46 protein-coding genes and 1 pseudogene (1 of these 47 running past the window's edge) are annotated in these 57,671 nt (G+C 42.0%); 29 read left to right on the forward strand and 18 right to left on the reverse strand.

Going from position 1 to position 57,671, the window contains the following annotated elements; all coding sequences use genetic code 11:
- The 5 genes and pseudogenes from V7K44_RS33275 to V7K44_RS22055 all read left to right on the forward strand — a co-directional run.
- Nucleotides 1–162: pseudogene (locus V7K44_RS33275) on the forward strand (IS701 family transposase); the annotation flags it as partial.
- A gap of 403 nt (nucleotides 163–565) precedes the next feature.
- On the forward strand, nucleotides 566–1,624 hold the full coding sequence (locus tag V7K44_RS22040; RefSeq protein ID WP_334934337.1) for a chlorophyll a/b binding light-harvesting protein: 1,059 nt from the start codon (nucleotides 566–568) through the stop codon (nucleotides 1,622–1,624).
- 83 nt (nucleotides 1,625–1,707) lie between these two features.
- Entirely contained in the window at nucleotides 1,708–3,231 is a 1,524-nt protein-coding gene (locus V7K44_RS22045; RefSeq protein WP_334934339.1) for a chlorophyll a/b binding light-harvesting protein, read from the forward strand.
- A gap of 289 nt (nucleotides 3,232–3,520) precedes the next feature.
- Entirely contained in the window at nucleotides 3,521–3,796 is a 276-nt protein-coding gene (locus tag V7K44_RS22050; RefSeq protein ID WP_334934342.1) for a hypothetical protein, read from the forward strand.
- 46 nt (nucleotides 3,797–3,842) lie between these two features.
- Nucleotides 3,843–4,088, forward strand: coding sequence for a DUF7219 family protein (locus V7K44_RS22055; protein WP_334934344.1), 246 nt, complete (start codon nucleotides 3,843–3,845; stop codon nucleotides 4,086–4,088).
- Between the two features lie 173 nt (nucleotides 4,089–4,261).
- Here V7K44_RS22055 and V7K44_RS22060 read toward each other — a convergent pair whose 3' ends face one another.
- On the reverse strand, nucleotides 4,262–4,591 hold the full coding sequence (locus V7K44_RS22060) for a DUF2973 domain-containing protein (RefSeq protein WP_334934346.1): 330 nt from the start codon (nucleotides 4,589–4,591) through the stop codon (nucleotides 4,262–4,264).
- Nucleotides 4,592–4,898: 307 nt separating this feature from the next.
- A complete protein-coding gene (locus V7K44_RS22065; protein WP_289798602.1) occupies nucleotides 4,899–5,216 on the reverse strand; it encodes a DUF2605 domain-containing protein in 318 nt (105 codons plus the stop codon).
- Between the two features lie 610 nt (nucleotides 5,217–5,826).
- Between V7K44_RS22065 and thrS the strand changes: the two genes are divergently transcribed.
- Complete coding sequence (gene thrS / locus V7K44_RS22070; protein WP_334934621.1) at nucleotides 5,827–7,662, forward strand: threonine--tRNA ligase; 1,836 nt, start codon at nucleotides 5,827–5,829, stop codon at nucleotides 7,660–7,662.
- A gap of 3 nt (nucleotides 7,663–7,665) precedes the next feature.
- Here thrS and V7K44_RS22075 read toward each other — a convergent pair whose 3' ends face one another.
- Complete coding sequence (locus V7K44_RS22075; RefSeq protein WP_334934349.1) at nucleotides 7,666–7,836, reverse strand: hypothetical protein; 171 nt, start codon at nucleotides 7,834–7,836, stop codon at nucleotides 7,666–7,668.
- 213 nt (nucleotides 7,837–8,049) lie between these two features.
- Here V7K44_RS22075 and V7K44_RS22080 point away from each other — a divergent pair, with 213 nt between their 5' ends.
- Both V7K44_RS22080 and V7K44_RS22085 read left to right on the forward strand, forming a co-directional pair.
- Nucleotides 8,050–8,496 (forward strand): hypothetical protein, encoded by a 447-nt coding sequence (locus V7K44_RS22080; RefSeq protein WP_334934350.1) that lies wholly within the window; start codon nucleotides 8,050–8,052, stop codon nucleotides 8,494–8,496.
- 259 nt (nucleotides 8,497–8,755) lie between these two features.
- Nucleotides 8,756–8,968, forward strand: coding sequence for a hypothetical protein (locus V7K44_RS22085; RefSeq protein ID WP_334934352.1), 213 nt, complete (start codon nucleotides 8,756–8,758; stop codon nucleotides 8,966–8,968).
- A gap of 225 nt (nucleotides 8,969–9,193) precedes the next feature.
- On the opposite strand, the gene V7K44_RS22090 is transcribed toward V7K44_RS22085, so the two are convergent.
- A complete protein-coding gene (locus tag V7K44_RS22090; protein WP_334934354.1) occupies nucleotides 9,194–12,541 on the reverse strand; it encodes a HEAT repeat domain-containing protein in 3,348 nt (1,115 codons plus the stop codon).
- Between the two features lie 383 nt (nucleotides 12,542–12,924).
- Here V7K44_RS22090 and V7K44_RS22095 point away from each other — a divergent pair, with 383 nt between their 5' ends.
- A complete protein-coding gene (locus V7K44_RS22095; protein ID WP_334934356.1) occupies nucleotides 12,925–13,572 on the forward strand; it encodes a DUF4351 domain-containing protein in 648 nt (215 codons plus the stop codon).
- Between the two features lie 165 nt (nucleotides 13,573–13,737).
- Here the strand turns inward: V7K44_RS22095 and V7K44_RS22100 are convergent, their stop codons facing one another.
- From V7K44_RS22100 to V7K44_RS22110, 3 genes are all read right to left on the reverse strand, one after another.
- Nucleotides 13,738–14,076: a hypothetical protein gene (locus tag V7K44_RS22100; RefSeq protein WP_289798597.1), complete on the reverse strand. Its 339-nt coding sequence runs from the start codon at nucleotides 14,074–14,076 to the stop codon at nucleotides 13,738–13,740.
- A 141-nt stretch (nucleotides 14,077–14,217) separates the two neighbouring features.
- On the reverse strand, nucleotides 14,218–16,743 hold the full coding sequence (locus V7K44_RS22105; protein ID WP_334934358.1) for a sigma 54-interacting transcriptional regulator: 2,526 nt from the start codon (nucleotides 16,741–16,743) through the stop codon (nucleotides 14,218–14,220).
- A 192-nt stretch (nucleotides 16,744–16,935) separates the two neighbouring features.
- Complete coding sequence (locus V7K44_RS22110) at nucleotides 16,936–17,106, reverse strand: hypothetical protein (protein WP_322689946.1); 171 nt, start codon at nucleotides 17,104–17,106, stop codon at nucleotides 16,936–16,938.
- 17 nt (nucleotides 17,107–17,123) lie between these two features.
- Here V7K44_RS22110 and V7K44_RS22115 point away from each other — a divergent pair, with 17 nt between their 5' ends.
- Nucleotides 17,124–17,690, forward strand: coding sequence for a hypothetical protein (locus tag V7K44_RS22115; RefSeq protein ID WP_334934362.1), 567 nt, complete (start codon nucleotides 17,124–17,126; stop codon nucleotides 17,688–17,690).
- A gap of 616 nt (nucleotides 17,691–18,306) precedes the next feature.
- Here V7K44_RS22115 and V7K44_RS22120 read toward each other — a convergent pair.
- Together V7K44_RS22120 and V7K44_RS22125 are read right to left on the reverse strand one after the other, a co-directional pair.
- A complete protein-coding gene (locus V7K44_RS22120; RefSeq protein WP_334934364.1) occupies nucleotides 18,307–18,954 on the reverse strand; it encodes a response regulator transcription factor in 648 nt (215 codons plus the stop codon).
- Nucleotides 18,955–18,957: 3 nt separating this feature from the next.
- A complete protein-coding gene (locus V7K44_RS22125; protein WP_334934367.1) occupies nucleotides 18,958–20,178 on the reverse strand; it encodes a sensor histidine kinase in 1,221 nt (406 codons plus the stop codon).
- Nucleotides 20,179–20,561: 383 nt separating this feature from the next.
- Here V7K44_RS22125 and V7K44_RS22130 point away from each other — a divergent pair, with 383 nt between their 5' ends.
- From V7K44_RS22130 to V7K44_RS22205, 16 genes are all read left to right on the forward strand, one after another.
- Complete coding sequence (locus V7K44_RS22130) at nucleotides 20,562–20,945, forward strand: hypothetical protein (RefSeq protein ID WP_334934369.1); 384 nt, start codon at nucleotides 20,562–20,564, stop codon at nucleotides 20,943–20,945.
- A gap of 157 nt (nucleotides 20,946–21,102) precedes the next feature.
- Nucleotides 21,103–22,383 (forward strand): S41 family peptidase, encoded by a 1,281-nt coding sequence (locus V7K44_RS22135; RefSeq protein WP_334934371.1) that lies wholly within the window; start codon nucleotides 21,103–21,105, stop codon nucleotides 22,381–22,383.
- Between the two features lie 146 nt (nucleotides 22,384–22,529).
- Nucleotides 22,530–23,438: a hypothetical protein gene (locus tag V7K44_RS22140; protein WP_334934373.1), complete on the forward strand. Its 909-nt coding sequence runs from the start codon at nucleotides 22,530–22,532 to the stop codon at nucleotides 23,436–23,438.
- A 20-nt stretch (nucleotides 23,439–23,458) separates the two neighbouring features.
- Complete coding sequence (locus V7K44_RS22145; RefSeq protein WP_334934375.1) at nucleotides 23,459–24,445, forward strand: RNA polymerase sigma factor, RpoD/SigA family; 987 nt, start codon at nucleotides 23,459–23,461, stop codon at nucleotides 24,443–24,445.
- Nucleotides 24,446–24,829: 384 nt separating this feature from the next.
- On the forward strand, nucleotides 24,830–26,356 hold the full coding sequence (locus V7K44_RS22150) for an efflux RND transporter periplasmic adaptor subunit (RefSeq protein ID WP_334934377.1): 1,527 nt from the start codon (nucleotides 24,830–24,832) through the stop codon (nucleotides 26,354–26,356).
- Complete coding sequence (locus tag V7K44_RS22155; protein WP_334934379.1) at nucleotides 26,353–29,475, forward strand: efflux RND transporter permease subunit; 3,123 nt, start codon at nucleotides 26,353–26,355, stop codon at nucleotides 29,473–29,475. Before V7K44_RS22150 ends, V7K44_RS22155 begins: the two co-directional genes overlap by 4 nt.
- A gap of 60 nt (nucleotides 29,476–29,535) precedes the next feature.
- Nucleotides 29,536–30,516 (forward strand): HEAT repeat domain-containing protein, encoded by a 981-nt coding sequence (locus V7K44_RS22160; protein WP_334934381.1) that lies wholly within the window; start codon nucleotides 29,536–29,538, stop codon nucleotides 30,514–30,516.
- 91 nt (nucleotides 30,517–30,607) lie between these two features.
- Nucleotides 30,608–33,733: an efflux RND transporter permease subunit gene (locus V7K44_RS22165; RefSeq protein ID WP_334934383.1), complete on the forward strand. Its 3,126-nt coding sequence runs from the start codon at nucleotides 30,608–30,610 to the stop codon at nucleotides 33,731–33,733.
- 165 nt (nucleotides 33,734–33,898) lie between these two features.
- Nucleotides 33,899–34,060, forward strand: a complete 162-nt coding sequence (locus V7K44_RS22170) for a hypothetical protein (RefSeq protein ID WP_334934385.1) — start codon at nucleotides 33,899–33,901, stop codon at nucleotides 34,058–34,060.
- Between the two features lie 387 nt (nucleotides 34,061–34,447).
- The gene (locus V7K44_RS22175) at nucleotides 34,448–35,206 is read left to right on the forward strand and encodes a PPC domain-containing protein (protein WP_334934387.1); all 759 of its coding nucleotides are present in this window, start codon (nucleotides 34,448–34,450) and stop codon (nucleotides 35,204–35,206) included.
- 204 nt (nucleotides 35,207–35,410) lie between these two features.
- Nucleotides 35,411–36,151 (forward strand): PPC domain-containing protein, encoded by a 741-nt coding sequence (locus tag V7K44_RS22180; RefSeq protein WP_334934389.1) that lies wholly within the window; start codon nucleotides 35,411–35,413, stop codon nucleotides 36,149–36,151.
- A gap of 663 nt (nucleotides 36,152–36,814) precedes the next feature.
- Entirely contained in the window at nucleotides 36,815–37,573 is a 759-nt protein-coding gene (locus V7K44_RS22185; protein ID WP_334934391.1) for a PPC domain-containing protein, read from the forward strand.
- A gap of 153 nt (nucleotides 37,574–37,726) precedes the next feature.
- Entirely contained in the window at nucleotides 37,727–38,548 is an 822-nt protein-coding gene (locus V7K44_RS22190) for a peptidylprolyl isomerase (protein WP_334934393.1), read from the forward strand.
- A gap of 25 nt (nucleotides 38,549–38,573) precedes the next feature.
- Complete coding sequence (locus V7K44_RS22195; protein WP_442940709.1) at nucleotides 38,574–41,516, forward strand: peptidase domain-containing ABC transporter; 2,943 nt, start codon at nucleotides 38,574–38,576, stop codon at nucleotides 41,514–41,516.
- Between the two features lie 65 nt (nucleotides 41,517–41,581).
- On the forward strand, nucleotides 41,582–41,842 hold the full coding sequence (locus V7K44_RS22200; protein WP_334934395.1) for a hypothetical protein: 261 nt from the start codon (nucleotides 41,582–41,584) through the stop codon (nucleotides 41,840–41,842).
- A 71-nt stretch (nucleotides 41,843–41,913) separates the two neighbouring features.
- A complete protein-coding gene (locus V7K44_RS22205; RefSeq protein ID WP_334934397.1) occupies nucleotides 41,914–43,416 on the forward strand; it encodes an HlyD family efflux transporter periplasmic adaptor subunit in 1,503 nt (500 codons plus the stop codon).
- A 177-nt stretch (nucleotides 43,417–43,593) separates the two neighbouring features.
- Here the strand turns inward: V7K44_RS22205 and V7K44_RS22210 are convergent, their stop codons facing one another.
- Together V7K44_RS22210 and V7K44_RS22215 are read right to left on the reverse strand one after the other, a co-directional pair.
- Nucleotides 43,594–44,190: a Uma2 family endonuclease gene (locus V7K44_RS22210; protein WP_334934399.1), complete on the reverse strand. Its 597-nt coding sequence runs from the start codon at nucleotides 44,188–44,190 to the stop codon at nucleotides 43,594–43,596.
- Between the two features lie 182 nt (nucleotides 44,191–44,372).
- Nucleotides 44,373–45,185, reverse strand: a complete 813-nt coding sequence (locus V7K44_RS22215) for a class I SAM-dependent methyltransferase (protein WP_334934401.1) — start codon at nucleotides 45,183–45,185, stop codon at nucleotides 44,373–44,375.
- Nucleotides 45,186–45,587: 402 nt separating this feature from the next.
- Between V7K44_RS22215 and V7K44_RS22220 the strand changes: the two genes are divergently transcribed.
- From V7K44_RS22220 to V7K44_RS22230, 3 genes are all read left to right on the forward strand, one after another.
- Nucleotides 45,588–45,824 carry a hypothetical protein gene (locus V7K44_RS22220; RefSeq protein WP_334934403.1) on the forward strand — a complete coding sequence of 79 codons (237 nt, stop codon included), beginning with the start codon at nucleotides 45,588–45,590 and terminating at the stop codon, nucleotides 45,822–45,824.
- Nucleotides 45,825–46,063: 239 nt separating this feature from the next.
- On the forward strand, nucleotides 46,064–47,506 hold the full coding sequence (locus V7K44_RS22225; RefSeq protein WP_334934405.1) for an AAA-like domain-containing protein: 1,443 nt from the start codon (nucleotides 46,064–46,066) through the stop codon (nucleotides 47,504–47,506).
- Nucleotides 47,507–47,511: 5 nt separating this feature from the next.
- Nucleotides 47,512–49,086 (forward strand): AAA-like domain-containing protein, encoded by a 1,575-nt coding sequence (locus V7K44_RS22230; RefSeq protein WP_334934407.1) that lies wholly within the window; start codon nucleotides 47,512–47,514, stop codon nucleotides 49,084–49,086.
- Between the two features lie 259 nt (nucleotides 49,087–49,345).
- Here V7K44_RS22230 and V7K44_RS22235 read toward each other — a convergent pair whose 3' ends face one another.
- The 7 genes from V7K44_RS22235 to V7K44_RS22265 form a co-directional block, all read right to left on the reverse strand.
- Nucleotides 49,346–49,741, reverse strand: a complete 396-nt coding sequence (locus V7K44_RS22235) for an adenylate kinase (protein WP_334934409.1) — start codon at nucleotides 49,739–49,741, stop codon at nucleotides 49,346–49,348.
- Nucleotides 49,742–49,917: 176 nt separating this feature from the next.
- The gene (locus tag V7K44_RS22240; protein WP_334934411.1) at nucleotides 49,918–50,070 is read right to left on the reverse strand and encodes a hypothetical protein; all 153 of its coding nucleotides are present in this window, start codon (nucleotides 50,068–50,070) and stop codon (nucleotides 49,918–49,920) included.
- A 56-nt stretch (nucleotides 50,071–50,126) separates the two neighbouring features.
- Nucleotides 50,127–50,786, reverse strand: a complete 660-nt coding sequence (locus V7K44_RS22245) for a sigma-70 family RNA polymerase sigma factor (protein ID WP_334934625.1) — start codon at nucleotides 50,784–50,786, stop codon at nucleotides 50,127–50,129.
- Between the two features lie 755 nt (nucleotides 50,787–51,541).
- Nucleotides 51,542–52,354, reverse strand: a complete 813-nt coding sequence (locus V7K44_RS22250; RefSeq protein ID WP_334934413.1) for a response regulator — start codon at nucleotides 52,352–52,354, stop codon at nucleotides 51,542–51,544.
- A gap of 623 nt (nucleotides 52,355–52,977) precedes the next feature.
- A complete protein-coding gene (locus tag V7K44_RS22255) occupies nucleotides 52,978–55,458 on the reverse strand; it encodes a hybrid sensor histidine kinase/response regulator (RefSeq protein ID WP_334934415.1) in 2,481 nt (826 codons plus the stop codon).
- A 95-nt stretch (nucleotides 55,459–55,553) separates the two neighbouring features.
- Nucleotides 55,554–56,999, reverse strand: coding sequence for an ABC transporter substrate-binding protein (locus V7K44_RS22260; protein ID WP_334934417.1), 1,446 nt, complete (start codon nucleotides 56,997–56,999; stop codon nucleotides 55,554–55,556).
- 12 nt (nucleotides 57,000–57,011) lie between these two features.
- Nucleotides 57,012–57,671, reverse strand: partial view of a sugar ABC transporter substrate-binding protein gene (locus V7K44_RS22265; protein WP_334934419.1) — the 3' portion only. Its footprint extends 825 nt past the window's final position; the window shows 660 of its 1,485 coding nt (coding positions 826–1,485); its start codon lies off the right edge, out of view — the gene reads right to left on this strand; its stop codon occupies nucleotides 57,012–57,014.

Consider the following 57,671-nt stretch of genomic DNA (forward strand, 5'->3'; position numbering starts at 1 on the left):
CTTCAAAGAAATCATATTGCTTGCGCTATGTTAGTTTGGCTAAGACTGAAAAATTTAGCTTATCAAACAGGTCAAACTATTTACAAGCTCAAGCAGAATTTGCTTTCTAATTATTTAATTGAGCAACTAAAACGTCCAGATATTGCTATGTCTCTTGTGTAGTTTTTGGGCGCTGGGTGCGCGAAGCGCACCATTGCTTGTGCCAGTTGCGTAAGTCCTGTAAAAGTTTACAATTACAATTCAATACTGAATCTTGATGTGTGCCAGAACCTTGCAATGCTTACCTGTTTCTTGTCTTCCTCAACCAATAAATAATACGATAGGCAGTTTAAGCACTATTACTTATTGACAAATTATCCATGATGTTGCGTGTTACTGATAGGGTTAGGGGAATCTCCCAGAGTTAAATATCACCAACACCAAACGTATTGAGATGCAAGTATGCAAGTAATTTCTCATTTGCATCAAAATTATTAATGAGACTTTATTTCATTAATTGAGATTTTAGTATAGACTCTTTTTCAAAAGCTATTGAATAAAATTCTCAATAAAAGGTAGATGTAAAATGACAACTTCTACAAGTCCGCTGTCGGTGGAGCAAGACCTTACTGACTCGCCTTGGTGGGCTGGTAACGCCAGACTCACCAGCTTATCAGGGAAATTACTAGGCGCTCACGTCGCTCATTCTGGTCTGATCGTTTTCTGGGCAGGAGCTATGACTTTATTTGAGCTAGCCCACTTTAATCCAGCAGAACCGATGTACTCGCAAGGCTTAATTTTGCTACCTCATTTAGCTACTGAAGGTTGGGGTGTTGGCGCAAATGGTGCAGTCGTGGATACTTATCCCTACTTTGTAATTGGAGCTTTGCATCTAATTTCTTCAGCCTTTTTGGGTTTCGGAGGAATCTTTCATTCCCTGCGTGGCCCGGAAAAATTGGAAGGTAGAGTTCCTTTCTTTGGCTACGACTGGTCAGACACGGGTAAAATGACCACAATCCTTGGTATACATCTGGTTTTACTGGGTTGTGGTGCATTCTTGTTAGTTGCCAAAGCAATGTACTTTGGGGGTTTGTACGACCCAAATGTTGAAAATGTGCGGGTAATTACAAATCCTACGTTAAACCCAGCCGTCATTTTTGGTTATCTGTTTGGCGCAATTAGGAAATTTTGGATTGCTGGTGTTGACAACCTAGAAGACGTGGTTGGCGGACATATTTGGGTTGGTGCAATATTGATTATTGGTGGACTTTTCCACATAGCTACTAAGCCCTTTAGTTGGACGCATCCACTATTTGTTTGGTCTGGAGAAGCTTATCTCTCATACAGTCTGGGCGCTTTGGCACTGATGGGCTTTATTGCAACTCTCTTTGTATCAGTAAACACCACTGTATATCCTGAAGTTTTTTATGGGCCGGCGCTCGTGGTTAGACAGAATATCGTGCCGTACTTTTCATCACCTGACCCTGACCTTGTAACTGCCCGGACTTGGTTAGCTAATGCCCATTTTTGGTTAGCTTTCTTCTTTCTCCAAGGTCATATCTGGCACGCTTTGCGGGCGCGTGGGTTCGATTTTCGCAAAGGTAGGGTGAGTCAGGAGGCGGTAATTCCGCAACCAATTAGCTAAATTCGATTTAATGCAATAGATTTGTAATTGCCTGGAAGCATAAGCTCAACAATATTGCTAAATATTCTCAAGGAGTTTTGGAAATGACAGCAGTAATTGAAGATAGCCCATATAAGCAACAGATACCTGATGTTGGTTGGTGGGCTGGTAACTTTCGTCTCACTAATTTATCGGGAAAATTATTAGGCGCTCATATTGCCCATTCTGCATTGATTTTGTTATGGGCTGGAGGGATGATGCTGTTTGAATTGTCGCGCTTTAACCCTAATGAGCCAATGTATGAGCAAGGGTTAATCATACTGCCTCATCTAGCAACTCTAGGTTTGGGTGTCGGTGCTGGTGGGCAAGTTATTAGCACCTATCCCTACTTTGTAATCAGCGTCTTGCATCTGATACCTTCAGTGATTCTGGCAGCCGGTGGTATTTATCACTCTCTGCTAGGTCCAGAAGTGTTACAAGATAATCCCACTTGGGCTGGATTTTTTGGCTACGACTGGAAAGATAAGGATAAGATGACAACCATCTTGGGCATTCACCTAACGCTTTTAGGTTTGGGTGCTTTGGCTTTAGTTGCTAAGGCGGTATTTTGGGGTGGACTATTTGATCCTTGTGCTGCTGGCGGTGGAGATGTTAGGGTAATCAATCATCCGACACTTAACCCATTCCGCATTTTTGGCTACTTATTTGGGGCTTGGGGTTCAGAGGGATTGGCTGCTGTTGATAACTTGGAAGATGTTGTTGGCGGTCACATCTGGGTTGGTTTGATGTTAATTGGCGGTGGTATTTTCCACATTTTGACTAAGCCATTTGCTTGGGCACGCCGAGTTTTGATTTACTCAGGGGAAGCGTATTTATCTTACAGCATTGGTGCTGTAGCATACATGGGCTTTTTAGCAGCATATTTTGCATCAGTCAATAACACTGTCTATCCCGAAGTTTTTTATGGGCCAGTTAGAGCTATAGAAACTTCTGCTGGTATAGTTTCTGCTCGTGGTTGGTTGGTAACTTTCCATTTTGTCCTAGCGCTCATATTTCTGTTAGGTCACATTTGGCACGCTCTCCGCGCTCGTGCGATCGCAGGCGGATTTGATTTTAAAAATGGTGATATGGTTCAGCCTCCACGGGTAAATCGCCAAACGAGTAATCAAGTAACCGTAGTCAATTCTTCCGATCTGACGCTGAAGTTTCTCAAATACTTGCCAATTTACCGCCCTGGTATATCTGCTCTGTGGCGGGGATTAGAAATTGGTATGGCTCATGGTTACTGGCTAGTTGGCCCCTTTGCTACGTTAGGTTCATTAGGTTTATTACGCAATTCTAATGTGGGCAGCTTGGTTGGTTTACTAGCCACAGGCAGTTTGATTATCATCCTGACAATTGGTTTTTCGCTTTATGGCACTACTAGCTACGAAAGACAACAGGAAATCTATTCACGATCGGTTTCGGTTGCAACAGTTGCCAAAGTACCACAGAGCATCAATACTGTCGCCGAATGGAGTCAATTTACTGAGGGCTTTTTGATTGGTGGAATTGGTGGAGCAATCTTCGCTTATCTGCTATTGACTAGTGTTGCTTTATTCGGTGCGATCGCAATTAACTCGATTTAGTATCCATGATGTAAAGACGTAGCATTCTACGTCTTTACAGTCAAGTATCTAGTGAAATTAAGTACTGATTAAATCAGTATTTATATCAATAAACCCACCTAGTGAGAAATGCACACATACGGCAATCCCAATGTCAACAAGTTAATAATTAGATTGCTTAGGCGATGACATATTGATTTATGTCTTAGTTATTTTAGTTTCACTCAACACAGCTAAATAATATTTCATGCCTGCGGTTAAAAGCAGTTGACTCCGGGCATTTTATTTCTAATCTTTAGGAGGATGACTTATGCTGGCTACAATTTTTTGTGCTTCATTTGCTTGGGGCACTTTGATTTTCTTTGTTTTGAGTATCTGGTTTACCTTAAAACAAGGGATAAATCATTTAAAAAAGCTACATGAAATTCCTTGTCATGCTTGTGAATATTTCACTAACGACTATCGTCTTAAGTGTACTGTACATCCAATTAAAGCTTGTTCTGAGGAAGCGTTCGGCTGTCTTGACTTTGAACCTCAAACTTCTTTCTGTAATGCTTGTCAAAAGGGTGCGCGAAAGCTTTGTTAAAATTTTCCAATTAGATAATTTCTAATCCCTAATACTCTAAATACTTATGAACCGACAACCTGATTTCCTATCCGAACTATGTGATTTTCTATATCCTCGTAGTCCATATTATGGGCAATTTAAACCAGAGTATCTAGTATTTAACGCTAATCTTCAAGATTTTTCTCAACGGGTAAGCTACATTTGCAGCCTCCAAACTAGTGGTAAACTTTCCCCAGAAGAGGCTTACAAACAAATTCACATTCTCTGGAGACAGTTGAAAAGTGCCAAAAAAGAATTGGAAATTCGCTAAATAGAATGAAAATTGTATCTGGCTGCGATCGCGAGTATTTTTAACAAAATGCAAAAAAGCTACATTGACTGATTGATATGGGAATAAATTTCTACTAAAAAAATTAAGTATGTGAAAACAACAATCATTTACACCCAAACTTCTAACAGACGCGATTAATCGCGTCTCTACTTTTATGCTTCTTCGGAATTATCTCTTTTATGTCCTGGGGATGCTTCGTAAAGTGCATCAAGATGTTGACGCGCATCTTCAACGTTAATTGAACGCATTATCAAAAGTGGCTCTTTAATTAAGTTTCCAGCGCTATCTAATAACTCTGGATGGGGTACAAATTGTCTCTTTGATGAATAATAACCATAGTTGCCTTGGTTATTCATTGGCGAGGAATTCGTCGGGTAAGTTCGCTCCCGATCGAAACTGAACATAATCAGGTTACGAATTAAGTTGCCAACAGCTATAAATGCAAGGATTGTAAAAGCAAGAATGTAAAGCAGATGTAACATTGGATTTTCCTCCAGAACAGGAATTTTTTAAACTTTATTTTGTAACGCTTTGTTTCGCCGATACTGTGACTCACAGTTAAGACGAGTATTCTACGCACTCTTCATGCGCTTACATTTATATGGAGCTATTTGTCAACCGTTATTCCACTTACGGTAGCATAGGATACATTATTTTGTTAATCCAGATAATGTTAAGAAATTGTTAAGACTTTTCTACTATCTTTTTAACGACTGATTTACCATCTTGCGTAGACGCTTCCTTGGCTAGTCTTGAGACATCGCTAAGTTATCAGCCGAAATTTAGCGCTTAGACTTCACGTCCTTGACGAAAGCGCATTGCGACATTCCAGCATTCTGTTACTAATTCATGCCAAGGCATTAATGTTGCCATATCAATTCCGACTTGTTTATCAGTTGCATTAAATAGCATCTTCGCCGTATTTAGTTCATCCTGCGCTTGCTTAACCCGCAAGAGCAAGTCAGATTGCTCTTGGTGACTCATAAATGAGAGTTCCTCAGTTTCGAGTAAATGGCGCGATCGCGTAAACCAATGCTGAAAATCTTCCAGCAGCGGATCTAAAACAGTTTTCAGCAACTCTGGCCCTGGTAAATTTGAGTCTGACATAAATGAGTGAGATATTTCAAACTTGCTTACTAATATTAACGTTATTTACGTTTCTTAATACTTTTTGGGTTTCTCTCATAATTTCGTGATGTAAAAATTTGTAACAAAGGGCACACAATTTATTATATAGTCTTGATATCTGGTTTGTACAGTGCCCTTGGAGAGGTAACTATAGGTATATATGACACCGAGTTGCAATTCATAAGCTAATTTAGCGATGTCTACGACGGGCTACGCCTACGCGGGCAATTCTGAATTTGACACTCAGGTAAGAAATCAAAAATTTATCTTTATCTTTGGATTGAAAAAGAATTCAGGAGTCAAAATTCAGGACTCAGAATCAAAATAGTGGGGGATTCAAACCCGCCACCTAGAAACACCATTAAAGAAAACATATTTAGTGGAGTCTTAAACCCCTTTATTTATTACGCCATTACTTCGACAAACTCAGTAACCATCGGATTCCAATTCATTCTGAATTCTGAATTCTGACTCCTGAATTCTTTCTTGATAGCTTAACTGGCAAAAACCAAAGTCGTTATAGTTGAGTAAGCCTACAGATTCAGATAAATCACCTTTTGTAATCACCTCGCCAACGATTCAGCAGCCAATGTCGCCAAATTCATCAAATCAGTCACAACAGTCAGAACAAGTTGAAAAAATCTATTTACCGCGTACCAGCGAATCGGAGAACTTAAAAAAGATTCGCCACACTGCTTCCCATGTTATGGCAATGGCGGTACAAAAGCTGTTTCCCAAGGCGCAAGTTACAATCGGCCCTTGGATTGAAAACGGTTTTTACTATGACTTCGACAGTCCAGAACCATTTAGCGAAAACGATCTCAAAGCCATCAAAAAAGAGATGGCGAAGATTATCAACCGCAAATTGCCAGTAATTAGGGAAGAAGTCAGCCGCGAAGAAGCCGAACGCCGGATTCAGGAAATTAAGGAACCTTACAAGCTAGAAATTCTGGCAGATATCAAAAACGAACCAATTACGATTTACCATCTGGGGAATGAATGGTGGGATTTGTGTGCCGGGCCTCATCTGGAAAATATCAGTGAACTAAACCCGAAAGCAATTGAACTAGAAAGCGTTGCTGGCGCTTATTGGCGTGGGGATGAAACTAAAGCCCAATTACAACGCATCTATGCCACCGCCTGGGAAAGCCCAGAACAACTCGCTGAATATAAGCGACGTAAAGAAGAAGCGCTGCGGCGAGATCACCGGAAACTGGGTAAGGAACTGGGATTATTTATATTTTCCGATCTAGTAGGGCCGGGTTTACCTTTGTGGACACCCAAAGGCACTCTGTTACGGAGTACTTTAGAAGATTTCCTCAAACAAGAACAGGTAAAACGGGGTTACTTATCTGTAGTAACACCTCACATTGCCAGAGTAGATTTATTTAAAACCTCTGGACATTGGCAGAAATATAAAGAAGATATGTTCCCCTTGATGGCAGACGATCAAGAAGCTGCTGCACAGGAACAGGGCTTCGTGATGAAGCCGATGAATTGCCCCTTCCATATCCAAATATATAAGAGTGAGTTGCGCTCTTATCGGGAACTACCGATGCGACTGGCGGAATTTGGTACTGTTTACCGCTACGAACAATCAGGCGAATTGGGGGGTTTAACACGGGTGCGCGGTTTTACTGTAGATGATTCTCACCTGTTCGTCACCCCAGAACAACTAGATAGTGAATTCCTCAGTGTGGTGGATTTGATTTTGTCGGTGTTCAATAAGCTGCAACTGAAGAACTTTAAGGCTAGACTCAGTTTCCGCGATCCTGCTAGTGATAAGTACATTGGTAATGATGAAGTTTGGGACAAAGCCGAAGGTGCGATTCGCCGTGCAGTTGAAACTTTGGGGATGGAACACTTTGAAGGGATTGGAGAAGCGGCTTTTTATGGCCCCAAACTTGATTTTATCTTTAGTGATGCCCTAGATCGGGAGTGGCAATTAGGAACTGTGCAGGTAGATTACAATTTGCCAGAACGCTTTGAGTTGGAATACGTCGCCGAAGATGGTGTTCGCAAACGTCCAGTAATGATTCACCGTGCGCCTTTTGGTTCGCTGGAACGGCTAATTGGGATCTTAATTGAAGAATATGCGGGCGATTTCCCTTTGTGGTTAGCGCCAGTGCAAGCTAGATTACTCCCAGTGGGTGATACACAGCTAGACTTTGCAAAAGATGTGGTGGCGAAGATGCGTGCATTGGGTATCCGTGCAGAAGTTGATACCAGTGGCGATCGCTTGGGTAAACAGATTCGCAATGCAGAGAAAGAAAAAATACCCGTGATGGCTGTGGTGGGAGCTAAGGAAGTGGAAACTAACACCTTAAGTATCCGTACCCGCGCCTCTGGGGAATTGGGAGTTATAGCTGTAGATGAGGTGGTAGATAAGATGAAAGATGCGATCGCTAAGTTCGAGAATTTCTAAAATCTAACCTTGATAATTTCTAAAATCTAACCGCAAGCGCACACTAATCATATATTGGTGTGCGTTTTGTCTAGCTGGTAGGTTTTGGGAAGGTGCGATCGTAACGTATTTAATTATCAAAGATTCATTAATGGAGTTCAAATACTCGTTAACGGAGATAAAAGGTGGATTCATCCAGTTCAAATACTCATTTTAATTTTAACTTTTCACAGGATTTGGAAGGTCAGAAAGTATCACAGACAACAAAAGTTTTCTCAATCACCGCACCCAAGAAAACTTTTCGAGTTATTCAAGACTGATAGGATTGATTTAAAGATTTGTGGAATCTGCTCTTCCTAAACAGACTGGACTTGCATAAATTACTATCAACAATTGTTGATTTACATCATGAACCGCTTTACCTCTATTTTGCTGGCTGGCTTGATAGCATCTGCATCAGCTTTAGCTATTTCTCCAAAAGCTGAGGCTAATACACCAGCGTCTTATCTTGCTGAGTTAGATAGCTACAGCTATCAACGCAACGATGATGGTAACTACGAACGTCATAGTCGTCACCATAGAAATGATGACTATGACCGCCAGAACGACCTTCGCGACGTTCGTGACAATAATAATCGCTATGAGCGCGATCGTAATCGGCGCTATGAACGCGATCATAACCGCCGCTATGAACGCGATCATAATCGCCGCTATGAACGCGATCATAACCGCCGCTATGAACGCGATCATAATCGCCGCTATGAACGCGATAATAATCGCCGCGATGAGCGCGATAATAACCTTCGCAACATTCGCTTTCGATATGAACGCGATCGCGACTGGGGACGTGGTTAATCCTTTTGCCTATTTATTAAGCTTAGTTCCAAGTGAACTGAGCATTGATTCTACTTGATCGTAGGACAGACACAATCTCTTTTTCCACTCATTCCAATATCTGACTTTTCACTCTTATCTAGAAAACCTCGCTTTTATTCCCTAGTAAGGAAGCTTGCTCAGGGGTTAGCTTTTCTACATGAGGTGAAAGGTCAGATTTTTATGAAATCAAGAATTTACCCTTAGCCTAGACTCATTAATGGAGTTCAAAGGCTCATTAATGGAGTTCAAAGGCTCATTAATGGAGTTCAAAGGCTCATTAATGGAGTTCAAAGGCTCATTAATGGAGCTAAAAGGCTCATTAATGGAGCTAAAAGACTCATTAATGGAGCTAAAATACTCATTAATGGAGCTAAAAGACTCATTAATGGAGCTAAAAGGCTCATTAATGGAGTTCAAAGGCTCATTAAGGAAGCTAAAATACTCATTTTAGAGTGTTCCAAAAAATAAATGATCCAAAATCCGTCATTGCGAGCGAAGCGAAGCAATCGCAAAGACTGGGATTGCTTCGCTTCGCTCGCAATGACAATTGAGCATTTTTTTACTTGGAGTACTCTTAAATAAATCAAAAATTTCCCCTCAGACTATAAGTCTCTTTCTCAATTACGAATTACGTTAGCATCGCGGGGCGTAGCCCATTACGAATTAGGAATTAATATCACGCCCTTGGTCGCAACAATTGCACAAAGGTATCACTCACAGTATGGTCTTTGGTATCAGCGGCGTATTGAACTAATTTTTCCTTCAGCTCTTTCGCAGCATCTAAAGGTAGTAGTGTTGCTAGCAAAAAGTAGACACCACGAAAACGGGGGTCGTCCATGTGGTCAAGAAGACGGTTTTTAGCTTCCTCACTCTCGCCAAGAAAGTTCTGCACCAAAAAGAAATCCATAATCTTGTCGTGGCGGAAATACCATTCTCTCTTGGCTTCGCCTTTTTCGTCTTGCCACTGACGGCTGACAACCATTTTATATTTATCGTCTTCCAATGACTGTAATACCTGGTAAAATTCATCCGCAGGTAACGCTTGCTCATCCTTCAACCGCATTTGATAGACAGCATCGGAGAATTTTTTCAGTGGAAATTCCTGGTTCCACTCTTGCAAATATTCAGCTGCCATCAAATTATATTGATGTTGTTGTAAGTGAAACAAATCGGGGTATTCGCCTTGGGATAGCATCAGGGCTACCACAGTTAAATCCATTGGATTAGAGAGAACTTTCTCAATCGCGCTTAATTCTTGTGGTGATTGCTGATTACTGAGGGCTTTGGTTAAAAAACTAGCAGTGGCTTGCTCATAATTAGTAGCTTGAACTTTGGCATTTTTGGGCAGTCGTGGCTGACGGGAAATCAGAAATTGCTGAATTTGTGGTTCTTCAAGGGGGAGCAATTTATATATTTTGGCTGTTGAGGGTGGTATCCACTCTAGGGGTTGGGTGGTCATGATGATGTTACCCCGGAAATAGCTTTCGGCAAACTGACAGATTTTTGCCCTAGTGTCGGCGGTAACTTCATTGAGTCCGTCAATGCAAATATCTAATGCGCCACTGTAAATTAAATTCTTGAGAAAATCAGCATCTTGTGCTTGTCCGTGCAGCTTGGCTTGAATTGCCTCAATTACCCCTTTGTCACACTTGTGGGCAGGTAGATAAACCACAAGCCGCCCAGAAGTTTTTACCAAATAACGCAGAAACATCGACTTACCCAAGCCAGAATCACCTTCCAAGATGACTTGTCCTTTAATGTTAGGTAGCACTTGGGTAATTGGTACGGGTTCGTCTACACCGGGAACCTTCACTTTAGAGTTTGGAAAGTAAGCTTCGGGGTTAAAATTATCTAACCCGGCATCGGCTAGTAGGGAAAACTTGAAGGGTTCAAATAACTTTTCACGGAAGAAGGGAACCCAGGTGAGAATTAAGCCGACGTAGCCGACACCGAGAATGCGCCTCACCCAAGGATTCCAGAAAAAGATGGCTTGAACTTGGGGAAATTTGGGATAAGCGAAGATGAGGACTAGCCAAAAGGCAGCATGAATCAAAATAGTAGTTCTGGCGTTGAGAAACCACTGCCAAGTTTTGAGATTAACTATGACTGATTGCAGCGAATCAGCTTCGTTGTAGCCAGCGTTTTTGAGGTTGTTGTAGTGAGTTTCTAAAATAACAATATCTTGTGGTTGCCAAGAGACTTTTCTCGCAACTATAGCAATTTGCTTTGCTAAGTCTTCCCGTAATCGTGCTAAACCTTGGCTAGGTTCCCAGACTTGGGCAAAGATTTTGAGAGTTTTATCACCGCGATCGTGGCTTAATTGAGTAGGAATTGTTTTAGGGTCAGGAAAACCCAGCCATGTAAGCAGGGTTTTTACTTCATCAGTGCCGCCACCCAGGAAATAGCTTAAAAATCGCCACTGTTCAAATTCTGATTGACCTGCGTAATAGATACTATCGAGAATTACAACAATATTATTCAGGTTGAGTTGTTCTATCTTCCCCAACGCCTCTGTTGCACTAGAACGAACATCTTTATCAACGGATTTATCCTTGAGGATGTCAGCAATGTCTTTGACGTAGGGTTTGGCAGCCTCTCCCAGATTTCCCAATGCCACTACTGCACCGGAACGAACATCTTTATCAACGGATTTATCCTTGAGGATATCAGCGATGTCTTTGACGTAGGGTTTGGCTGTTTCCCCCAGATTTCCCAATGCCTCTGCTGCACTGGAACGAACATATTTATCAACGGTTTTATCCTTGAGGATATCAGCGATGTCTTTGACGTAGGGTTTGGCTGTTTCCCCCAGATTTCCTAATGCCTCTGCTGCACGGGAACAAACATATTTATCAACGGTTTTATCCTTAAGGATGTCAGCAATGTCTTTGATATAAGGTTTGGCTGTTTCCCCCAAATTTCCCAATGCCTCTGCTACACCCGAATTAACATAGGAGCCATCAAAACCAACAATTTTAATGTTCCCTGTCCTAAAGATATCAGTCTTGAGGAAGTCAGCGATGTCTTTAACGTAGGGTTTAGCAGCCTCCCCCAGTTTTCCCAATGCCTCTGCTGCACTAGAACGAACAGAGTCATCTATGGATTTATCCTTGAGGATGTCAGCGATGTCTTTGACATAGGGTTTGGCTACCTCCCCCAGTTTTCCCAATGCCTCTGCTGCACTAGAACGAACAGAGTCATCTATGGATTTATCCTTGAGGATGTCGAGGATGTCTTTCATGTAGGGTTTGGCTACCTCCCCCAGTTTTCCCAATGCCTCTGCTGCACTAGAACGAACAGAGTCATCTATGGATTTATCCTTGAGGATGTCGAGGATGTCTTTCATGTAGGGTTTGGCTGGCTCCCCCAGATTTCCCAATGCCTCTGCTGCGCTGGAACGAGCATATTTATCAACGGTTTTATCCTTGAGGATGTCAGCAATGTCTTTGATATAAGGTTTGGCTGGCTCCCCCAGATTTCCCAACACCTTCGCTGCACTGGCAAGAACACCTTCATCAACAGTTTTATCCTTGAGGATGTCAGCGATGTCTTGAACGTTAGGTTTGGCTACCTCCCCCAGATTTCCCAATGCGACTGCTACAAGGTAGCGAACATATTTATCAACGGTTTTATCCTTGAGGATGTCAGCAATGTCTTTGATGTAGGGTTTGGCAGCCTCCCCCAGATTTCCCAATGCCTCTGCTGCACCATAGCGGACAGAGGAGTCAACGGATTTATCCTTGAGGATTTTGACAGCTTTTAGTGCAATATCCTCTGGTTTCTGAACCACCGATTTCAAATTTTTTAGATCATATTCATTGAATTTATCTAAAGCGGGTTTCTTTACTCCCTCATATCCATCATCAAGGGCAGTAACGATACCGTTAATCTGCCACGCTTCTGGCTTCGGCTTCGGCTGTTCTTTCGCACTTACCCAAGGCAGGGCGAGGAGGAGAGTCAACAGCAGGGTAAAGGGAAAAATGAAAAAGGGCAACGATCGCTTTTTAATTATCTGTAGATGCATTAGTATAATTCGTAATTTCTTTAGTAATAAAGGCTGTTTGTGCCCTTTCCTTGGTAGGGAAAGAGAAGGGAGTTAGGTTTTTTACTAGTAAATCAGGAACCGCTACAGTTATCTTTTTATCGTCTGATAACTCAACCTAGCTAGAAATGGAATATTAATGTAAATACTACAGGAATTTCAAAAGATACGCTCAGAGTATAATAATGAGCTTGCTTGAGCGATGGTGCGACGCCGAATAGCCCGCACTTCTCTACGAGACGCTCCGCGAACGACAAGCTACTTCGGCTGCGCTCAGTACAAGTCAGTGACCATCGTAAACATCGCCTACTCAAACCACTGCACGAGATAATAACAATACCTCGTTTAATTGTTAGCGATCGCTAATGTCTTTTGATAACCTCTGCAAACTCCTGTCCGAAAAACATCCTGCTACCTTTGCCAGTTGGGTATTAGGAACACCGCAAACTTCCGTCAAAGTCCTCAAAACAGAATTGAGCATTGAACCAATTCGTGCTGATTATGTCACATTCTTACAATTACAAGGACGCATTCTCCACCTGGAATTTCAAACCAAACTAGAATCTACGCAACCTCAAGCCTTGTTGCAACAAGTTGTGGGAAAAGTTAGTCAACTTGAGCCAAGACAACGACCAGAAATTTCTGCTTACACCCAAATCTTAGCGGGGTTAAAATACAATCAAGATTTGATTCGACAATTATTTCGGGAGGGTATGATGCGCGAGTCAGTAATTTATCAAGAAATTTTAAGAGAAGGGGAACAACTAGGAGAACAACGAGGAGAACTAAGAGGACGAAAAGCAGAAGGGCAATTGCTCATTCTCCGTCAACTGACTCGAAGGGTGGGAGAATTACCCCAAGAGGTGCTAGACCGTATTGAAACTCTTTCCTTAGAACAATTAGAAAATCTTGGTGAAGCATTGTTGGATTTTCAGGCGATGCCTACGGCGGTAAACTACGCGGATTTAGAAACCTGGTTTGGTACATTAGACGTAGGAGTGAAAATAACGTAGGTACAATTTATGAATTATGCCTACCAAGGATTTTGGGTAACGCATAATTAATTTCACTCCTATGTCTATGAGATGAATTTTTCCATTTGAGCCAATGTCTGATGGCGCTAGGGAAAAAATAGTTTCAGAAGAACGAAAGCGAGTTGAGCTTGTCAGATTGCCACATTAAAGCTCAATTAACTTGAAGCCCCAAGGTTTGAGAGCCGCTAAAGCTATTTCTTCTTTTACACCCTCATAAGCCTCCCATTCCAACGGATGCTCTTTAGGATGTCCGTCGCCGACATTACCTGCAACTTTAATTATCGGACAGTTGGCGATGCGATCGCGCTCCAATCCTCTGGGAATTGCTAGTTCGATTTTGTGCCCGATAAACTTCGCGGTACTATCATTAGCTACAGATTCACGGATTAAACAAATATCACCAGCAGTCCCCCAAGTCGTTTGGTAAATGTGGAGGAATGATATATAAGTTGCAGGTTTGATGGATCTTTTTAGAACGTGCATTATCTGTAATCCTTACACTATGAGTCAAAAATCATAAATCATATAAGTATTTTCTATCACGTTCGTAGGGAAGAATGTTCTTAAATCACATTTTGCACCTAGCCCAGGCGATTAGAAACCGCCTGGTGGAAGATGTGAAGCTTAAAAGACGATAATTGCCCACATACTAGCTCCCAAAGCGATCGCTGCTAGGTGTTGCAGCAGGAGCGATCGCAGTGGTTGCTTGGCAATTTTTTGCGTTAATAACATAGTCATCAACACTGAGAAAATTATCGTTGTACCTTGCAAAAAGGCAATCACAGCCGGATGAGCAACTAATATTGGCAATTGTTCACCACTCAAACCAAGAGTCGCAAAGGTCACGGGTAAAATCCGCCCGCCTTCGCCTAAGCCCAAACGTAGATAGTGAGCCAAATTACCTCCCAACACTAATGGTAGGTAGCCGTAGGCGAGTTCTACAAAGGATCGAGGCTTACGGTTAAAATTGAACGCTTGGATCAAGGCATAAGCCCCAAAGGTAAGAGCTGCTGGAATAATTAACACTAGCAGCGATAATCCCAAGTGCTGCCAAAAATCAGTTAAATCTAGTTGTAGCCCCAACCAAGATTGCAACTCTGGTAAACGATGTAAATATATACCACCCAACAGCAAAAACAATAATGCTACTTCATAAGTGCGGGGTACATGAGTTGTCCACAGTTCAATTCCAGGGGGACGCAAGTTGAACTCAACGGAACGATGGGGACAAGCTTTAAGACAAGTCATGCACAGTACGCAATCTCGGTTATCTTCTAATTGCGCGGGGTGGGAGTATAAAGGACATCCATTGGTTTCTAGCCCTTCGCCTTTTTGCGGCCCACCTTTATAGCACTGATAAGTAGTACAACTGGCAGAACAAATCCCTTGCTGGGCGCGGAGTTCTGTCATTGAAAGTTTGGCAAATAAACCATTCATCCCGCCGATGGGACAGAGATAACGACACCAAAACCGCCGCTCAAAAAGAGCCGAGAAAATCATTGCCCCTGCGGTAATTAATAGCAGCAAACAAGCACTGAGGTAGGCAGTATTTTCTAAATGCCAGAGTTCTTCCCATAAGAAAATTAGGGTAAATAACCCAAACATAAACCATCCGCCCCATTTCTCGCCTTGTTCTCTCGGCCAGCGTTTGAGTTTGCGAGGCCACAGCCAGAGAGATAACTTTTGGGTAATTTCCCCGTAAATCATGAAGGGACAAACAGAACACCAGATACGTCCCAAAAAGGGAAAGAGGAATAGGAAGAAAGGCCACCACCAAGCCCAAAATAGATTTAATACGAAATTGCGATCGCGGGTTTGCGGCCCAATAAATAACACTGCAACAATAATCGCAAAAACTGTTGCAGTAAAACCATAATTAATGCGATCGGGCCACCAGTCACTACGTAAAAACCGCCTTAAAGAAGGATAGGCATTTAACAGATTCACCCGAAATCGTTTTTTCTTAGTTTCAGCTGGCCAGAAAATTTCTTCTGTTAATTCATTCGCACCCTCAGCTTGTACAATCGCTCTTTCTACCAGATTTTTCAATTCTTTGAGGTTGCCAGGAAAATCATAAGACTGGAGGCGACGCAAAGCTTCTGGGGTAATATGCGGTCTAGAAACGCCTCTAGAGCGAGTGTAAAGACTAGTATAATATTCAACTTGTGTCTGAATATCAGCTTTCCGCACCCGTAGCGGTGGTACTTTTATAATGTGACCAATACAGCGTTCAACTGTCGGTTGAGTTTTTTCTGAAACAATCAGAATTCTGGCTTTACTGGGACGAGCTTCGGCTACTGGATCTCCAGAACGACTGACGGAGGTATATGTACCAGTTTTGAGCAACTCCGTCACGGCAGGTAATAATTCTTCGGGCAATTCTTGGATGTTGTTGAGAACTAGAGTACCTTCTCCCAACCATTCCAAAAGTCCTGGTTTGCCGCCAGCACGACCAAATAAATCCGCACCGCTAGTTTGGAGAATCCCACAATTGACTTTAATAATTGGTTCTCGCCGTTTGGGAGAACCAAAGTGGATTAGGGCTGCTATATTGTCTTTTTCTAACCCTGGTTCTCCAAAAATATCTACTGATTTGCGATCGGCAGCTGCTTCTCGAATTTGCTCCCGCAGCCGCACAGCATAGCGACTTGTACCAACAATTCCCCGTTGTGCTTTGGTAACTAAATATGGGCGCAAGGCAATAGAACGTTCTTGTTCATAGCCAAGTGCAGATGTTACCTGAGCTAATTCTTGAGCCAATTGACGCGAAAAAGCCTGAGCAATTTCGGGGTATTGAGTGGTTAATTCCCGAAATTTAGCAGCAGGCACAACCCAGAAGTGACATTCGGTTACTGTAGTAATTGTGAATGGAGTTAATTCATCCAACAGCAATTCTTTGAGTTCAATCACTGCACCGGGGAGAAATCCACAAGCTAAAGCTGGGTTGCTTTGATTGGTGCTATTGCTTTCGAGTTGACCTTCTACAAGAATATAAAGGGCTTCTGGAGAATTGCCTTCACTAACTAAGTCAGTTTCGGCACTTACTACTTGTTCTTCAATTACTTGAGCGATCGCATTTAATACTTCAGGTGAGAGAATTCCTAAACTCGTGCGTTCTTGTAGCCATGTAACCGTTTCTGGAGATGTCATATTTAGTTCTCCCTGTAGGCTGCTGTATAACAAGAATTATCCCTGAAAGGGTATGTCAAAATATCTATATTCAGTGGTTGTGCATTAATACACAATGTGCAATAGACTTATTGTCTAATATTATGTCCGGGTAATTAGTTATGATTTCCATAATCACTGCACCCCACCCCCAGCCCCTCTTTGCAGGCGGGGCTACGAACTGACTTTAACTCGTCCCAATTTCGGGTCATTTACTTCCAAGACAGATGCTGCTTCGCCCCATGTAGAGGCTTCATTTAGTTTAAATTTTGCACCATGTTTTCGAGGACGACCCGAACCTTTATAAGCTGGTGGTGCACCCCATAAACACAGATTTGAACGCAACCGTACTCTTATTATCTGTGGCAATCTCAGATGTTTTCAGGATAAACGGGGCACAACCATATTCACTGTCCCAAACAGAAATCGGTCTAGAAGGCATTAGCTCGCATACTTTTTTCAGTTGTCCAACTGCTTTCTCAATCGGACTGTCTCAACTGGTGATTCGCTCATGCCTCAAAGGTAGTGCCCAACTTCCAGAATCTTCTGGAATCCAAGCTATCGTACTGTATCCCTGTCCAATCGTAATTGGTTTATTTCCTGCGATCGCATCCAACCACCAAAAAAAAACCCGTGCTACGCGGGGGTGCTACGGGGTCAAATTGCTGAAAGTATTGATAGAGGCTGCTTTTAGCTTACAACTATTGGCGGTGACACCCGGTGGTCGCCCGTTGTCTCTTTGTCCACTTTTTTACAAAATCCCACTACTACCCCCTACATTTGTTATATTTGGGACAGCATTTCAAATTAAACCTTCCTGTAGTACTGACTACTCTTCTTCCTCCGTTGCTAGGAACATTTACCCGTTGATCGCTACCGTTAGCTATATCAACTTTTATAGTAACTGTATAAGGACAGCGATTAGTTAGAACAGCTCCATTATCAACATAATCTGCTTGAACACATGGTGGCAATGGGACTCGATCGGCTACTGAACAATTATCAGCTAAAGCAGGTAATGCGCTAAATGTCAAAAAGAAAAATACTAAAGGTGTTGAGAAACGTTTTGAAAAATTCATAACATCTTTCTCTATTCTAGAACTTACGCGTTGACAAATTTTTGATTGTGTGGCAGTTATCACAGCAGACATAAATCACCTTAATAAAGTCGGGGTTTTGTATTAGCGAGGACATAAGCCTTGCTTCTACTTCTTATATCGGGGTAATGAAATCAATTTATGCACACTGCGGAAAATGAACATGGATTGTAGATAGAGTCAAGCATTTTGCCGTCGCAGTACAATTGATCCGCAAATACAGACAATGTTTCCACGCGATCAAGTGTCAAATCGTTGTAGGCTGTGGATCGCAGGGTCTACAGTCTAGCGATGAAAATAAATCGGCACGGACGCGCCAAAGTTCTAACGCAGTCAGAGATACAGCTAATCTTCAGTCATGGCTTTGACATGATATAACGCCTTCTCAATTGCGTTTCTCAGCTATTTGTCTTTTTAGTAAACGATATATCCCTTGCCCAAGTAGACTCTACTTAAGTCCACTAAACAACGAATGGGCAAACAAAGCGGCTTGAGTGCGATCGCGTAAACTCAAGCGACTGAGAATATTAGTAACATAGTTCTTAACAGTGTTTTCTGAAAGAAACAGCGATTCGGCAATTTCTCGGTTATTGGCTCCACAAGCAATTAACCGCAATACATCTAATTCTCTGGCTGTGAGTTGCGCCAATTCTGGAGGGGGTTGCACAGACGGGACAGGTGCGGTAATCGGCGTGAGGGCTTTCTCAAACAATCCCGGGCCGAGTAAGGTTTGTCCCTTGTAAACGGATAGAATTGCCAACATTAATTCATCTGGTTCGGTGTCTTTGAGCAAATAGCCCTTTGCACCCAGCCGCATCGCCTGGAAAACATACTCATCATCATCGAAGGTGGTGAGGACGAGAACTTTAATGTCAGGATATTGTTGAGCGATCGCTTTTGTGGTGGCGACTCCATCCATTACGGGCATCCGAATATCCATTAGCACAATATCGGGTTGCAGTGCGGCAATCTGTTCGAGTGCCCGTTGCCCATTTTCTGCCTCACCAATTACTTGCATCTCTGCATTCGACTCAAGCATACTCTTAAGTCCTTGGCGAATCAGATGCTGATCGTCAACTAATAAAATCCGAATCATAAGCTAAAACACCAACAGCTTTGAGAGTGGCAAGGAAACAGAAATACAGCAACCTGTTCCTAGTTGACTGTGGAGATTTAACTGGCCACCCAGTGCAACCGATCGTTCTCGCATCCCTTGTAATCCAAACCCGGTTGTATTTTGAGTGGGGTTAAAACCTCTTCCATTATCTTCGATTGACAGATGAATCATCCCAGCGTGAGCCAGAAGTTTAACGGTGACACTCGTCGCCTCGGCGTGTTTGCAAATATTTGTCAGCGATTCTTGCACAATGCGAAATAAAGCCGTGTTTACTTCTGTTGGTAAGGTGTGCGGGAGATCAATTTTACAGGATGGTTCAATACCTGTGGTTTGCTGAAAATCTGTCAGCAGCTTTTCAATAGCTGATTTGAGAGATTGCCCTTGCAAAGGATTTGAACGTAACACAGAAAGCGATCGCCGAATTTCTAACAACGCCTCAGCCCCTAGTTCTTTTGCCTGTTTGAGAAATGTCAATGCTTTATCATTATTTGATTGCCAAAACAACAGAGTATTATTAATCTGAATGGTTTGGGCGGCGAGAGTGTGTCCTAACCCATCATGAATTTCGCGGGCAATTCGATTGCGTTCTTGCAAGGTTGCCTGATCTTCAATCCGCAGGGCATACTGGCAAAGTTGTTGATTGGTGATCTCTAATTGCTGATGGGCAATTTCTAACTGCTCTCGACTTTGGCGCTCTGCAAGCAGGGCATTAATTAACAATAAAGCGAATACTAACGTTAAGCTAAACAATAATATATTACTTAATCGCCAATCCCAGGACATGGCAATCAGCTTATCTCGCATAAAATTCTCAGGTTCAATCGGTCTTAACAAAAGCAGTGTTGCATGAGAGAGCAGAGATAAACCCAAGACAACCAACTGTCCCGATCGCTTAAATATCAGACAACTCCGCATCACCAGTACCAGACACAGCAGCAAAACGGAGCGAGGAGATAAGCTATGTTGAGTCGCTGGTAGCCAAATTAAACCTAATTCCAGGGCTGTATAAAGTAATTTTCTTTCCAGCTTCACCATTGGCAGTCTCAAGCCCATCAAGCTGAAGATGGCGATCGCCAGAACTCGTAGTAGCAACGACCAAGACAAATCAAAAGGCAGCAGGACTTCCATGAACGCTGCCGTGGCTAATAACAGCCACTCTAGGTAAAGCAATAGACGAAAAGATGGGTAGGTCAAGCTAACCATAGAACTGTTCCAAATCAATGGCCTTTCTAACAAAACCATAGGTATTTTCACAATTTTAGAGGTAAATAGGTGAAGAAGGTAGGATGCTGAAAGATGGGCGCTGTTGAGATGAAACTCTCCTTTCTATATAACGAATCTGTCTCTACTATCGATAGAGCCGTTCCGACTAATTAATTATTTCTAAATTAGGAAAAAAGTCACAATAACTTGAGTACTTTTTTACTGGTCAGGTTAGGAATTCTAGCTCATGTGCAAACTCATTCCAACTTCTAAGATTAGCTGGTGTGAGTAAAGCAGTAAATTTTCAAACATCTTCTAAACAGTCATAAACCGAAATTGAGTCAGAACAGTTCTATTACACACAACAAAAACCAGAGAAGTAAATGATTAAAAAACAGATAATTTTACCAACCCTGCTATTTGCAACTATCCTAATTGGAGGAATGACAGGTTGCACCAGTTCTAAATCTCCAGATGTGTCTCAAGGAAATGACTCTGGCACAAAGGTATCTGATACTTCTACGACGAACTCTCCGACAGCGAATACGCCAGAACGCGCTCACAAGCGCGAAGAAATTCGCAAGCAAGTTGAGGCAGTTCTGACCCCAGATCAGGTAAAGGAATTGTCAACGAAATTACAAAAAGGCGAAAAAATGCGTAAAGCAGTGTTCAGCCTAAATCTTACTGCTGAACAAAAGACTAAAATTCAGGATATTTTTAAGACTGCCTATCCCCACCGCAAAGGGAAATCTCAAGATAATTCCTAGTAGTTTTATCAAAACAGAATTCAGGAGTCAGGAGTCAGAATGGGTTAAACGCCCCGCTATCGCTAACAGAAGGAATTCTCTGCGACTTATGGTATTGAGCCTTTCATTAATTGTATTCTGGATTCTGAATTCTGGATTATTCTTCAAAATTTAAAGTATGTTTAAACAAAAATTGCTCGTCAAAATAGAACTGGCTGTTATAGCCACAATCTTTGTAGGAACTAGTCTATACACTTCCAAAGCTCTAGGTAAACCACAACCTAGCTCTCAGAAACTGGTGGATGAGGTGTGGCAAATCCTAGATAAGAACTATGTTGATGTCAGCTTTAACCATCAAGATTGGCAAGCAATTCGACAGCAGTATCTTAGCCGTTCCTATAGTTCCAAGAAAGAGGCTTATGGAGCGATTGAAGAAATGGTGGCGAAATTAGGCGATCGCTACACCGAGTTTTTTGAGCCACAAGAATTTAAAGCCCTAAATAATGATATTTCTGGCAATCTCAGTGGCGTAGGATTGGAACTGGCACAGAATGAAAAAACTAAAGCCTTAACTGTTGTCGCCCCAATTCAAGGAACCCCTGCTTTTAAAGCGGGTATTTTGCCAGACGATGTAATTGTCCAAATTAATGGTCAAAAAACCCAGGGAATGAAAATTGACGATGCCGTGAAGCGGATTCTCGGTCCCGTCGGAACCAAGGTAGTACTCACGATTCAACGGGGTAGCCAGTCGGAAACTTTCAAACTTACCCGTGCCAATATTGCGATCCATCCTGTAACTTACAACACGCAAACAACGTCAGCTGGTAAAATTGGTTATATTCGTTTGCCAGAGTTTACGGCAACTGCTCCCGCAGAGATGCATCAGGCAATTCAAGCATTAGAAAAACAACAGGTGCAGGGCTACGTTTTAGATTTGCGTTCCGATCCAGGTGGACTGCTGGATGCGAGTTTGCAAATTGCCAGTATGTGGTTGAAGAAAGGTGCGATCGTGTCTTTGGTAAATCGAGACCAAGTGAAAGAAAGCTATGATGCATCGGGACATCCTCTCACCGACAAACCCTTAGTAATACTCGTTGATAAGGGATCTGCTAGCGCCAGCGAAATTCTTTCGGGAGCGCTACAAGACGACAATCGCGCCACCTTAGTCGGGACTCGCACCTTCGGTAAAGGTTTAGTTCAAGCCGTAGAGCCACTAGAAGATGGTTCGGGGCTGAAACTAACGATCGCTAAATACTACACACCGAAAGGTCGAGATATCAATCATGTCGGCATTGCCCCAGATATTAACGTGGCATTAACCGAGGCACAACAGAAAGCCTTAGTGCAAAACCAAACCTTGGGAACATTAGCCGATCCTCAGTATGCTAGCGCCGTTGCTGACCTAAGCAAATTGATTCAATCTGGGGGCAATCATGTGAGTTTACAGGGTGGGAAATGAAGGAGGCAGGGGACAGGTGGTCACTTCGACTACGCGGAAATCGAGCGAAGTCGAGATTCAGTGACCACCTTGTTCGCGGACTTGCTAACGCTGCGCTATCTACCTCTTGCCTTACTTTAACAAGCTAGGAACTGTATCTTTCTATCATGTCAACCCGCAAAGCCCAACGACTTCAAATTTGTGAACCAGTCCCAGGTTTGCAAATCTTGGTTCAACTCAGCAGCACTCCTTTAGTGCGGACAATCATAGCTATTGTTACCCACCATCAGCTAGCGATCGTTGGGCTTGTATTTGTTGCCACCTTGGTTTTTGCTATGCGGGAAAACGCCCCTTGGCTGACAGTACCTAAACAGGTAGCGATTGAATTTTTTTCTGCTGTATCCCAGTCTCTAGCTGCTTTATTGGGTGTGTTAATTGTTTTTCTCACCTTTACTAGTCAGTTGATCGCTCAAAGAAGATATGAGGACTACTATACACTTCAGATTCAGATTGACCAACTGATTCGTCTAACTCAGTCTCTTCCCCCCGAACTCAGTAATTTTGATGAAACTCTGATCGCACTGATTAACTATTTAGTTCCCTTACATTTAAAGGATTTCCCAATCTGGTCAACTAGCTCTCAGGTTCTACCTTGGGACAAGCTTTTAGATAATTTCAAGAATGAACAGGAATTGACGCAAGTACAGCAACAATACTCTTTAGCTACACATCTGCATCAACAACAAATTTTACTTGCGATCAATAACATGGAAGAAATCCTGGAAAGATTTTCTAGACTTTACAATCGCATCTTAGAGATGAGTCGTTTCATTCTCGCAATTGTAAAGTTGTCATTTCTTCTAGGAGTATCGCTTGTATTTTTGCTGTTATTTGGCATTATCGATTTGCAAAGAAAATTTCCCGATCTCAGCCTACCTGTAATTGTTTCTTTAGCAATTTGGGTATTGATTGCTCTTTTGGAACTAGTACTTGATACTTGGTTTTTTTATAAAAACCTCTATGGTTCATCGAGTCACTATCTGCACTTCTTCCCGAATAAAAAATACCCCAATTAATAGGCAGAGGCTAACTCAACATGAGTAACTTAACATCATTCCCAGATACTAAAGCTATTAACACAAGCAAAGCATCTCAATTTACAACTGATACAGTACGTGCTTATCTTCAAGAAATTGGGCGGATACCTCTGTTAACCCAAGAGCAAGAAGTTTTTTTTGCCCAACAAGTTCAGCAGATGATGAAAATACTTGCTGAATCGGAAAAACTGACTGTTGAATTAAATCGTACCCCCACACTGTCAGAATGGTCTGACCAGATGCAGTTAAGCGAGCAAGAACTACTTCAAAAGCTAAATCAAGGGAAAAAAGCCAAGCAGAAAATGATGGCGTCTAATCTCCGGCTCGTGGTGTCAATTGCCAAGCAATATCAGAGACGGAACTTAGAATTAATGGACTTAATTCAAGAAGGTACTTTGGGTTTGGAGAGAGGAATTGAGAAATTCAATCCGGCTTTAGGATACAGATTTTCAACCTACGTTTACTGGTGGATTCGTCAAGGAATTACCAGAGCGATCGCCCAACAAGGACGCGCAATTAGATTACCGATTCACATCAATGAGAAGTTAAACAAAATTAAGCGCGTTCAGCGAGAGTTATCTCAAAAACTAGGTCGCGTTCCTACAACTACCGAAATTGCTCATGCACTTTCTTTAGAGCCTAGTCAGATTCGGAAATATCTAACTTTAGCTCGTCAAACTATATCTCTAGATATTCAAGTTGGTTCAGAGAAAGATGTAAAGTTAGAAGATTTAATAGAAGATTACAGATATTCGGAGAATGGCTATACCACTGAGCAATCTCTCAATCAAGAACTTGAAGAATTATTGTCAAGTTTATCTAGACAACAACAAGAAATATTAAATTTACACTTTGGTTTGGCAGATGGAAATGAACTTTCTCTAGAACAGATTGGTCAGCGCATGGGTATTAGTCGGGAACGAGTCAGACAGATAGAAAAACAAGCTCTCCACATTCTATATCGGCAGCTAAAAAATAATAAGTAAACACAAGTAAAAAATAAAGCATTAATTACGATGGTGAGATATTTTAAGTATGATGAATTAAAAGGTATTTAACAATATTATTTGTTTGATCGGATGGAAATCAACAAAATCATCATCATTTGATAAAGCACATCGAACAAACCGGAGAAAACTAATTATTTATACCAATTTGAAAAATGATTGCGACAGACGGAAAACTAAAACACTTGTCCAATGGATGTTTCACAATCCAAAATCGTTCGACTGAGCGTAGCGTTCCGCAGGAAAGTCTAAAATCACAAATGGTATTAGATGTGCCGCCTCAAATGAAATTGGTATCAGCGGGAGTTGAGGTGATAAAGGATTTCACGGTTTTTAATTAACTAAAATGCATTGGAGGTTCTGATGAACCATGAAATTTCTAACGAGCGTTTGACTGAGAACAGCATAGAACCGGAGCTACCGCGATCGCCAAAAAAGAAAAAGATTCGTTTGGTAATTTTGGGTGTGCTGTTGCTGGCTGGGCTGGGTATTTTTGGTATCCATACAAGTGCAGCCAAGTCAGACAAAAGTGAAAAATCTGGGCGTAATAAGCAACAAGTGACACCTGTAACCGTGGCAATGGTGACACAAAAAACGGTTCCGGTGCAATTGCAGGCGATCGGTAATGTGCAAGCGGGATCTACAGTATCGATTACGCCCCAAGCTAGTGGGCGGATTATTGGAGTTTATTTCAAGAAAGGTCAAGATGTAAAAAAGGGACAACTTTTGTTTACCCTGGATGACCGATCGCAAGCTGCTGCAATCCAGCAAGCTCAAGGTACTGTAGCAAAAGACCAAGCCTCGGTACAACAAGCCAGAGACGCATTAACTAGAGATTTGGGTCAGGTAGACCAAGCCAGAGCCACTTTAGTTAAAGACCAAGCCTTAGTGCGACAAGCGCAAGCGAATTTGGCTAAGGATCAAGCGCAAGCAGAATTTGCTCAGGGACAGAGCGATCGCTATAGTGCATTGTATAAGAAAGGCGCGATTAGTTTAGATCAAGCACAGCAATACGTTTCTAATAGCAAATCGGCCACAGCAACCCTCCAAGCAGATCGAGAAGCGATCGCTAATGCCGAAGCAGTTTTGAAAAGCGATCGCGTGGCGCTGACTAATGCTGGCGCAGTTGTCAAAGGGGATCAAGCTGCGATCGCTAATGCTCAAGCCGTTGTCACTTCCGATCAAGGAGCATTAGACAATACCAAAGTGCAATTATCTTACGCCAAAATTTATGCGCCGATTGATGGTCGCGCTGGCAATATTCTGGTGACTCAGGGCAATGTGGTACAAGCCAACAGCACCACTCCACTTGTTACCATCACCCAAATTCGCCCAATTCAAGTTGCTTTTTCCATTCCTGAAACAAATCTGCCCCAGGTACAAAAGTATATGCAGAATGGCAAGCTGAAGGTAGATGTAACGTTCCCCGATAATCCATCTCATCCACTACCAGGTGCTTTGACCTTTGTTAATAATACGGTCGATAACACCACAGGGACAATTCAACTAATTGGCGACTTTGATAACACTCAAGGACATTTGTTTCCCGGTCAATTTGTAAACACAACGCTAACGTTGACCGAAAAACCGAATGCAACGGTTGTACCCAGCCAAGCCGTGCAGAATGGCCCAGATGGTCAGTTTGTTTTTGTAGTTAAGCCAGACATGACGGTGGAAAATGTTCCAGTCACAGTTAGCAGCAGCATTGATGGACTAGATGTGGTTGAGAAAGGGCCGCAACCAGGCGATAAAATCGTCACCGATGGTCAAGCAAATCTCGTTTCCGGGAGCAAAGTTCGCGTCAAAACAACCGGCAATTCCCAAGGCGGTAATGACTCAAATCAGCCCAGAAGAAATCATTCCCGTAACTCAGGCGGAGGTGAATCATGAACCTTTCGGAACCATTTATCCGCCGCCCGATCATGACGACTCTGGTGATGGCGGCGATTTTGATCTTCGGTTTCATGAGTTATCGGTTGCTGCCAATCAGCGATTTACCAAGTGTTGATTATCCCACAATTCAGGTAAGTGCTTCCCGACCGGGAGCTAGCCCCGAAACGATGGCAGCATCGGTTGCGCGTCCTTTAGAGAAGCAATTTTCTAGCATTGCTGGACTCGATTCGCTCAACTCAACTAGTACTCTGGGACAGACTCAAATTACCCTGCAATTCAACTTGAGTCGCAACATTGATGATGCGGCGCAGGATGTACAAGCCGCGATATCGGGAGCATCGGGGCAAATTGCGACAGATTTACCTAATCCTCCTACTTACAGCAAAGTTAACCCCGCAGATCAACCGATTCTCTATCTTTATCTGGATTCTCCCACACTGCCGCTTTCCCAGGTAGATAATTATGCCGAGACTTATCTGGCGCAAAAGCTATCTACAATCAATGGAGTAGCACAGGTAGCTGTCTACGGTTCCCAAAAGTATGCGGCTCGAATTCAACTCGATCCGCAGCAATTGGCAGCGCGGCAAATTGGGCTAGATCAGGTGGCAACGGCGATTCAACAGGGTAACGTCAATTTGCCTACCGGCAGTCTTTCGGGAAATCATAAGAATTTTACAGTCCAGACTAATGGGCAACTTGAGGATGCGGCTGCTTATCGCCAATTAATTGTGTCTTATAAAGATGGAATGCCCATCTATCTCAATCAACTGGGTAGGATTGTTGACAGTGTAGAAAATGACAAGGTGGCAAGCTGGTATAACAATACTCGCGCCATTATTCTCACCATTCAAAGACAGCCGGGAACCAATACGGTACAAGTTGTAGACACGATTAAAAAATTACTCCCGGATTTGCGAGAACAGATTCCGGCATCAGTAGAAATTGGGATTCTCTATGATGCGTCTCAATCAATTAGAGATTCAGTAGATGATGTCAGATTTACGTTGATTCTGACGATCGCTCTAGTTATCTTAGTAATTTTCATCTTTTTGCGGAACCTCTCGGCCACGGTGATTCCTAGTTTGGCGTTACCTGTTTCGCTGATTGGTACGTTTGCGGTGATGTATTTGTTGCATTACTCACTAGATAACCTGTCACTGATGGCGTTGACCCTTTCGGTGGGCTTCGTCGTGGATGATGCGATCGTTATGCTGGAAAATATCGTCCGTCATATCGAAATGGGGGAACGTCCCCTAGAAGCGGCGTTGAATGGGTCGAGAGAAATTGGTTTTACAATTCTATCGATGACCCTTTCCTTAGTTGCAGTCTTCATCCCCATGTTGTTCATGAGTGAAGTGCTGGGGCGATTATTTCATGAATTTGCTGTGACGATCGCAGTTGCAATTCTCGTCTCTGGTTTTGTGTCTTTGACTCTGACTCCCATGTTGTGCAGCCGTTTTCTGCGTCCTGTGGATCATGCTAATCAAAGTCGCTTATATCAAGCTTCCGAATATGTATTCGATCGCTTCCTGGGTCTCTACGATTGGAGTCTCAAAAAAGTCTTAAAATATCACCTCACCACAATGATTTTATCTGGCTTTCTATTGGCGGTGACAGTTGGGCTGTTGGTGATAGTTCCCAAGGGCTTTATTCCTAGCGAAGATACCGGACAAATTACAGGGATTACCCAAGCAGCCCAAGATGCATCCTTTGATAATCTTGTTCAGCATCAGCAAACAGTTGCTAACCTGATTCGCCAAGACCCAAATGTAGATGCAGTCAACTCCAATATTGGGGCGGGAGCTAGTGCTAGTGGCGGTGGAGCGGCAGTTGCAGCCAATTCCGGCAGTTTGTTTATTCGGTTAAAACCGCGATCGCAACGCCAACTTGGGGCTGACGAAATCGTGCAAAATTTGCGAACCAAACTCGCCACTGTTCCAGGTATCCAAGTATTCTTACAAAATCCGCCAGCGATTCCTATTGGCGCTCAACAAAGTACAGGACTTTATCAAGTTGCACTCCAGAGTTCTGATGTCAAACCCTTACAGGAATATGTTCCTCAACTTGTTACCAAGATGAAGACGTTGACAGAACTCCAGGATGTCAACAGCAATTTACAGTTTGCTTCCCAGATTCAAATTGACATTGACCGCGATAAAGCCTCAACCTATGGTATTACTGCCGAGCAAATCGAAAATACCCTCAGAAGTGCCTACGGCTCTTACCAGGTGTCAACCATCTATGCAGCGACCAATGAGTATCAGGTGATTTTGGAATTAGCACCGCAGTATCAGGAAGATATCAATGCTTTGTTGACACTGTACATTAATTCCAGCACAGGAGTGGCAGTCCCTCTCAAAACATTCGCCAAACTATCTCAGGGAGTCAGCCCGTTAATGGTCAATCATAACGGTCGGATGAACGCCGCGACCATTTCCTTTAACCTTGCGCCTGGTGTGTCCTTGGGAAATGCCAACGAAGAGATTGAAAAACTGATTGAGCAGGTGATTCCTGCCAGTATTAGCACCAGCTTTCAGGGTGCAAGTCAGGTATTTCAAAGTTCACTGCCGAGTTTGGGTTTATTGTTAGCGATCGCCATCCTCGTAATTTATCTCATCCTTGGTGTTCTCTACGAAGATTTCATTCACCCAATTACAATTCTTTCCGGTTTACCGTCAGCAGGTTTTGGGGCATTGTTAACGCTGATCATATTCCATGTTGAACTGAATGTTTATTCCTTCATCGGCATAATTTTGTTGGTGGGTATCGTCAAGAAAAACGGCATTATGATGGTGGACTTTGCTATTGAAGCCCAGCGAAATGAATTAAAAAAGCCGTCCGAGGCGATTTATCAAGCCTGCTTGGTGCGCTTCCGTCCAATTATGATGACGACAATGGCAGCGTTAATGGGAACCTTGCCCATAGCGATCGGATTTGGGGCTGGTTCGGAATCCCGCCGTCCTCTAGGGATTGCAGTTGTGGGCGGACTGGTATTTTCTCAGATATTGACTCTGTATTTAACGCCTGTGTTCTATATATATATGGAATCGTGGCGGAAAAAACTCAGTCAAGTTAAGTTCCGGCGGGTATTTTCATTTACAGGGGGGCGATCGTAATGTTCAATCATCTGAAAACCAAGACTAAATCTGATTTTCTAAATTATGAATTAAACACTTATGTCAGATATTAAAGATGCATTAACCCGAATTCATTACTGGTTTAAAGAAAATCATCCAGCAAAGATTGCATCATTGGCATCAGGTTTAACTCCATTAGAAATAGATAATGTGTTAAGTACCCTATCTTTTCAAGTATCCAAAGAAGTTCGGGAAATTTATGAATGGTCAAATGGATACCCAATGGATGGCTGTGCAGATGATTGGATATTTTATCCTATGTTTCTTCTAAGTTTAGATTCAGCAGTGTCAGAAGCTCAAACTTGGGTAGAAGAACATGAAGAAATAGCCGCGATGTATAAGTATGCAGGTAAACCTGTCTTGCCAGTCTGTATGTCAGATGTCGAGTTTTTAGCAGTTGTCGCAACAGATGATGAACAAACAACTTCTCCTGTAATTCATATCTCCGAAATTGTAGAAATTTCACTGCGATACACCAATTTAACAGCCATGATGTTGACTCTAGCAGAATCTTATGAGACTGGGGGATTGTTCATCGATGGCAAAGGTTACATAGAGAAAGATGAGAAAAAGTATGCTGCTGCATATCGAAAATACAACTCAGGAATTATAGACTTAGCTCTCGAAAGATTTCTGAAAATATTTCCTGAAGATTCCTCTTGGCAAACCGTACAACTACTTCATAACGACCTATATATGAGCAATAGCTATGGCATAGAAATTCCCCCAAGTAATCTGAAAAATAAAGTAGTTAATACTCTTCTGAATCTGCTACAAGACGAAAAATATGATTCCGGCTTTTCTGTAGTATTAGTACTCGAAGAACTTCGAGCAGTAGATGCATTAATTCAAGGACTTCAACACCCTAGTAAATGGGTTCGTAGTCGGTCGGCGTTTGCTTTAGGAAAAATCAAAGCATTTGAGGCTGTGGAATTTGTATCGCAGCTGTTAGAAGATCCAGATCCAGTTGTTAAAGAAGCAGTGAAGGAGGCGTTAGATATGTTTAGAAATCAAAGATAGGGTTGTTGCACCTATTACAGATCGATCAAATTCACGTTGAAATTATATTTAGCGATCGCATCCTCACCACATTTCTGGGATAACAAAACCCATGAACCTTTCAGAACCCTTCATCCGCCGTCCAGTCATGACCACCTTGGTGATGATCGGTATCCTCATCTTTGGTCTGATGAGTTATGTACTATTACCCATCAGCGCCCTACCCAACGTTGAATATCCTTTTATTTCTGTCTCCGCTAGTCTCCCAGGTGCTACCCCCGAAACAATGGCATCTTCAGTCGCCGCACCCCTAGAAAGACAGTTTACCGAAATAGCCGGACTCAATTCATTCAATTCCACCAGTTCCACAGGCAGCACTAACATCTCTTTACAATTTGACTTTAGCCGCCGAGTGGAAGATGCCGCCAAAGATGTACAGGCAGCCATCTCAGCCGCCGCCGGACAACTCCCCGCCGGAATGCCTCACCCGCCCACCTACCGCAAAGTTAACCCGTCTGTCTCACCAATTCTCTTCCTTTATATGTATTCTGAGACACAGCCAATCTCTACAGTAGATGAATATGCGGAGGTAACAGTTGGTCAGCCAATCTCAATGATTAATGGTGTTGCTCAGGTACAGGTTTTTGGTCAACAACAATATGCAGTCCGCGTCCAGCTTGACCCGCGAGAGTTGGCATCGCGGGGAATTGGTCTAAATCAAGTAAAAACTGCCATTCAACAGGGAAATGTCAACTTACCAACCGGCAGTCTCTCTGGTACTTACAAAAGTTATACGATTCAGGCGAACGGTCAACTTACCGATGCTGCCGGCTATCGCCAGTTGATTGTAACCTACAAAAATGGAGCGCCCGTGCGACTCCAAGATTTGGGGCAGGTGATTGACAGCGAACAAAACGTCAAAGTCTCAAATTTGTATAGCGATCGCAAAGTAACAAATCGCCATTCCGTTGTTCTCGCTGTGCAGCCGCAGCCGGGAGCCAACACGGTAAATATTGTTGATGCCATCCAAGAACTTTTACCTACACTCCGCGAGCAAGTTCCCAAATCCATTGAGATGGGGATTATGTACGATCGCTCCCAAACCATCCGAGCCTCTGTCAATGATGTGAAATTTACCTTGGTTCTCTCGGTTTGTCTCGTTGTCTTGGTGATTTTCTTATTTTTACGTGATATAACTGCGACGCTAATTCCCAGTTTGGCGCTACCTGTAGCCATCATTGGCACTTTTGCTGTAATGTATCTGTCGGGTTTCTCCCTAGACAACCTCTCCCTCATGGCGTTGACCCTTTCTGTGGGTTTTGTGGTGGATGATGCGATCGTGGTGTTAGAAAATATCGTCCGTTATCGAGAAATGGGCGAATCTCCCCTAAATGCGGCATTGAAGGGATCGAGGGAAATCAGCTTCACCATTTTGTCAATGACCCTCTCCTTAGTCGCGGTGTTCATCCCGATTATGTTTATGAGTGGAATAATCGGTAAATTATTTCATGAATTTGCCGTGACGATCGCTGTGGCAATTTTGGTTTCAGGTTTTGTTTCCCTCAGTCTCACCCCAATGTTGTGCAGTCGCTTCTTAAGTTCATCCCATCAGCAAAGACCAAATTTGTTGTATCGCGTCTCAGAACGAGCATTTGATTTACTACTGCAAGGATATGATTGGACGCTCAAGCCGATCTTAAAATACCGCCTAATGACACTCATTGGTTCTGGCATTTTGCTGGTAATGACCGTCTATTTGTTCGTCATCGTTCCCAAAGGTTTTATTCCAACCGAAGACACCGGACAACTGATGGCTAACACCAAAGGAGCGCAAGATATTTCTTTTGATGATATGCGCCTTCACCAGCAAAAGGTTGTTGATATTATTCGTCAAGACCCTAACATTGAAGCAGTTGACTCGATTGTGGGTGCAAGTGGCCCGAATGCATCAGTCAACTCTGGGCGAATTACGATTCGGCTCAAGCCACGTTCTCAACGTCAACTGAGTGCCGACCAAATCATTCAAGAGTTAACCCCCAAGTTGAGACGTGTAGTTGGCGTTAAGACATTCCTCCGTTCTCCACCAGCTATTCCCATCGGCGGGCAACAAACGAATTCTACTTATCAGTTCACATTGCAGAGTTTAAATCTGCAAGACTTGCGCCAATACGTTCCTAAACTTGTAGATAAAGTCAAAACCCTACCAGGACTCCAGAACGTTGACACCGATTTACAACTCAGCACTCCTCAAATCCAAGTCAAATTTGACCACAACAAAGCTGCAACCCTTGGCATTACCGCCCAACAAGTTGAACAAACCCTCAGCGCCGCTTATGGTTCCAGTCAGGTGTCAACTATTTATACCCCAAATGACCAATTCTATGTAATTTTGGAAGTAAAACCCGAATTTCAACGAGATCCTAGCGCCCTATCAATGCTATATGTGCAATCGAGTACAGGGAAACTTGTTCCCCTGAGTGCGATCGCAAATATTACCCAGAATGTCGGCCCTCTCACCGTTACTCACGTTGCTCAACTCCCCTCTGCAACTATCTCTTTTGATACGCTCCCCGGAACCTCTCTAAGTCAGGCTACAGATGCCATAAAGCAAGCAGCTAGTGAGATACTACCCTCAACAATTACTCCCAGTTTTCAGGGTTCAGCCCAGACCTTTCAACAGTCCTTCAACGATTTAGGCGTGCTGTTGTTGGTGTCTATTTTAGTCATCTATCTAATTCTCGGTATCCTCTATGAGGATTTCATTCACCCAATCACTATTCTTTCCGGTTTGCCTTCGGCGGGTTTTGGTGCATTACTGACGCTGCTAATTTTCCAGGTTGATTTAAATCTTTACTCTTTCATCGGCATCATTCTGCTAGTGGGCATCGTCAAGAAAAACGGTATTATGCTGGTGGACTTTGCCATTGAAACACAACGAAAGGAAGGTAAGAATTCCTTTGATGCCATCTATGCCGCTTGCTTGATTCGCTTCCGTCCGATTATGATGACGACAATGGCAGCTTTAATTGGGACACTCCCCATTGCTCTGGGGACAGGAGTCGGTTCAGAAGCGCGTCGTCCTTTAGGGATTGCGATCGTTGGTGGATTGGTATTCTCTCAGATATTGACTCTCTATCTGACTCCAGTGTTTTACATTTATATGGAGACATGGCGGAAAAAGCTGAGTATGCACAGTAGGAAAGCTGAAAAAAAGCATCTGCCAGCAGTTAAAAGTTAATGATAGTTTTGGTAAAATCGAGCACGAGTAAAGCGATCGCTTAGATCGACTTTATCCATTTTTTTCGCAACGCGATACTCCTGCGGAGTCGTTGCACGAACGCTTAAGCTGAAACCTTTGTAGGACAGTATTTTTACTTTTTTAACTTCATCGATAATCTGTGACGTGGAAAAAGTATTTGCCAAAAAGCTAGGCTTTTTGCCGGATAAAGAAAGCGAGTTCTTAATTTTGGATAAAGTCGAGCTTAGAGTCAATTACCATCGCTCGGAAACTATTTGGCAAGATTGGGTTGAAGCAGCTCTCTCAGGAAAGGTTAGAGAAAACTGATAGGTTTTATGTCATTCATTGCAACATCAGTACTTTCTGCCTTTTTTGTATTTGTTTGCTATAGATAAGACTTTTTATGACTAAACAATACAAAACACTTGAAATTTACTTGAACAAACACCTAACTATAGAAGTCTTTTTCATGCTGTGTTTCTTGAAAAAACAGTTTAATTTAGATTCATGGATAAACAACAAGTTCTGAACACGGCAAGCACACAACCAAACAGCTAAGGCTCTATTGAAAATAATACATAATATTTATTTTCATCAAACTCTAAGCCATTACATTCCAGTAAATATCGATTTAAATCGAAAATTTACATCTGTGCAAACCATAACTTAATCTGAACTTGACCGCATCACAATCAACATCTAAAGGACAAAAAAATGGCACTTTTCAATCTTGGTACACTCGGTAGCACCCCTGTTGTTAAGAATAACTCTGATTTAACTACATTCGATCCCACAGATGTGTTTAAGTTCCAAATCACCAGTGGCAAAAATATCAACCTGTCTCTGACAGATATCAGTGCTGGTGACGATGCCGACATCAGGCTGTTTCGAGATGCTAACAATAACGGCGTATTAGACAGCTTCGACCGAAATGTTGGACTTGTTTCCAATCACGGAAGCAACCAAGATGAGGCGATTAACTTTAAAACTAGCTCAGGTACTTTTTTTGCCGAAGTATCTCGCTTTGCTCCAGGTAGTTCGGGAAATGTCAGTTACGATTTAGCCTTGTCTGCAACTGAACCTGCTGGAACTTTTCCGATTTCAGCTAGTTCTAGCAACCTTCTTCCTAAAGAATTTGTACTTGGTGACTTGTCAGGTAATATCACTCGTACAGGTAATGTTAATAACCAGAATACTACCGATGTTTACAGCTTCTCCTTGGGATTTCGTGAGGGTGTCGACATTAGATTGGACGGATTAAGCACGGATGCTGATATCCGGCTGATTCGAGACTCTAACAACAATCGCATTGTTGACGCAGGCGAGGTAATTGGAAGCTCTACTAATGCAGGTATTACTTCAGAACTGATTTCCAACATTAACACTCCTGGTGACTACTTCTTGCAGGTAACAGAATTTACTGGCAGTACTAATTACAATGTGAGTTTTAACCAGTTCTCCGTCCCTGCTTAAGTTTAGGCATCGGCAGTGGTGAGCGATACTTGAAAGTTTTGTACGGCAATGCTTTCAAGGGTATGCAAATGATGCAAGCGGCAGAGAATCATACCTGAACTTTGCCGCTTTCATTCCACATTCTAGACAAAAAAAATTACATCAGGTTTAACTAAAACTAATCTTGCTTTAACCAAATAACTATTTCCACCAAAAAAACAAACAATGACTAATTTCAATCTTGGTACTCTGTCTAGCAACCCTTCTCACTTTTCTTTTGAAACACCAGACCCTACTGATATCTATCAGTTCCAAATCAGCAGTACCAGAAACGTTAACTTGTCTCTTAACGAGATTAGTGCTGGTGATGATTCCGATCTGAGACTTTTTCGAGACGTTAACGGTAACGGTATATTAGACGCGGCCGACCGAGCGAATGGATTGGTTGCAAGTTCACGCAATGGCAGCAACTTTGATGAATCAATTAATGTCAGAGCAAATGCAGGTACTTATTTTGCTGAAGTCTCTCGCTTTTCTGGTTCCGGTACTGTAACTTACGATTTAGACAGGTCTGCAACGACACCCAATTCAACACTCGATTTCAACAATCTTTTGCCCAAGGAATTTGAACTTGGTGACTTATCAGGTGATGTCGCGCGTACTGGTTTTATCAGTGACAAAAATACCGCTGATGTTTACCATTTTTCTCTAGGAAGCTTTGAGGGTGTCAACATCACATTGAGCGGACTTAGCAATGATGCTGATATCCGACTAATTCGAGACTTTAATCGCAATGGCAGAGTTGAGGCAGGAGAGGAAATTGCCCGTTCTATTAAAAGCGGTATTACCTCAGATATTATTTCCAATATTAAGGATGCTGGTGATTACTTTCTACAGGTCGATCAATTCAAAGGTAGTACTAATTACACTTTGAGTTTTGACCATTTCACCACCTCCGAAGCTTAAGTTTAAGCATCGAAAGTGGTGAATAGTACTTGAAAGTATTGTACGGCAATGCTTTCAAAGGTATGCAAATGATACAAACGGCAGAGAGTTATACCTGAACTTTACCGCTTCATTGCATAAATTATAGCTGTACTCATCAAATATTTCAACAAAATTGACGCTAAAGATTTAATCATAAGAAACCTCTGGTAACTCAGAGGTTTTTTTGGAGCAATTTTATACAACAATTTTTTAGTGTTACTAAGGTTTGCCAAAGCGATCGCCTGACGCAAGCTTTCGCCTACTTCTTTACATATCCCTTATTCGATCAAACTCATTCTCAATTACAGCAACGGCGAATTATATGACTTTTTCTGACTAAATCATACAAAGCATTTGGAATCTACTTTAAAAAACACCTAACTATAGAAGTCTTTTTCATGCTGTGTTTCTTGAAGAAACAGTTTAATTTAGATTCATGGTTAAACAAGAGGTTCTGAACGCGGCAAGCACAAAACCAAACGGCTAAAGCTCTCTTGAAAATAATAAATGTTCTTTATTTTCATCAAAATCTAAGCTTATAAAATCTAGTAAATGTCGATTTAAATCGGAATTTACATCTGTGCAAACCACAACTTAATCTGAACTTGACCAAATCACAATCAACATCTAAAGGACAAAAAAATGGGATTTTCCAATCTTGGAACACTCGGTAGCACCCCTGTTGTTAAGAATAACTTTGGTTTAGTTACATCTGATCCCACGGATGTCTTCCAGTTCAAAATCACCAGTGGCAAAAATATCAACCTGTCTTTAACAAATATTAGTGCAGGAGATGATGCCGATCTCAGGCTGTTTCGAGATGCTAACAATAACGGCGTACTAGACAGCTTCGACCGAACTTCTGGACTTGTTTCTAATCGGGGAAGCAACCAAGATGAGGCGATTAACTTTAAAACTAGCTCAGGTACTTTTTTTGCCGAAGTCTCTCGCTTTAGCACTAGTGTGGGCGGTGTTAGTTACAATCTAGCCTTGTCTGCAACTGAACCTTCTGGAAGTTTTCCGCTTGCAGCTAGTTTCAGTAACCTTCTACCGAAGGAATTTGTACTTGGTAACTTATCGGGTGATGTCACTCGTACAGGTAACGTCAGTAACACTAACACTGCTGATGTTTACAGCTTCTCGTTGGGAACTTTTGAGGGTGTCAACATTAATTTGAACGGATTAAGCACTGATGCTGACATCCGGCTGATTCGAGACTTTAACAACAATCGCATTGTTGATGCAGGAGAGGAAATTGCACGCTCTACTAATGGAAGTACTACTTCAGAACTGATTTCTAACATTAATCAATCTGGTGACTACTTCTTGCAGGTTACTGAATTCACTGGCAACACTAATTACAACGTGACTTTTGACCATTTCACCACCCCCTTTGCTTAAGTTTAGGCATCGGCAGTGGTGAGTAATACTTGAAAGTTTTGTACGGTAATGCTTTCAAGGGTATGCAAATGATGCAAGCGGTACAAATCCATACCTGAATACCGCTTGCATTTCTAAATGTATCTCTGCACGGCTCAAAATATTTGCACAAATATGAATAAAACATTACAACTAGGCGATGTCTACGATGGACGTAGCGGCAGCGCCCTCTTACCGCCAGAAATTATTCCCTTTTTAGCAAGTTACAACCTAATCCCGCAATTATTATCTCAGAGCATTATTGAGGCTGCGATTTCTACGAAGGGCTACGCCAACGCACCAATTACCTGTACACAAACCGAAACATCTCATGCTCTAGAACAATTTTATCAGCAATGGGATTTAAACACCGAACAAAAAATCCAAGATTGGTGCTTATGTTACGGTATGACTCAAGAACAATTAGAACTTTTCGCTACCCGAAAGCTGAGAGTTGAAAAGTTCAAGCAACAAACTTGGGGACATCAACTAGAATCTTACTTCCTCAAATACAAAAGACATTTTGATAAAGTCATTTATTCTTTAATTCGGACTGATAGCAGAGGAACTGCTAACGAACTATTCTTCCGAATTGCAGAAGGAGAACAATCATTCTCCGAGTTGGCGCGTGCATATTCCCAAGGGCCAGAAGCTGACACAAATGGCATTATCGGCCCAGTGGAACTTGGTGCGATCGCTCCCAATTTTGCTCAGTTACTTTGCACAAGTCAAGTGGGTATAGTTCAAGCACCTGTGCCTTTTGGAAATTCCTGGATAATTATCCGTGTGGAAAAGTTTATCAGTGCCCAGTTGGACGATTTTATGCGCCAACGATTGCTGCAAGAGAATTTTGAAACTTGGTTTCAACAGCAATTAAATCAACTATCACCAGAAGAAAAAACCTGGATGGGAATCAACACCAAACCAGCACAGGTTCAAGAAGCGAACGCTGCCTAGTAATTATTAAAATCGGGTGCAAGAGATGATGACAAATACAACCGTTGATATTCAAGCATATATTTCCGATCTATTTCCTTTCAATTATCTGTCACCAAATGTTTTAGAAAATTTGCTCGACAAGGTGCAATTTTGTCGTTATCGCATCGGGCAGGTAATAGTAACCAGTGAGGCTATGCCTAATTGGATTAGCATTATCTACCAAGGACAAGCGCGTTTATTAAGCTACAATTCTCAAGGACAAAATCCGGCGACACTGAAGTTACTCTCAGCAGGAGAGGTTTTGGGTTGGGTAAGTTATATGCGGGGTATTGCTTGTGAAACTGCGATCGCTTCTACTGAAGTTATCACTATTAATCTACCTATTGCTGGTTTTTTAACCTTACTCAAGCAGGAAGAGGCTTTTGTCCAAGCGTTGCAAAATGAAATCACTCTTTTAGAAGTATATGAACTGCTCACCGAAGAACTTAGCCGTCGCGCAGATGGCAGCAAGAATGTAATTAAGCTTGCTCAAGCTGCAACTGAAGTTGCTATCATCCGAACAATCCCTGCACGCAAATTCCACCAGCAGTTAAATTCAGAATTTTTGTGGTTAGTCAGCAGTAATTTTGATCCTGAGTTTCCCGCAGGTAGTCGTCTAGAGTTAGATGAACTCAACCCCAAGCTGAAATTTAATGTAAATATGCGCCTGGTGGGATTGCCCAAATCAATACTTGGAGAAAATCTTGCTCCTCGTACACCAAAAATGCTCTTACCCGCAGAGATTCCCTACGCCTCAGAAATTACTGTCACAGAAGAACCAGCAGCTAAGGGTAAACAAAAGAAGTTTCCTTATATTAAAGGTAGAGGGCCACTGGATGCAACACTAGCTTGCTTCCAGATGTTGAGCCAATACTTTAATATTTCCTGGCGCAAAGATACACTGCGGCGGGTGTTGACAAAGCAGCACGAACAGAAAGGTAGTATATCTCTGCAATTTTGCGCCGCCGCTGCTGAGTTGATGGGCTTGACAACACAGATGGTGAAAGTTCCCGCAACCGCAGTCGGACGCTTGCAATTACCAGTTATGATTTCTTGGCAAGATAGTTTTGCCATCATTTATAAAAATAGCGATCGAGAGTTACTCATTGCCGTTCCAGAGATGGGACTACTGCGCTACAAACTCCGAGACTTTGCTGAGAACTGGGGGGCTGAGGGAGAAGTACTGCTGCTACAAACCACCAAAAATACTCCCAAGGCGCGGTTTAGTTTGAGTTGGTTTGTACCTTCACTGCGGCGCTATCGCAAAGTATTAATTGAAGTACTGATTGCTTCTATTGTTATCCAACTGTTTGGGCTGGTAAATCCTCTCGCCACTCAAGTGATTATTGATAAAGTATTGGTTGGCAATAGTCCTGATACCCTGGAAGTTTTCGGCATCTTCTTGTTGGTAGTAGCAGTCATCGAAGCAATACTCACCAGTGTCCGCACTCATTTATTTACAGATACCACCAACCGGATTGATCTCACCCTTGGTTCTGAGGTGATCAATCACCTGTTGCGTCTGCCATTATCTTACTTTGAACGCCGCCCTGTTGGGGAATTGGCAACGCGAATTCACGAGTTGGAAAACATCCGCTCTTTTTTAACTGGTACAGCTCTAACTGTGGTGATGGATGCTGTGTTTTCGGTAGTCTACATTGTAGTAATGGCGATTTACAGCCCAGTGTTAACATTAGTTGCTTTGGCAACAGTGCCGTTGTTTGGCTTGCTCAACTTGATGGTATCACCTTTAATGCGGCGACAATTGCAAGAAAAAGCTGAGTGCAATGCCGAGACGCAATCTTATTTAGTGGAAGTAATGGGGGGAATGCAGACAGTTAAGGCGCAAAATTTAGAAATGCGATCGCGTTGGCAATGGCAAGAACGCTATGCTCGTTACATTAGCGCTGGTTTCAAAACCGTCTCTACCCAAACTACCGCCAGTTCTGTTAGCAGTTTTCTCAACAAGTTTTCTAGTATGTTAGTGCTGTGGGTGGGAGCTTTTCTCGTCCTTAATCAGCACCTTACCTTGGGACAACTCATTGCCTTTCGCATCCTTGCTGGTTATGTCACCAGCCCTCTGTTACGTTTAATGCAACTTTGGCAGAACTTTCAAGAAACCGCTTTATCTCTGCAACGCCTTGCTGATATTTTAGATACTCCCCAAGAAACAGAAATCGGTAACTGTCAAAATATCCTCATGCCCAGTATTCAAGGTAGCGTTCGCTTTGAAAATCTCAGCTTCAGTTTCTCGGAACATGGGCCGATGCAACTATGCAATATTAACTTAGATTTTCCTGCTGGCTCCTTTGTGGGTATTGTTGGTCAAAGCGGTTCCGGTAAAAGCACACTGCTAAAATTATTACCCAGACTTTATGAACCCAAGTCCGGTAAAATCTTGATTGATGGCTACGATACCAGTAAAGTAGAGCTTTATTCCTTACGCCGTCAAATTGGAATGGTGTTACAAGATACCCTTTTGTTTGATGGCACAGTCCGCGAAAACATTGCCTTGGGATATCCTGATGCTAGCGATGAGGAAATTATTAGCGCCGCCAAAATAGCATTCGCCCACGACTTTATTATGTCTTTACCCAGTGGTTATAACACTCGTGTGGGCGAACGAGGTTCGGGATTGTCTGGGGGACAACGCCAACGAGTAGCGATCGCTCGGACTGTCTTGCAAAATCCGCAATTACTGATTTTGGATGAAGCTACCAGCGCCTTAGACTACAATGCGGAAGCCCAAGTTTGCGGTAACTTGGCGAGAACCTTCAAAGATAAAACAGTATTTTTCATTACTCACCGCCTCAGCACAATTCGCAACGCCGATATCATTCTGATGATGGACAAAGGTGCTGTGGTAGAACAGGGGACTCATGAAGAATTGATGGCGCTCAAAGGTTATTACTACTGTCTTTATCAGCAACAGGAAGCGAAAGTTTAGTGCTGAGTGCTGAGTTAAGAGTTAGGAGTTAAGAGTTAAGAGTTAGAAGTCAGGAGGAAATATTATTGCTTCAAGCTCAGAACTCGAAAGTTGAGCCTCTGAACTCGGAAGTTGAGCCTTTTTGCTCGAACGTTGAGCCTCTGAACTCGGAAGTTGCACCTTTTTGCTTGAACGTTGAGCCTCTGAACTCGGAAGTTGCACCTTTTTGCTTGAACGTTGAGCCTTTGAACTCGGAAGTTGCACCTTTTTACTTGAACGTTGAGCCTCTGAACTCGGAAGTTGCACTTTTTTGCTTGAACGTTGATCTTCTGAACTCGGAATTTTAACCTTAGCACTCCTAATTCAGCACTCAACAGTCAACACTCCCAAATACCTCATTCCCAATTCCTCATTTATTATGAATATTCAATATAAATTCGATCAACCAGTACTTTTACAACAGACTTCTACTTGGTCACGAGCGATCGCTTGGACTATTGTTGGAGTTAGCACCTTCGCAGTAATCTGGGCCTCAGTTTTCCAAATTGATGAATCAATTCATGCTACTGGCAAGCTAGAACCAAAGGGTGCAGTCAAAGAAATTCAGGCTCCGGTTCATGGTGTTGTCAATGAGATTTTAGTCAAAGATGGTCAACGAGTCAAAAAAGGTGACACACTCGTTACCCTAGAAAAAACTACTTCTGAGGCGGAGCTAACTTCATTAAAGCAAAGTCGCGCAGCTCAGTTGCTTGCCAAACAAGCACTAGAGCAAGAAAATGATTTCTATCGCCGTCAGCTTCAAGGGAGCATCTCACTACAGGAAGTGGCACAGCAAACTGCTCTGTTGAAAATTAAACCAGAACTAGCCTTCTTAACCAAAAGCCGAGCCGCCATTATTGCCGAAAACCAGTTGTACCGCACACAGTTAAACGGTGCGACTGCTGGAAATACTCTCACAAGAGAGCAACAATTACGCTTGCGAAATCGCCAAATAGAATTAGAATCGCGTTTAGCCACGGCTAATTTAGAAACGGGACAGACGCAACAGCAATTTTTTCAGACTCAGGCGGAGTTAACAAGTGCTAAAGAGTTGCTGACAATTAATCAACAAATTCTCCACAAGTTTGAACCTTTAGCACAGCAGGGGGCAATTTCCCAGGTGCAATACTTGAAACAGCAACAGGATGTCAGCACCAGACAAGCTGAAGTGATCCGATTGAATAGGGAACAGCAGCGATTACAATTAGCGATCGCACAATCAAATCAAAAACTTCGCAACACTGCGGCTGTGTCTCAAGAAGACTTACTAGCCAAAATTACAGATAATGACAAAAACATTGCCGGAATTGACAGCCAATTAACCAAGGTAATTGTAGATAATCAGAAACGCATCTATGAAATTAACGGTCAGATTGGTGAGATTGATAGTAAGTTAATTCAGGCAGAACAAACTCTGAAATATCAAAAAATTACTGCACCCGTAGATGGAACCGTCTTTGAACTCAAAGCCAAAACAGCAGGATTTGTAATTAATTCCAGCGAACCGCTTTTGAAACTTGTTCCTAGCGATAACTTAGTTGCTAACGTATACATCACCAACCGCGACATCGGCTTTGTCAGAGAAGGGCAACAAGTGGATGTGAGAATTGATTCCTTTCCGTTCCAAGAGTATGGTGATATCAAAGGCGAACTAATTGAGATTGGCTCTGATGCTCTACCTCCAGACCAAGTTTATAATTTCTGGCGGTTTTCCGCAAAAGTCCGCCTACATGGGCAGAAATTACTGATTAATCAGCGTCAAATTCCATTGCAATCAGGGATGTCCATTGATGCTAATGTAAAATTACGTCAGCGCACAATTATGAGTATCTTCACTGATTTCTTAGTGCAAAAGACTGAGAGCTTAAAGTCTCTGCGCTGAACAAAATCTTTTTTAACAGCAGCTTTCAAGCGTGAAACCCAATATTCCATAAGGATGTGCGGTGTTGCAGAGAAAGCGCGATGATTTAGGTAATTTCTAAAATCCCCCCCAGCTTCCCCTGCCTCCCCTGCTTGCCCCAATTCATCCCACGTTCTGCAACGCCGGATTTGCGATCGCCTATTTCTGGAGCGCTTGTTGAAAAGTCTTGATCGCCTCTACGTGATTCACCATATTGATGCAACGTAACAACAAATCCAGATCGATTCCTTTCACCTCTTCACTACTAGAAATCTTTTCATAGTGAAGTGTATTGCCTTCTCCCCGCAGATGATAGACTTCTAACCCACCATCTTCCCAAAACCACACTTCCTTGATCTTCAGCCGCTTGTATGCATCCAGTTTGTTGATGCCGCCACTGGAAAATACCACCTCGATCGCCAGATCGGGTAGCATCCGACCAGGAGCAAGTTTATAAGATTTATCTGCCTCTCGCTTGACAGCGACTGTTTCACTTTCCAGAGTCATTGAGCCAGTTGGAGTAAAGTCGAACCCTGCCATAAGCAGGTAAAGCTCCAACAAAGCACCGATCCTTTCTTTAACGGTTTCGTGGGGTTCTCCAGGCATTCGTCGTATCTCCAGAATTCCATCCAGAAAAGAGAGCCGATATCCTGGACGGTCTAACAATTGCTCAACTGCTTTAAACTCTCTCCAGGTCATTCCCTCAAACAGAAGAGGTAATTCCTTTGGTGGTGTTGCTATCGTTGCTGTGGTCATTTGAGTCTCCAGTTGGTTTCCAGATTAGAATAATCAGGTTTGGAGGGCGATCGCTTCATTATTCTACTTGCTATTGAGAGATGCGATCTGAGTGCTAAGTGCTGAGTAAAAATCCCAGTCCCTAGTACAACACGGCGTAAATAAACCACCCATTCAAAACCAATAAAGTGCTTGTTTTATCCTCACATTTCTAGCTTCCGGCCAACCATATACCACAAACCCACGGCATAGCGGATGTAATTGAGTTCTGTAAAACCTGCTTTCGCAAACTCGTACTCGAAGTTGAAATGGATAAAGTCATCCAACCACGGTTCTTGAAAAGAAGCGCTCAGGGCGTATTCACCCCGATAGGTGTCAGCGTATAGTACCCAACCACCGGGTTTGGCGATCCGGTACATCTCCTTAAGAATCTTAGGCGTCCACTCTTTAGGTGTCTCGTGCAAGAGTAGTGATGATGTGACAAGATCGAAAGAGTTGTCAGGGTAGCCAGTGTTACGGGCGTCCACCTGCTCGAAGGATGCCCGCTCACTCAATCCAGCCTTGTTAAACTTGTGCTGACTAATCACCAGCATATAAGGTGAAACATCAGTAACGCGAAAAGTGACCTGTGGAAACCGCTGTGCCAGTGCCAGCGCTCCACCAGCCGTACCTGCACCAAGCTCTAGCACCGTCTCAATTTGAGCGTCTTGAGGAATTAGTTCAGCCATGTTCTCGCGCAACTGCTGACAACTAACATTGTGGCTCATGGGAATAATCGCATCCATAGCAGCATCCCAGGCTAAACATGACTGAGGGTTGGTGTAGGAATCAGTTGACCCATGAATGGGAGCGTGGATATAGTCAGGGTAATATTCATGCTCAGTATGGTAGCCTTTAAGTTCTTCCGCCCAATTAATTGAGGCATATTCCTGCATTACTGAAGGCATCGCTGCGGTAATGCGTTGAATTACCTCAGTCCGATACGCTTGTTTTTTTTCTGCATTCCATCTCGGCATAATCATCCCCTACTTACACTCGTTACTGGTGTTCCTAGATTCCAATCTGGGAACGAGAAATAAACTGCAAATATAATAGAGCAATACTTCGGACAGTTTTTAATTGAGCCAATTCACAAGAAAGCTATCGATCCTTTAGGGTGATGATTAGAACAAACAAGCACCGGAACGATAGCTAAACCACGTCTACCTTGAAAACCATAGTTTTTTGGAATTAGAGTAAAGCTCATAACTCAAGTCACGACAGAATAATACACTCTCCTTAAAAACTCTAGGTTTCAAAATGGACGGGGTTTATATGTAAATTGTACAGAGTCTACTATAAAAAATGGACGGTTTGGGCAAACCACACATGAAGGCGTTAACAAAAGAATATTGTCATCTCTAACAATCAATCTACCAATGCGCCAAGACAGTTTACTCTATGCAAGGCACAAGGAGCCAGACGATCCAGGCGTTGTAGTTTATTTCAAAATCAAAGATAAAAACTATGCTTTGTGTTGCGTAGACACAGAGCGGCTTGTCGTCCATTGGTGTCAACTTAAGCCGAAAACTATATCGGACAGGCGTTTCGCAAATCCCTCACGCCCTCATCCCCTAACCCCTTCTCCCAAAGGAGAAGGGGAATTGAATGTCTAGTTCCCCTCTCACGGATGGGAGAGGGGCTGGGGGTGAGGGCAAAACGTTGTCACCAAGAGGGGTGTTAAGTTGACACCTATGCTTGTCGTCAGACATCGCCCGCTAAAAGTAAGAGATAATCTCACAGCAGATGGATTGCACATTAATAAAGCAAACTGTTTAAATTTAAGTAAATAAGGAAAAAACTATGAAAAATTCCGCTACAGTCTTATTTAAAACAAAGTTTATTCTTTTTACAAATGAATATAGAAGAAGCGCTAGTAATTTTAGATACATTTCTTGAACATGGCTTAAGTGATGTTCAGGAAATAATATTTCGTCAAGCTTGGGAAGGACAAACTTATCCAGATATCGCCGAAAGCTGTGGTTATGATGCCAATTATATAAAAGATGTTGGTTCCAAGTTATGGAAGTTACTTTCACAAGCTTTCGGGGAAGAGGTGACAAAAAGTAATTTTCGCTCAGTATTGAGACGGCGAAGCCTCCAGCGGGCTTTGCCTACGCAAAATAGCGTTATCTCAGAAAAACTACAACCTGTGCCAGCAGTCTTGAGACAGTCTCAGCCAACAAGCAAAGCCAAAGATGGAATATCAGCGTCTTCTTTGGTAATCGAAAAGCAAGATGAGAGAAAAGCCGCAGTCCTTAATCCCGACTTCTTAGAAAATCCTGGTGGCTCAGTGCCGCTCAATTCCTCTTTTTACATAGAGCGTCCGCCAATTGAAGAACGCACATATACCGAAATTAATAAACCTGGAAGCCTAATCAGAATCAAAGCCCCCAGCAAAATGGGAAAAACTTCCCTAATGCATAGAATTCTGACTCACGCTAAACAGACTGGCGTACACACTGTACAGATCGGTTTACAGAGAGCAGATAGTCAAGTTTTCACTAGCTTGGAAAAATTCTTACGATGGTTTTGTGCTAACGTCAGTCGGCAGTTGAATTTAGAAATCAGACTGGATGATTATTGGGATGAGGATATTGGCAGCAAAGTTAGCTGCACATTGTATTTACAAGAATATTTACTCGAAAAAATCGACGCTCCGGTAGTCTTAGCTTTGGATGAAGTGAATCGGATTTTCGAGTATCCAGAAATCTCTAGGGATTTTCTCCCGCTACTGCGCTCCTGGTATGAAGATGCTTCCGAATTAGAAATCTGGCAAAAACTTCGATTACTAGTAGTTCATGCCACTGAAGCTTATATCCCATTAGATATTAATCAATCCCCTTTCAATGTGGGATTACCGATTAAGTTACCAGAATTTAATTTAGAGCAGATGCAGGAATTGGCGGTGCGTCATGGATTGGATTGGGCCAAAGGTGAGAAAGGATTAGAAAAGTTGGCTCCTCTACGAGCGATGATTGGTGGTCATCCCTATCTAGCTCGTCTGGCTCTTTATAACCTGGGAAATCAAACAGTAACCTTAGAGCAGCTACTAAAAGAGGCTCCGACAATTGCCGGTATTTATAGCAACTATTTACGGCATCATCTAGCCAATCTCCAAGAACATCCCGAATTAGCGATCGCACTTAAACGGGTAGTTACCTCTCCAACAAGTGTACAACTAGAAGCGATCGCTGCCTATAAATTAGAAAGTATGGGTCTGGTAAAACTTGAAGGAAATCAGGCAATGCCTAGCTGTGAATTGTATCGCCTCTATTTCCAAGAGCAATTAGGCTAAATGCAATGAATAAGTACGAATATCAAATTGGCGGTAGTCTCAAAGTCGATGCTCCTAGTTATGTAGAACGACAGGCTGACTTTGAACTTTATAATGCGCTAATTCAAGGTGAATTTTGTTATGTATTTAGTTCCCGACAAATGGGTAAATCTAGCTTGCGGTTACAAACAAGGTATAAATTAGAACAAATAGGTTACAGTTGTGCATCTATCGACATGACTCGCATCGGCAACGGCAATATTACTCCTGCTCAGTGGTATAAGGGCATAGTGGTTGACTTATTAAGAAGCTTTAATCTCTTTAGCAAAGTTAATATAAAAGCTTGGTGGTCGGAGCGGGAAGATTTACCTGCATTACAGCGATTGAGTCAATTTGTCGAAGATATTTTGTTAGCTGAACTAAAAACTGAAAAAATATTTATTTTTATTGATGAAATTGATAGTGTTTTAGGCTTAAATTTTCCTGTAGTTGATTTTTTTACCCTAATTCGGTCATGCTACAATCAACGCGCCGAAAATCCAGAATATAACCGCCTAACTTGGGCACTATTCGGAGTAGCAACACCTTCAGATTTGATTGCCGATCGCAACTGTACCCCATTTAATATCGGTAAATCTATTGAACTACACGGCTTTAACTTATCGGAAGTTCAGCCATTAGCAGCAGGTTTAGAAAGTAAAGTAGCTAATCCGATGGCAGTTATCAAAGACATTTTGGCTTGGACAAATGGTCAGCCATTTCTGACTCAAAAACTATGTCAGATAGTAGTGCAAGAAAGAAACTGTGGAAGCAAAGATGTTCAGGAACACAGAAGCATAGAAGTTGACGAGCGTTATAAATTGGATAACCATTTACCCATTATTAATCAACATCTGATAAATTTTTATTACCAATTTCCCTTGTTAGTTTTAGAAAAACTAGTACAAACCCATATTATTGACAAATGGGAGGCAAAGGACGATCCAGAGCATTTGAAAACAATCCGCGATCGCCTGTTGATCAATGAACAGCGTGCTGGAGGTTTACTGGGATTGTACCAGCAAATTTTACAAGGAATTCAGATAGCTAGTGATGATGGAGAAGAACAAATAGAACTGCTTTTATCGGGGTTAGTAACCAAGCAGCAAGGGCAATTAATAGTAAAGAACCGGATTTATGAAGAGGTTTTTAACCAAACTTGGGTAGAAAAACAATTAGCAAAATTACGGCCCTACTCCCAAGCATTTAACGCTTGGGTAGCCTCAGATCGCTGTGATAATTCGCGACTATTACGCGGGACAGCTTTACATGAAGCTTTAGCTTGGTCACAAGGCAAAAGCTTGAGCGATTTGGATTATCAGTTTTTAGCAGCAAGCCAAGAATGCGATCGGCGAGAAGTTGAGACATGGTTAGAAGCAGAACGAACTAAAGAAGTTAAAGCTAGACTCGTTCAAGAGCAAAAAGCAGCTAGATTTCAAAGATTATTTTTTATAGGTGCGTTCGGTTGGGCATTGATAGTTGTTTTAGGATTGGGGATGGTGACTTTCCAGTATAAAAAGCACTGTTCAGTGACTTCACAGCATTTACTACATTACCCGTAATACCAATTCGCAATTTGCAAGAAACGCTGCTTCGCTATCAGTGTCTAGAATTTTATGAGGAACCGCAAGGGCGAACTGGCTCTCCTACAATAATTTTATTTTTACTTTATAAATAGCCTCTTAAGAGTTAATTTTATTTTGAATTAATTCAAAAAAGTCTAAAATCTCTTTAGTTGAGCGAATATGATAAACACTTTTGCTGCTTTGAGCTTGTTTGATATATTCACGATACTTTGGAGTCAAAAATTTGTGGCATAACTCAAAGCGCGCGGTAGCTTTTAAGCGAACTTTTCAATATAGGACTATTTTGTGGCCAGCCTTCAGGCGGTTGAAAGTAACCTGTGATGAATCGCTTAGTTACCCACCAAACATGGACATATAGTGGTAAATCGACAAAAACCAGAGTATCCGCCTCGTCAAGTCTTGGCCAGAGTGTTTCCATGCAACCAAAACCGTCAATAATCCATCTTTGAGTTTGTAAAATTTCCTGATGGATATGCTTGTAGTCTTCATGAGGAACTTCAGCACCTCCAGCGAAATACTTTATCTTGTCCAAAACGTGAAGTGATAAACCAGTAATTTCTGATAATTTTTTACTCAGAGTTGATTTACCACCTCCAGCATTGCCAAATACCGCTACTTTTTTCACAGCCATTTTCGTTTTAGGGCAATATACTTCAACAGACAACAAGGCTTGTCAAGAAAGAATAGGAATTTCTTTTATAATACTTAAATGATACATAGAGTAGCGCAAAAATGTACTATTTTATTCCTGACACCATCTACGCTATATCTATTACTGCTAAAGAAAACTCAGACAATTGCATCCAATTAACTAGCAATCCGAAGAATAGTTATATTTGCGATCGCTTGTTCAATGATTTGTGCTGGGATAGCTGTCTCTATTGCTTTGAATATCTCGTACTTCGTATCTTGGGAGACAGCAGTGAGAATTCTTTGAGATGCGTCACACTTTCTTTCCATTTTTGGGAATTATAGCTCGATTACATAGATTTGAGCCTTAACTGAACTATATTGGTTTATAACAAACCCTCTATCTCAGCAAATTTCCGCAACCGTGGTAGACACTGCCGTTGATAAAAACTGCTTAATGTCGCAATTGGCAGCCCAAAGTCTTTAGATAATTCTTTCCAGCTAACTTCCGGGGGTAAGCGTTTGAGAATTAATACCTGACAATTTACGTCTGGACGCCCTTTAATGTGAGTACTACGTAATTCCATATCCGAGTCTGTCTCCACCCATATCTCCAGGTTTTCCAAAATGGGAGGCGCTTGGGGGGTAGCTGGTATATTATCTATCGGGTCTATAGTTTCACCAATCTCACCCGACTTAGATTGATGAACCCCAAAGGAGACTGTTGTGGCTTGTTCCCGATTTTGTTTGAGATAAAAGTCTTGTAGTCTGCGTTTTAGGTAAGCATCTAGCCAATTCATCACACTACCTTGAGTAGAGTCATAGGCTTGACCTGTCAGACCATCACAAACGTTGCGGCAGAAATACAACCAAGTTTGTTGCAGTGCGTCTTGATAGTAGGGAGTATTTTCTTTCCAGAGTTTACCTTGTGTCAAACGAATGATTTGCGTGAGCAACTTCTGACGTTGACGGCTTCCAGGTGAATGTCTACAAGCTTGGTTAACTAAGGATGCTAGCTGTTCATTTAGATCCTCCTTAGCTGAAATGCTAGACAACGGATACCTGACTTCCTGGTTTACTGGTAGTGAATGACTCTGAATGCCTAAATCAGTAGTAATATCTTTTACAGTCAAAGAACTGTTGCTCACCCGATCGGTATTTCCTTGCTCGGATGCCTGAATACAGCGATGAATTGCTTCTTCAGGCGGGATAAAATCTTGGTTTATACTATTTTTTCGCATCTTATTTTCTTTCCTCAAGTTTATTTTTTGGGCATACTTTGCTAGCTTGATACACTACAAAGCATCTCTTTGCTTGATTTTTGATGCTGTCACTATCTGTCAGATATCAGAGGTAATAACGCTATAGTTGCAATGGGCAATACCCTTTTGCTCACCGACTCAATTCAATCTACATAATCAACTCAGTAGGAGGACATAATTAAATGTAAAATGCAAATCAGAAGAACCTGTTACTGTTGGGGTTTTCCGTTCTGCTCCTACTTATTAGACGTGCTTAAGGTTTTGGATTGAAGTTTACTTTGACCATACCTTTAATTTAAATGAATCACTTACTTTTTAACAGCATGAAAAAGTAAGTGATTCGTCAGGAATTTTGCGGTCAAAGTTTTATTAATTTATGTGAAAAATGTCGGTAACGTCAGAAAAAATCTCTTTTGCCACCTGTGTTAGCAGTTTTGGATTAGAAGTATTGACTAAAGGTATCTTCCAGTAATTTCAGACTACTTATTCATTTACAGAAGTTTTTATACAAAACACTTTAGCGGCTTGCTGAAATGGTGTTAGCAGGAGGTGATATCGCGGACACTAGCACAATGGTATTCTTGTCCGTTTAACTCCAGATAATTGACAGTTATTTCCACGGCTATGTCTTGACCATCTTGAGTTCGTTGAGTAGACTCAAAAGTGAGAGAGGCTTTCTGTCTAACTTCCTGCCAGTGCGATCGCCAAGTAACCGTCGAAAAATTTGAATCGATATCGTAAACAGTCATGGTCAATAATTGGGCGCGGGAGTAGCCAAGATGACGACAAGCGGATTCATTCACGTAGACAAGCTGGGCATCCGAATTTACAAAAAAGATAGAATCCTTAAATTTATCTAAATAAAACTGACTGAGGCGCAGTGCTGATTCTGCTTTTTGGCGATCGCTAATTTCCTGTTGCAAAAGTATATTTTGCTGGGTCAGTTGCTTTTGCAACCTGCGGATAGTCAAGTTATTTTCTACACGGGCAAAAACCTCTTCTTCACTAAAAGGTTTGGTAATATAATCCACTCCCCCGACTGCAAAAGCTTTAACTTTATCAAAAACTTCATCCAAGGCGCTAATAAAAATCACCGGTATGTCGCGGGTTTTCTCCGAGGCTTTCAAATGTTGACAGACTTCATAACCATTCATTTCTGGCATCATGATGTCAAGCAAAATTAAATCGGGCGGTGCAGCTTGTGCTGTTTTCAAAGCTGTTTGTCCGTTAATAACTCTCCGAATTTCATAGCCAACCTGAGTTAGCATAGCGGATAAAAGTCGCAGATTATCGGGTGTATCATCAACAACAAGAATATTTGCTTTTGGTAGCTGAACTTGATGGTTATCCATATTTATGAGAACTAATTTATCAGAAAAGAATTCAGGAGCGGAGCCGGAGACGTTTCCGTTAGCTCCGGTCATAAATCAGAATTTAGAATTTAATTGGAGTCAGACTGGTGAATGAATCGGTTTAAGATCCCCACCAAATTTTCTGGTGCATTCGCTACAGAAAAATTTAGAGGATGTCTGAGAAGTATTAAATATTTCGTCCGATCCCCCTAGCCCCCCTTTCCAAGGCTACCGTGTACACACAAATCAAATTTCTTCTTAAATCCAGTCGTTTATTGAATTCGGGCGGTCGTTTATTGAATTCGGACGGTCGTTAGGGTGGGGTAAAACCCAGATTCTTGAGCCAGTTCAGATTTGTGTATACACCGTAGCTTTCCAAGGAGGGAAAACTTCTAAAAGTCCCCCTTTTTAAGGGGAGCCACTGCGCCCTTGCGGTTTCCCGACTTGTTCGCGTAGCGTCTCCCCTTGGGAGAAGCATGTGGCGTGGATTTAGGGGGATCTACAAGTCTCGAATACAACACTAAAAAGTTTTCAGACATCCTCTTAGCGCTCTTTAATTAGTGGCAGGTCTCAATCCCCACTTTCTTGTTCTGACTTTTGAACTCTGATTCAAAAATCATTTCTTACAGTTGTGTTAAATCAATAACTTTATCAATGCGAAAGTTATTAACCCAAGCAGACAGAGTGTTTGTCAAAAGAGCAGATTCTTCAGGAATTTGCTCAAGCAAGCTAAAAATCAGCTTTTCATCAGTACACAGTGCCGCTTGGTGTAGCTGTGCTACCCACTCAGTGGGCATCTGAGTCAGCATCTCTTCTAATGATAAAAGTTTGAGGTCGGAATTTTCGGCAAATTCGTCTTTTTGAAGGGGTTTCTCTTCATATAAATAACGCACCCCTAAATATTTAGACATCATATTCAAGATTACTTCCTCTCGGAACGGCTTACGTACAAAATCGTTACAGCCAGCCGATAAAACCACAAAGCGTTCCTCATCAAAAGCACTCGCAGTTAGGGCAATAATGACAGTAGCTTGACCCTTTAAAGTAGCTCTAATTTCTTTAGTAGCTTCATACCCATCCATTACAGGCATCCGCATATCCATCCAAATCAGTTGCGGTTCCCAGGTTTCCCAAAGAGTCACCCCTTCTTGACCATTTTCAGCGTGACGTACCTCAAAGCCAAGGGATACTAGCATCTTGACTAGGAGTTCGCGATTTTCCCATTTATCTTCAACTACTAAGATTCGGTATTTTGGTTGATTAGGCTCTAAACCAATTACTCGTCGTTTTAGCTGTCGAAGTGGAGCTTCAGCTACTTCTGCTAGACTAATTTGGAGATCAAAAGAAAAAATCGTTCCTTGACCCAAAGTACTGCTAACAGTAATACTTCCCCCCATTAGATGCACGAATTGTTGGCTAATAGTTAGGCCCAAACCTGTTCCTTGCTGAGATTTCTGACCTGCTTCTGTTTGGACAAAGGGCTTAAATAACTTTTCAATTTCGGCAGGTGCAATCCCTGTGCCGGTATCTTCGACTTCAAAATGAAGCCAGAAGAATGAAGGGCGGGAGTTTTTTGTTACTTGTGTCCCTTCTTGTTGCTGTAGTTTACTTTCTTCCTTCATCCTAACTCGCAAACTCACGCCACCTTCTTGAGTAAATTTGATAGCATTACCAAGGAGGTTAATTAAGATTTGACGCAATTTACTTTCATCTGTATGCACATATCTAGGAACTTCAGGTCTACGTTCAAACATCAACTGTAAACCTTTGGATTCCGCTTTAATTTGAAACATCTCTTCAAGTGAATCAAGTAGAGTGTACAAGTCAAAGCTATTGTTGTTCAGTGTCGTTAAACCCGCTTCAATTTTGGACATTGACAACACATCATTAATCAAGGTAAGCAAATGTTCTCCACTGCGACTGATAATTTCTAAATGTTCCAACTGAGAGTCATTGATAGAAGAATCGCGCATCATTAGCTGAGTAAAGCCAAGGATGCTGTTAAGAGGAGTACGAAGTTCGTGACTCATGTTTGCAAGAAATTCGCTTTTAGCACGGTTGGCAGTTTCGGCTTCTTTGGCTTTTAGTTCTAATCTATGGCTGTAATTCTCTAACTGTTCGCCAGAAATTTTTAACTGTCGCGTTAGCCAAGACACTCCAATCAATAGAAATCCCATTGAGAAGAATCCCACTAGCATCATCGTCCCTGCTAATCGCCGAGCCGGCGCAAAGGCTTCTTCCTGGTTCATCTCCACCATTAAGGCTAGGTCTTGGTCATTGAGCCAGTGATATACCCCAATTACTAACACTCCAGCATAGTTTGGATAAAGTCCTTGACCACTAATTCCACCCATTGCTGCATCAATACCTTGGCTACTAACTCCTTGAGAAAAGTCCGGTGTTTTATCTTTATCTTTAGAAATAAAAGCGTTTTTAGTTACTAAAGAACCAACTAAATAAGTTTCTCCACTCTTACCTAAGCCTGTACGTTCCCGTACAATTTGATCTATTCTGCCTAAATTTAGATCGGCTAAAAGAATACCTTGACGTACCTTGGCTGTATCACGTAAAGGAGTTGCAAAAGTCACTGATGGCTTACCAGTAATCGGTGAGGCATAAAAGATGGGGGCAAAAGAGTCTCCTGGCTGAATCTGTTCAATATAGGTGATGTTAGCTGAAATTTCATATTGACCTTCACGCTGCTTATTAGTAGATAAAATAATCCGATTGCTCCGGTCAAGAATGGAAATTTCTCCCAGACTTGGCTTGATGTTTGCCATATTTGCGAGATAAGCTGAGAGAACTTTGTAAGCTTTACGATAATTTGCGTCCGTGGCTTTGGAATTTAAAAGTATTTGAAAATTATTTTGTACATCTGGAAACTGAGTTACTAAGAGAAAGTCTCGTTCTTGGTCTTCAAACCAACGGGTAATTTCTTCTTCTTTCAGAGTGGCAGCAGCACTGAGTCGTTCAAAAGCAGCTTGCTTTAAAGCTTCCCTCGCATTGAGGAAAGCAAATCCTCCTACTACACCTACAGTTACCAAAGATAGGAATAAGAAGGAACTGGCAACTTTAATAGTTAGGTGCTGATTCCAGAAGTTCATACTATTTACAACTTGTCTCTTATTCTAAAGATATTTATCTTTTTTATTATTCATGCAGATAGGTTATTCCTTTAGTTAATATAAATAATTATTGATTACCATTGAGCAAAAATTTGTTTGATCTCCTTAATTGCTTCATCAGTTGCTTGCTTTGAAGAAATTTTATCTACAATTATTCGATTAAGAGCTTTTCCCCAGATATTCTCCTCTAACACTACGCTGTATGCCGGGTTTTGGACATAATAAAACAACCGCGTTGAACCTTCCGTCACCGTCTTGACCGCAGTTGAAACGTGTGGGTCAGTTGGGTTTTTCCAAAATGGGTCTTGCCAAAGTGTCTTGATGACAGGTAAATTACAACCTCCAGTAGCTTTCAGATACTTACCTATCACCTGTGATTGGGTGAGATATGCAAGAAAATCCAAAGCTTTTTTCTGTTGCTGGGAATCGGCGAACAACACTGCTTGCCGAAGTGTGAGTAGATAACGCATTGGCTTGCCGTTGGGTTTGTTGGGAAATTTTAAAATACCAAGCTTATGGCGATAGGTGTCGGGATCTTGGCGCACAGAGCAAGGAATTGAGAGGGTGTTGTTAGGAGTCATCACCACCATACGGTTGAGCAAGCTGCGATTATTATCTGGATTTAACCAATTGAGTGCATCTGGTGGCACATAACCTTGTTGGTAAAATTTGGTATACCAATCTAATGCCTGGACAATTTTTTGTCTCACCTTTGGCTCGTCGATCAGGAGTTTACCTTCTGAGTCGAGAATTTGCACATCGTATGCTTCTAAAATATGCTCAAAAAAGATGTAGGTATCTGAAGCTCCAATAGAAAAAGGAAAACCTAACCCATAAATATCCTGTTTTTGCTGTTTTGCCCGCACATTGTTTTGTACTTGTTTCCAAAACTGCCAAAAACCATCCCAATCTTTGGGGATATCCCTTTCACTGCGACCTATTTGCTCTAGCAAGTCTCGCCAGTAAAAAATATGAACGGTTGCCTGATTAATTGGAACTGCATAGTAGCTTCGCTTTTTTGCAGCATTATTATAATAATTAACAGCTTGCAGGGCATATTCAGGATAAAGATTTTTGACTGGCTCAATTACATCCGTTACATCCGCTAGTTTCCCTTCCCAAGCCAAATGCGGATTCAACGCTCTCTCAGCGCCGTAACTCATCATGATATCGGGTGGATTACCCGCGTGAATGGCCCTACGCGCTTTCTGCGGTAACTCATCGCCGATATAGAAGGAAAGTTTGACTTGATTACCAGTTTGTTTTTCCCAGTTGCTCACCAACTGCTTGATTGCTTCATCCTCATCGACAGTAAAACCTTTATCCCACCAAATCTTTAAAACTGTGTTGTCAGTAGGGGAATGGGTGACTGAAGATTGTTTTAATTGAGAGGTGTTAGTACAAGCAATAATTATCAAGCTGAGTGTCAATACGATGAACACATATCTGCGATAATGGTGATATTGTGCCCGATTCTGAGAGCCTTTAGCAATTTCACTAGCTTTTCTTTTAAATATCATCTTTATAAAAGCTTACTGCCATTGGTCAAAAATTTGCTTAATTCGTGCGATCGCTTCATCAGCTGCTTGCTCTGAAGAAATTTTATCTACAACAATTCGATTGAGCGCCTTACCCCAGATATTATCTTTTAAAACCAAGCTATAAGCTGGGTTTTGGACAAAATAAAATGGGCGAGTTTCTCTATTGAGAAATATATTAATGGCAGCTGATAGATAGGGATCTTTGGAATTTTTCCAAAAAGGATCTTCCCACGCCGATGTTAAAACTGGTAAATGACGACCTCCAGAAGCCTTGAGATAATTCCCCATCACCTCTGGTTGTATTAAGTATGCAAGAAACTCCTTAGCTAGTTTCTGTTTCTTAGACTCGGCAAATAAAAACGCTTCCTTAACCGTAATTAAGTAGCGCATTGGCAAGCCATTGGGTTTATTTGGAAACTCTAAGATACCAAGCTTTTGATAATATGTATCAGGGTTTTGCCGCACAGCAGCAGGAATTGAAAGCGAGTTGTTAGGAGTCATAACTACGCTTTGATTAAGTAAGCTACGATTATTGTCTGGATTCAACCAATTTACAGCATCTGGTGGGACGTAGCCTTGCTGATAAAAATTTGTGTACCATTTTAAGCTGTTAATAATACCTTGACGCACTTGCGAATCGTCAAGGAGGAG

This window comes from Nostoc sp. (assembly GCF_036917235.1).
Classification (GTDB): domain Bacteria; phylum Cyanobacteriota; class Cyanobacteriia; order Cyanobacteriales; family Nostocaceae; genus Nostoc.

Excerpts from the sequence above, each read along its gene's own strand:
- V7K44_RS22155 (WP_334934379.1), top strand. The coding sequence starts at position 26,353 with ATGAACCTTTCGGAACCATTTATCCGCCGCCCGATCATGACGACTCTG.
- V7K44_RS22125 (WP_334934367.1), bottom strand. The coding sequence starts at position 20,178 with ATGGTTAGCTTGACCTACCCATCTTTTCGTCTATTGCTTTACCTAGAG.
- V7K44_RS22120 (WP_334934364.1), bottom strand. The coding sequence starts at position 18,954 with ATGATTCGGATTTTATTAGTTGACGATCAGCATCTGATTCGCCAAGGA.
- V7K44_RS22180 (WP_334934389.1), top strand. The coding sequence starts at position 35,411 with ATGACTAATTTCAATCTTGGTACTCTGTCTAGCAACCCTTCTCACTTT.
- V7K44_RS22175 (WP_334934387.1), top strand. The coding sequence starts at position 34,448 with ATGGCACTTTTCAATCTTGGTACACTCGGTAGCACCCCTGTTGTTAAG.
- V7K44_RS22250 (WP_334934413.1), bottom strand. The coding sequence starts at position 52,354 with ATGGATAACCATCAAGTTCAGCTACCAAAAGCAAATATTCTTGTTGTT.
- V7K44_RS22215 (WP_334934401.1), bottom strand. The coding sequence starts at position 45,185 with ATGCCGAGATGGAATGCAGAAAAAAAACAAGCGTATCGGACTGAGGTA.
- thrS (WP_334934621.1), top strand. The coding sequence starts at position 5,827 with ATGTCGCCAAATTCATCAAATCAGTCACAACAGTCAGAACAAGTTGAA.
- V7K44_RS22050 (WP_334934342.1), top strand. The coding sequence starts at position 3,521 with ATGCTGGCTACAATTTTTTGTGCTTCATTTGCTTGGGGCACTTTGATT.
- V7K44_RS22145 (WP_334934375.1), top strand. The coding sequence starts at position 23,459 with ATGAGTAACTTAACATCATTCCCAGATACTAAAGCTATTAACACAAGC.
- V7K44_RS22190 (WP_334934393.1), top strand. The coding sequence starts at position 37,727 with ATGAATAAAACATTACAACTAGGCGATGTCTACGATGGACGTAGCGGC.
- V7K44_RS22130 (WP_334934369.1), top strand. The coding sequence starts at position 20,562 with ATGATTAAAAAACAGATAATTTTACCAACCCTGCTATTTGCAACTATC.
- V7K44_RS22100 (WP_289798597.1), bottom strand. The coding sequence starts at position 14,076 with ATGCACGTTCTAAAAAGATCCATCAAACCTGCAACTTATATATCATTC.
- V7K44_RS22055 (WP_334934344.1), top strand. The coding sequence starts at position 3,843 with ATGAACCGACAACCTGATTTCCTATCCGAACTATGTGATTTTCTATAT.
- V7K44_RS22140 (WP_334934373.1), top strand. The coding sequence starts at position 22,530 with ATGTCAACCCGCAAAGCCCAACGACTTCAAATTTGTGAACCAGTCCCA.
- V7K44_RS22075 (WP_334934349.1), bottom strand. The coding sequence starts at position 7,836 with ATGAATCCACCTTTTATCTCCGTTAACGAGTATTTGAACTCCATTAAT.
- V7K44_RS22195 (WP_442940709.1), top strand. The coding sequence starts at position 38,574 with ATGATGACAAATACAACCGTTGATATTCAAGCATATATTTCCGATCTA.
- V7K44_RS22240 (WP_334934411.1), bottom strand. The coding sequence starts at position 50,070 with ATGGAAAGAAAGTGTGACGCATCTCAAAGAATTCTCACTGCTGTCTCC.
- V7K44_RS22135 (WP_334934371.1), top strand. The coding sequence starts at position 21,103 with ATGTTTAAACAAAAATTGCTCGTCAAAATAGAACTGGCTGTTATAGCC.
- V7K44_RS22260 (WP_334934417.1), bottom strand. The coding sequence starts at position 56,999 with ATGATATTTAAAAGAAAAGCTAGTGAAATTGCTAAAGGCTCTCAGAAT.
- V7K44_RS22210 (WP_334934399.1), bottom strand. The coding sequence starts at position 44,190 with ATGACCACAGCAACGATAGCAACACCACCAAAGGAATTACCTCTTCTG.
- V7K44_RS22095 (WP_334934356.1), top strand. The coding sequence starts at position 12,925 with ATGTCTTTTGATAACCTCTGCAAACTCCTGTCCGAAAAACATCCTGCT.
- V7K44_RS22160 (WP_334934381.1), top strand. The coding sequence starts at position 29,536 with ATGTCAGATATTAAAGATGCATTAACCCGAATTCATTACTGGTTTAAA.
- V7K44_RS22220 (WP_334934403.1), top strand. The coding sequence starts at position 45,588 with ATGCGCCAAGACAGTTTACTCTATGCAAGGCACAAGGAGCCAGACGAT.
- V7K44_RS22045 (WP_334934339.1), top strand. The coding sequence starts at position 1,708 with ATGACAGCAGTAATTGAAGATAGCCCATATAAGCAACAGATACCTGAT.
- V7K44_RS22235 (WP_334934409.1), bottom strand. The coding sequence starts at position 49,741 with ATGGCTGTGAAAAAAGTAGCGGTATTTGGCAATGCTGGAGGTGGTAAA.
- V7K44_RS22040 (WP_334934337.1), top strand. The coding sequence starts at position 566 with ATGACAACTTCTACAAGTCCGCTGTCGGTGGAGCAAGACCTTACTGAC.
- V7K44_RS22085 (WP_334934352.1), top strand. The coding sequence starts at position 8,756 with ATGGAGTTCAAAGGCTCATTAATGGAGTTCAAAGGCTCATTAATGGAG.
- V7K44_RS22225 (WP_334934405.1), top strand. The coding sequence starts at position 46,064 with ATGAATATAGAAGAAGCGCTAGTAATTTTAGATACATTTCTTGAACAT.
- V7K44_RS22205 (WP_334934397.1), top strand. The coding sequence starts at position 41,914 with ATGAATATTCAATATAAATTCGATCAACCAGTACTTTTACAACAGACT.
- V7K44_RS22105 (WP_334934358.1), bottom strand. The coding sequence starts at position 16,743 with ATGACATCTCCAGAAACGGTTACATGGCTACAAGAACGCACGAGTTTA.
- V7K44_RS22060 (WP_334934346.1), bottom strand. The coding sequence starts at position 4,591 with ATGTTACATCTGCTTTACATTCTTGCTTTTACAATCCTTGCATTTATA.
- V7K44_RS22230 (WP_334934407.1), top strand. The coding sequence starts at position 47,512 with ATGAATAAGTACGAATATCAAATTGGCGGTAGTCTCAAAGTCGATGCT.
- V7K44_RS22065 (WP_289798602.1), bottom strand. The coding sequence starts at position 5,216 with ATGTCAGACTCAAATTTACCAGGGCCAGAGTTGCTGAAAACTGTTTTA.
- V7K44_RS22185 (WP_334934391.1), top strand. The coding sequence starts at position 36,815 with ATGGGATTTTCCAATCTTGGAACACTCGGTAGCACCCCTGTTGTTAAG.
- V7K44_RS22080 (WP_334934350.1), top strand. The coding sequence starts at position 8,050 with ATGAACCGCTTTACCTCTATTTTGCTGGCTGGCTTGATAGCATCTGCA.
- V7K44_RS22090 (WP_334934354.1), bottom strand. The coding sequence starts at position 12,541 with ATGCATCTACAGATAATTAAAAAGCGATCGTTGCCCTTTTTCATTTTT.
- V7K44_RS22150 (WP_334934377.1), top strand. The coding sequence starts at position 24,830 with ATGAACCATGAAATTTCTAACGAGCGTTTGACTGAGAACAGCATAGAA.
- V7K44_RS22255 (WP_334934415.1), bottom strand. The coding sequence starts at position 55,458 with ATGAACTTCTGGAATCAGCACCTAACTATTAAAGTTGCCAGTTCCTTC.
- V7K44_RS22165 (WP_334934383.1), top strand. The coding sequence starts at position 30,608 with ATGAACCTTTCAGAACCCTTCATCCGCCGTCCAGTCATGACCACCTTG.